The organism is Nonomuraea composti (assembly GCF_012034275.1).
Lineage (GTDB): Bacteria > Actinomycetota > Actinomycetes > Streptosporangiales > Streptosporangiaceae > Nonomuraea > Nonomuraea composti.
Genome location: NZ_JAATEP010000067.1, coordinates 1 through 53,945, shown reverse-complemented (window position 1 = coordinate 53,945; position 53,945 = coordinate 1). Strand labels below are relative to the sequence as shown.

Here is a 53,945-nt window from a genome sequence, read left to right as displayed (position 1 = left end):
CCGCCCGCCACCAGCGTCACGATGTCCTCGATGCGGACGATCTCCCCGCCGGCGCCCCAGTTGCCCTCGGGGATCTCGTTGATGTGCACCCACGCGGCAAGGGGCTGGGCGAAGCGGTCCGGATCGGTGTCGGCGTCGGCGAGCACGCGGGTGACCCGCCGGACGATGTCGCGGCGCTTGTCGTCGTTCATCGACCCGGCCGGCACCCCCACTCGCACCACGTATTTCGGCTTCTCCTCTGCGGGCAGCGGCCGGCCGCCCACGAACCAGGCGTCGATCTCGTTGACCACCAGCCAGGAGATGGATCGGGCGGCCTCGTTGTCGGGGGCGCCTTCGGCGATCATCACCTCCGACACCAGGCGCCCGCCGATCTTCTCGCGGTGCTCCTGGTCGAGCGTGCCCTTGGGGACGAACAGTTCCACGAACGGCATGGGTCAGTCCTTTCATTAAACCTGCCTGATCACACCGTACGGCTATGAGTTTAATGAAGCAACCCTCTACACTGAGGTCATGCAACGGACCAGCTTCGCGGAGATGCACTGCTCGATCGGGCAGTCGCTGGAGCGCGTCGGCGAGTGGTGGACCCCGCTGATCGTGCGCGACCTCTACCTCGGCCTGCACCGCTTCGACGACATCGCGGAGAACCTCGGCATCGCCCGCAACCTGCTCACCCGCCGCCTCCAGGCGCTGGTGGCCGACGGCATCGTGGAGCGCCGGGCGTACCAGGAGCGGCCGCCGCGGTACGAGTACCACCTCAGCGAGGCCGGCCGCGAGCTGGTGCCGGTGCTGATGGCGCTGATGGCCTGGGGCGACAAGTGGGCCACCCCGGCGGGCGGCCCGCCGGTGCGCCTGGTGCACGACTCCTGCGGTACGGAGTTCACGCCGCGGGTCTGCTGCTCGTCCTGCGGCGATCCGGTGACCGCCGAGACCGTGACGGCGCTACCCGGCCCCGGCGCCGCCTACGGCCCGGGCACCAAGGTGCTGGCCCGGCGCAGCGGCCTGGCCCCCGAGCAGCCCTAGAGCCCGCTGAGCAGGTCGTCGGCGTCCCGCTGCGAGCCGATGCGGACGAACGTCAGGTGCGCGTACGCCGGATCGGCGGCGGCCCGGCGGTACCGCTCCCGGTAGACGGCGTGCTGCGTCCACGCCCACCGGATGATCGACTCGTCCTTCGAGAACAGGAACCGGAACGACTCCCTGTTGCCGTTCCACAGCTCGGCCCCGGTCGCCATCCGCCGCAGCGTCCGGGGCAGCAGCCGGCGCAGCACGGTGTGCCGGGGCAGGTCGAACCAGACGACGGTGTCGGCCCGCGCCCACACCAGGTCCTGGGCGGCGGAGTAGTTGCCGTCGACCACCCACCCGTCGGCGTCGGTGAACTTCTCGACCTCGGCCCGGAACTCCTCCTTCGGCCTCGGCGTCCAGCCCTGCATGTGGAAGACCGAGTCGAGCTCCAGCCAGGGCACGCCGAGCCGGGCCGCCAGAGCGGCGGCCAGCGTGGACTTTCCGGAGCCTGAGTTCCCCACCACGGATACGCGTCGCACCGCGCCACTGTAGCCAGCCGCGACCCCGCGTCCCAGATTCCGGACGGGTTACTTTCTCTTTTCGTCACCCCCGCAACCCTTGGCAACTCACCTTCCGGACACCTATGGTTCAGTGCAATGCCACACATTACTGGGAAGGTTCATGACGTCTAAGCAGGTCAAGCCGCTGTCCGGCGCCGTGCGCACGTCCGCCGGGGCCGTGCGGCCGCTGGCCGGGGTGCGGATCACCGGTGGTCTGCTGCACCACTGGCAGCGCCGCAACGGCACGGCCACGATCCCGCACACCATCGAGCAGCTGCGCGCGGCGGGCAACGTCGCCAACCTGAGCCGGCTCCTGGAGCAGGACCCGGCGCCGTACCGGGGCCGCTACCCGTTCCTGGACACCGACCTGTACAAGACCCTGGAGGGGCTGGCCTACGAGCTGGGCGACGGCCGCGCCGGGAAGCCCGTACGGGAGTTCTTCGAGGAGGTCGTCGGCCTCCTGGAGCGGGTCCAGGCCGGGGACGGCTACCTCAACTCTTTCTTCCAGGACCCGGCGGCGGCCAAGAAGCCGTGGGAGGACCTGGCGTGGGGGCACGAGCTGTACAACCTGGGGCACCTCATCCAGGCCGCCGTCGCGGCGGCGCGCAGGATGGGCGACGAGCGGCTGCTGCGGGTGGCGGAGCGGTTCGCGGACTTGGTGGTGCAGCGGTTCGCGGACGAGGGGGTGTGCGGCCATCCCGAGGTGGAGATGGCGCTGGTCGAGCTGTATCGGGAGACGGGGCTGCGCGCCTACCTCGACCTGGCGGCCGCGTTCGTGGACCGGCGCGGCTCGGGGCAGCTCAAGCACAGCATCTTCGCCGGCGACTACTTCCAGGACCACGTGCCCTTCCGGGAGCTGCCGTCGGTGACGGGGCACGCGGTGCGGATGGCGTACCTGGCGGCCGGCGCCGCCGACGTGTTCCTGGAGACGGGCGACCGGTCGCTGTTCGAGGCGCTGGAGCGGCTCTGGGACGACATGGTGGCGACGAAGCTGTACGTCACGGGCGGGCTCGGCAGCCGCCACTCCGACGAGGCGATCGGCGACCGGTACGAGCTGCCGTCCGAGCGCGCCTACAGCGAGACCTGCGCGGCGATCGCCGTCATGCAGTGGGCCTGGCGGATGTTCCTGGCCACGGGCGGCGCCAAGTACCTCGACGTGTTCGAGCGGGTGCTCTACAACGCCTACGCGGTGGGCCTGTCGGCCGACGGCAGGGCGTTCTTCTACGACAACCCGCTGCAGCGCCGCCCCGACCACGAGCAGCGCAGCGGTGCGGAGAGCGGCGGGGAGCCGCTGCGCCGGGCGTGGTTCACCTGCCCGTGCTGCCCGCCGAACATCGTGCGGTGGATGGCGCAGCTCGCCGACTACGTGGCGGCCGAGCGGGACGGCGCGCTGCTGGTCGCCGCCTACACCGGCGCCCGCGTCGAGGGCACGGAGCTGGGCCTGGTCATGGAGAGCGCCTACCCGTGGGACGGCGACGTGCGGATCACGGTCGAGCGGGCGCCGGACGGTCCGTACGGGCTGGTGCTGCGGGTGCCCGGCTGGGCGCGCGGCGCGGCGGTCACCGTCAACGGCGAGCCGCACGCGGCGCAGGCGCGGGACGGCTGGCTGAGCGTCGAGCGCCGCTGGGCGGCCGGCGACGAGGTACGGCTGACGCTGCCGATGCCGGTCAGGGCGCACGGCTCGCACCCCTACCTCGACGCGACCAGGGGCGCGGCCAGCCTGGCCAGGGGCCCGCTGGTCTACTGCGTGGAGCAGCAGGACAGCCCGGACGCGGCCGTGGACGACCTGATGATCGGCGTGCCGGAGATTGTTAACGCGAACACCGGGCGGCGGGACGACGCCGTGGTGCTCACCGTCACCGCCACCGCCGCTCCCCCGCCCTCCGCCGAGCTCTACCCGGAGCTCCCGCTGGAGCAGGCGCTTCCGGAGACGACGGTCACGGCGACCTTCGTCCCCTACTTCCTCTGGGGCAACCGCGGCCCCGAAGCCATGCGGGTCTGGGTCAGGACCCCGTACGCAACTCATGGAAAGAAGGCGAAATGAGGAGATCTGCGGCGCTCACGAGCGTCACGATGACCGCCGTGCTGGCACTGTCCGCGTGCGGCGGCGGCGGTGCTGGCGGCGGGACGGCATCGCAGGCCGCGGGAGGCGGGACGGGCGCGAAGGCGACCCCCGCGACCGGCGGCACCGTGCACGTCCTGGCCAACGCGGACTTCTCCCACCTGGACCCGGTACGCGGCTTCGACGGCGGGGTGAACAACTTCTACCGGCTCATCTACCGGGGCCTGACGACGTTCGGCGCGGGGCCGGGCGCCGAGGGCACGAAGATCGTGCCGGACCTGGCGACCGACACCGGCAAGCCGTCGAACGACGCCAAGACGTGGACGTTCACGCTGAAGGACAACATCTTCTTCGAGGACGGCACACCCATCACGAGCGAGGCCGTCAAGTTCGGCTTCTCGCGCGCCTTCGACCCGGAGGCCGGGATCGGCTCGCCGTACGGCAAGCTGCTGCTGGACGCGCCGAAGGACTACAAGGGCCCGTACCTGTCGGGCGACCTCGACACGATCGAGACGCCCGACCCCAAGACGGTCGTCATCCACCTGAAGAAGCCGTTCGCCGACTTCCCGAGCGCGCTGGCGCTGGCGAACTTCACCCCGTTCCCCAAGGGGACCGGGGCGGGCGCGGCGTTCGACTCCAAGCCGATCGCGAGCGGGCCGTACAAGGTGGCCAGCTACCAGCGCAACGCGTCGCTGAAGCTGGTGCGCAACCCGCAGTGGAAGCAGGAGACCGACCAGGTGCGCACGGCCAAGCCGGACGCCTTCGAGTGGACGTTCGGGCTCGACCCGGCCACCATCGACGAGCGCATGCTGGCGGGTCAGGGCACCGACGCCGACGCGCTCGGGCAGAGCATCCAGGCGGCGACCGTGGCCCGCGTGCAGACGCCGCAGATCAAGGCGCGCACGCTGTCGGGGCTGAACGGCTGCACCACCTACATGGGCCTGAACACCACGAAGAAGTACCTGAGCGACGTGCGGGTGCGCCAGGCGATCAACTACGCGATCGACAAGGACACGATCGTGGCGGCGATGGGCGGCTCGCTGCTGGCGCAGAAGGGCACCTCGATCCAGCCGCCCACGGTGGCCGGCCGGGTGGACTACGACCCGTACCCGTACAACGTCGAGCAGGCCAAGAAGCTGCTGGCGGAGGCGGGCCTGTCGGGCGGGTTCTCGCTGACGCTGGACACGCGGGCGCAGCCGAAGATGGCGGCGGTCTCGGTCGCCGTGCAGGAGGCGCTCAAGCAGATCGGCATCGACGTCAAGATCAACAACATCGACACCTCGACGTACTACGAGGTCATCGGCACCCCGGCCAAGCAGAACGACATGGCCGTGACCGGCTGGTGCCCCGACTGGGCGTCCGGCGCGACGTTCCTGCCGCCGCTGTTCGACGGCCGCAACATCACCTCCAAGGGCAACTCCAACCTGGCGCAGATCAACGACAAGGGCATCAACGCCAGGATCGACGAGATCGCCGCGATGACGGACGTCGAGCAGGCCAACGCGGCCTACGGCGAGCTGGACAAGGAGATCATGAAGCTGGCGCCGGTCGTGCCGCTGGCCTACGAGAAGCTCATCCTGGTCAACGGCGCGAACATCGCGGGCGCCTACCAGTCCAACTCCTATTCCGGCGGCGTCGACCTGGTCTCCGTCGGGCTGGCGAAGCCGACGAAGTAGATGACCGTCGCAGCGCATCCAGAGCAGGTGGCGGGCCCGGCGCCCGCCACCTCGGGCCGGCGCGTCATCCGCGTGCTGCTGCGCGATCGGGGCGCCGTGCTCAGCGGCGCCTACCTCGCGCTGATCGTGCTCATGGCGATCGGCGCGCCGCTGATCAGCGCGATCACCGGGCACGGCCCCAACGACTTCGACACGGCCGCGGTCAACACCGACCTGGGCGGCGTGCCCTACGGCTCGCTCGGCGGCATCAGCTCCGAGCACCTGCTGGGCGTCGAGCCGCAGAACGGCCGCGACATCCTGGCCCGCATCGCGTACGGCGCCCGCGTCTCGCTGATCATCGCGGTCTCCGCCACGGCGCTCACCACGCTGCTCGGCGTGGTGCTGGGCATGCTGGCCGGGTTCTACCAGGGCTGGGCGGACCAGGTGATCTGCCGGGTCATGGACTTCCTGATGGCCTTCCCCGCGCTCATCTTCATGATCGCGATCCTGTCCGCGCTGCCGCAGGGCAACCGGCCGGTGCTGCTGGTCGTGGTGATCAGCGTGTTCGGCTGGCCGTACCTGGCGCGGGTGGTGCGCGGGCAGACGATGACGCTGGTGAACCGGGAGTTCGTGGAGGCCGCGCGGGCCTCGGGCGCCTCGACGGGGCAGCTCGTGTTCAAGGAGATCCTGCCGAACCTGCGCAGCTCCCTGATCGTGATGACCACCCTGGCCGTGCCGGGCTACGTGGGCACCGAGGCGGGGCTGTCGTTCCTGGGCGTCGGTGTCACGCCGCCCACCCCGTCGTGGGGACAGATGATCGCGAGCTCTGTCGGCTGGTACGCCGTCGACCCGATGTACTTCGTGATCCCCGGCGCGTTCCTGTTCCTCACGGTGCTGTCGCTGACCGTGCTGGGCGACCGGATCCGGGCCGCCTTCGACGCGGGGGAGGCCTCCTGATGACCCGGTACGTGATCGGCCGGCTGGCCGGCGTCGTGGTGATCCTGTTCCTGGTGTGCCTGTTCACGTTCGTGCTGTTCTTCACCCTGCAGCCGGACCCGGCGGTGATGATCTGCGGGAAGACGTGCACGCCGGAGCGCATCGACCAGATTCGCGACGTGCTGGGGCTCAACCAGCCGTTCCTGACGCAGTTCTTCGGCTTCCTCGGCGGCATCTTCGCCGGCCGCGACTACGGCGAGGGCGCCAACCTCGTGCACTGCGCGGCGCCGTGCCTGGGCTACAGCTTCCAGACCAACCAGTCCGTGATGGACATGGTGGTGGAGCGGCTGCCGGTCAGCGCGACGGTCGCGATCGGCGCGGCGGTGCTGTGGCTGATCGTCGGCATCGCCGCCGGGCTGCTCAGCGCCGTCAAGGAGGGCACGTGGTGGGACCGCACCGCGATGGGGCTGGCGCTCGGCGGCTCCAGCATCCCCAACTACGTGCTGGCGCTGGCCCTGCAGTACGTGCTCGTCGTGCAGCTCCAGGTGCTGCCGTTCCCGCAGGCCGTGGCGTTCTCCGACGACCCGGTGGTGTGGTTCCAGTCGTACCTGATGCCGTGGGTCGTGCTGGCCACCGGCTACGCCTGCCTGTACGCCCGGCTCACCCGCGCCAACGTGATCGACACCCTGGCCGAGAACTTCATGCGCACGGCCAGGTCCAAGGGCCTCAGCCCGGCGCTGACCATGCGCAGGCACGCCCTGCGCCCGGCCCTGACGCCGATCGCGACGATCTTCGGCATGGACTTCGCGGCGCTGCTCGGCGGCGCGCTCATCACCGAGACCGTGTTCGGGCTGAACGGGGTGGGCAAGATGGCCGCCGACTCCATCGCCAAGAACGACCAGCCGGTCATCATGGCGGTCACGCTGCTGGCGGCGTTCTTCGTGGTGGTCGGCAACCTGGTGGTGGACCTCGTCTACACGAGGCTGGACCCGAGAGTGAGGATCACGACCCCATGAGCGAGTTGCTTGTCGTGGAGGACCTCACCGTCACCTTCCCGACCACGCGCGGCCCGGTGGACGTGGTCCAGGGCGTGTCGTTCACGGTCGGCAGGGACGAGACGGTCGGCATCGTCGGCGAGTCGGGCTCCGGCAAGTCGATGACCAGCCTGGCCATCATGGGCCTGCTGCCCAAGGGCGCCACGACCAGGGGCAGCATCCGGCTGAACGGCACCGAGCTGCTCGGCCGGCCCGACCGCGAGCTGCGCCGGCTGCGCGGCGACCAGATGTCGATGATCTTCCAGGACCCGTTGTCGTCGCTCAACCCGTACTACACGGTGGGCCTGCAGATCGAGGAGATGTACCGCGCGCACCGCGGCGGCACCCGCAGGGCCGCGCGCGAGGTCGCGATCAGGGCGCTTGGGCACGTGGGACTGCCCGAGCCGGAGCGGCGGGTGGACTACTACCCGCACCAGTTCTCCGGCGGGCAGCGGCAGCGCGTCATGATCGCGATGGCGCTGGTGTGCGAGCCGGCGCTGCTGATCGCCGACGAGCCCACCACGGCGCTGGACGTGACCGTGCAGGCGCAGATCCTGCGGCTGCTGGCCGGGCTGCAACGCGAGAGCGGCACCGGGATGGTGTTCATCACCCACGACCTGGCCGTGATCAGCTCGATCGCGACCCGCGTGCTGGTGATGCGGCGCGGCGAGCAGGTCGAGTACGGCACCGCCGAGCAGATCTTCGCCGAACCGGAGCACGAGTACACCCGGATGTTGCTGGAGAGCATCCCGCGCATCGACGACTCGCTGGACGACCCGCCGCACCACTCGCTGATCGACCCGCTCGACGATGAGGTGATCCTATGACGTTGCTGCGCGCCGAGAGCCTGACCAAGCGGTTCGTCTCGCGCGGCCCGCTGGGCGCCAGGGCCGAGTTCACCGCCGTGGACCAGGTCAGCTTCGAGGTGAGACTCGGCGAGACGCTGGCCGTCGTCGGCGAGTCCGGCAGCGGCAAGTCCACGACCGCCCGGATGATCGCCAAGCTGATGGACCCGACCGCGGGCACCCTGGAGTTCGACGGCGAGGACGTCACCCACGCCAAGGGCGCGGCGCTGGCCCGCTTCCGCGCCAACGTCCAGGTCGTCTTCCAGGACCCGTTCTCCTCGCTCAACCCCCGCCACACGGTGGAGCGCATCCTCATGGCGCCGCTGGTCTACCAGGGCATTGCGCCCAAGGGCAGCCGCCGCGAGCACGCCAAGGAGCTGATGGAGCGGGTCGGACTCAACCCCGACCACTCGCTGCGCTACCCCGCGCAGTTCTCCGGCGGGCAGGCGCAGCGCATCGGCATCGCCCGCGCGCTGGCCGTCAACCCCAAGCTGGTCATCTGCGACGAGGCCGTCTCCGCGCTGGACGTGTCGGTGCAGGCACAGGTGATCGAGCTGCTGCGGCGGCTGCAGCGCGAGAGCGGCTTCAGCTACGTGTTCATCGCCCACGACCTGGCCGTGGTGCGGCAGATCGCGCACCGGGTCGCGGTCATGAGCAAGGGGCGGATCGTCGAGATCGGGCCCGCCAGGCAGGTGTTCGACGACCCGCGGGACGAGTACACGCGCACGCTGCTGGCGGCCATCCCCCGGATCGACCCGGAGTGGGACCGCCGCAGGAGGGAGAGGTCTTGATCACCGCGACGTACACCATCCCCGGGATGCGGGTGCGCGACCACGTCGAGCGGGTCCCGCTGGACTGGTCGGACCCGGAGGCGACCATCACGGTGTTCGCCCGCGAGCTGGTGGACCCGGCCCGCGACGGCGAGGACCTGCCGTGCCTGCTCTATCTGCAGGGCGGGCCCGGCGGCAAGGGGCCGCGGCCGGTCGGCACGTCGGGCTGGCTGGGGCGGGCGCTGGAGACGTACCGGGTGATCCTGCTCGACCAGCGGGGCACCGGCCGCAGCTCGCGCATCGACGGGCGGGTGATGAGCGCGCTCGGCGCGCGCGAGGGCGCCGACTACCTGGCGCGCTTCCGCGCCGACTCGATCGTGGCCGACGCCGAGCACCTGCGCAGGACCGTCTTCGGCGGGCGGCGCTGGTCGACGCTGGGGCAGAGCTACGGCGGGTTCCTGACGATGACGTACCTGTCGAACGCGCCCGAGGGCCTGTCGGCCTGCTACGTCGCGGGCGGCCTGCCCTCGCTCGACCCCGACGCCGCCGAGGTGTACCGGCGCACGTACCCGCGGGTGGCGGCCAAGAACGCCGAGTTCTACCGCCGCTATCCGCACCACGCCGGGACGACGGCGCGGCTGGCCGAGCGGCTGGCCGAGGGCGACGTGCTGCTGCCCGACGGCGACCCGCTGACCGTGCGGCGGCTGCAGTCGCTGGGCATCGACTTCGGCATGAAGCCCGGCTACGAGCGCATGCACTGGCTGCTCGACGAATCGGACAGTCTGCCGGAGACGTTCCTGCACCAGGTGCTGGCCCGCTCCTCCTACGCCGACAACCCGCTGTTCGCCGCGCTGCAGGAGAGCATCTACGGGCACGGCGCCGGCGCGACCGCGTGGGCGGCGCAGCGCGAGCGCGCCCGCCACCCCGCCTTCGCCGAGGACGCCCGGCCGCTGCTGTTCACCGGGGAGATGATCTACCCCTGGATGTTCGAGGAGATCCGCGCGCTGCGCCCCTTCCGCGGCGCGGTCGAGCTGCTCGCCGAGCGGGACGACTGGCCGCCTCTCTACGACCTGGACCGGCTGGCCGCCAACGACGTGCCGGTGGCCGCCGCCGTCTACTTCGACGACATGTACGTCGACTCCGGCCTGCAACTGGAGACCGCCGCGAGGGTCGGCAACACGCAGGCCTGGGTCACCAACGAGTACGAGCACGACGGCATCGGCGAGGACCGCGTCTTCGCCCGCCTGACCGCGCTCGTCCGCGACCTCGGAGGAGGACTCACCGATGGGTGACGGCAAGCTGCCCAAGCTGACCGAGATCCCGGCGTTCACGCAGTACATCGCGCAGGGCTGGGACTCCCCCGCCTGCCCGCCCGACCTGGTGCCGGGCGCGGCCGAGGCCGCCGCCGCCCACCGGGCCAGGCTCGCCGAGGCGCTGCCGGGCCGCACCGTCGTCGTCCGGGCCGGCTGCGCGCCGACCCGCAGCAACGACACCGCCTACGACTTCCGCGTGGACAGCGACTTCTCCTGGCTGACCGGCTGCGCGGTGGAGCACGCGGTGGCCGTCGTCCGCGACGGCGCGGCCACCCTGTACCTGCCGCCGCCGGCCCGCCCCGGCGAGACCGGCTTCTTCGCCGACGCCGCCCACGGCGAGCTGTGGGTCGGCCCGTCGCCGTCCCTGGCCGAGTGGTCGGCCGCGCTGGGCGTCGAGGTCCTGCCGCTGGCGGACTTCACCGCCCCGGGCGAGCCCGACGGCTCCGGCGACGACGTGGGCCGGGTGCTCGCCGAGCTGCGCATGATCAAGGACGAGTGGGAGGTGCGGCAGCTGCGCGAGGCCGTGGACCGCACCGTCGAGGGCTTCGCCGCCGTGCTCGCCGAGGTGCCCGCCGCCGTCGCCGGCGGCGGCGAGCGGTGGCTGCAGGGCACCTTCGACCGGTACGCCAGGACGCACGGCAACGGCCCCGGCTACGCCTCCATCGTCGGCAGCGGCCCGCACGCCCCCACCCTGCACTGGGTGCGCTGCGACGGCCCCGTCCGCGAGGGCGAGGTGCTGCTGCTCGACATGGGCGTCGAGACGCGCTCCCACTACACCGCCGACGTCACCCGCACCTTCCCCGTCAACGGCACGTTCAGCCCGGCGCAGCGGCAGGTGCACGACCTGGTCGAGCGGGCCCACCGCGCCGGCATCGCCCAGGTGGCGCCCGGCCGGCCGTTCACCGCCTTCCACCACGCCGCCATGGAGGTCATCGCGCGCGGCCTGCACGACTGGGGGCTGCTGCCCGTCTCCGTGGACGAGGCCCTGTCGGACACCGGCCAGCACCACCGCCGCTACCTCATCTGCGGCATCGGCCATCACCTCGGGCTCGACGTGCACGACTGCGCCCGCTCCCGCCCCGAGTCCTACCACGGGGCCACCATGACGCCGGGCATGGTGCTGACCGTCGAGCCCGGCCTGTACTTCCACGCCCACGACCGCACGGTGCCGCCGGAGCTGCGCGGCATCGGCGTACGCATCGAGGACGACCTGCTGGTGACGGCGGACGGCGCGGAGAACCTGTCCGCCGCGCTGCCCCTCGACGCCGGCGGGCTCGAGACCTGGACCAAGGAGAAGAGAACGGCATGACCACCCCCGTCTGGCACGGCGTGCACGTCGCGACCGCGCTGCCCTTCAACGACGACCTGTCCGTCGACTACGACGGCTACGCCGAGCACGTGCGCTTCCTCGCCGAGGGCGGCTGCGACGGCGTGTGCCCCAACGGGTCGCTGGGCGAGTACCAGACGCTGACCGCCGAGGAACGCGCCCGCGTCGTCCGCACCGCCGTCGAGGCCGCGCCCGAAGGCTTCCACGTGATGCCCGGCGTGGCCGCGTACGGGGCTTTGGAGGCGCGCCGCTGGGCCGAGCAGGCCGCCGAGGCGGGCGCGTCGTCGGTGCTGCTGCTGCCGCCGAACGCCTACCGCGCCGACCGCGCGGCCGTCGTCGCCCACTACCGCGAGGTCGCCAAGGCGGGGCTGCCCGTCGTCGCCTACAACAACCCGATCGACACCAAGGTCGACCTGACGCCCGCCCTCCTGGCCGAGCTGCACCAGGAGGGGCTGATCGTCGGGGTCAAGGAGTTCACCGGGGACGTGCGCCGGGCGTACGAGATCGCCGAGCTCGCCCCCGGGCTCGACCTGCTGGTCGGCTCGGACGACGTGCTGCTGGAGCTGGGCATCGCCGGCGCCGTCGGCTGGATCGCCGGATACCCGAACATGATCCCCCGCGCCACCGTCGAGCTCTACCACCTGGCCGTCGCCGGCGACGTCGCCAAGGCGCTGCCCCTCTACCGCGACCTGCACCCGCTGCTGCGGTGGGACTCCAAGACCGAGTTCGTGCAGTCGATCAAGCTGTCGATGGACCTGGCCGGCCGCAAGGGCGGCGCCTGCCGGCCGCCGCGCCTCGCCCTCGCCCCCGAGGTCGCGGCCCGGATCACCCGCGACACGGAGGCGGTGCTGGCCAAGGGCTACCGCTGACCCGTGCGGGGGGTGTAGCGGGCGTGGGTGGCGGCGGCGGTCAGCGCCGCCGCCCGCGCCGCCTCCGTCGGGGTGAACGGCAGCTCGGGCCGCCGGACGAGCAGCGCCCGGTCCGGGTTCACCGAGATCACCATGGTGGTGTTGAGCTCGGCGCCCTCGTCCACGGTGTCGCCGGGCCGCCGCCACTCCACGTGCGCGACCCGCAGCAGCTCGGCCATCGCCTCGGGCAGCCGGTCGGGGTCGTCGCTGACGCGCTGCGCCAGCACCAGCGCCTGCACGCCCGGGTCGGTGAGGTCCTTCACGCGGGCGGGCACGATCACCACGTCCTGCCCGCCGGCCTCGGTGAGCGCCGCCGCGAGCGCGTCCAGGTCGAGGTCGCGGGGCGCCTCGATGACGAACTCGTCGAGCGCGTCGCAACCGGCCGGGGTGATGGCGCTGCCGCCGGTCGGGGCGATGTGCAGCGCCAGGATGTTGCAGCCCAGCCTGCCGAACGCCGCCGCCACGGTGGCCAGCCGGCCGGGCCGCTCCACCACCCGCATACGGATGCGCCACAACGCCATGGGCCCGCCGGCACCGTCCTGGACCGGCAACGGCGCCCCGGCGCGCGCCCTCGCACCCGGGCGGCGGTGGCCGAGGCGTTTGTGGATCGCGGCGCCGACGATCAGCGCCGCTCCCAGCCCGACCAGGACGACAGGGCCGGGATCCTGGTGGCCGAGCAGGGTCGCGAGCAGGTGCGCAAGGCCGACGGCGAGGAACAGCGCGGCCAGCTCGACGAGCTCCCGCCCCCAGGAACGGCCAGGTCCGGTACGTGCGTCAGTCACTTTCGGTGCATCGCTCATGACGTCCAGTCTGCGTGGGCCGTGTTACGTGATCACGGCTCCGGTGATTGCGGCGGCATTAAACCGCCTTCACCACCTGGCCGGAAACTACGCTTTCTTGACGAATCGCCACCCGCCGTGCCTGTGAGAGACTGCCCCGGTCGTGCCGTCGATTCCGTGGAGTTCCCGCCCCCGTGCGTGTCCGTGCCGCCGTAGCCTGTGCCCCGTTCCTGCTCCTCCTGGCCGCCTGCGGCCCCGCCCCGCTCCCCTCCCCCGCTCCCGCGCCCTCGCCCGCGCGGACCGCCGACGCAGAGCCGATCCCGACGCCGACCCCAACCCCGACCCCGACCCTGACGCCGACCCTGACGCCGACCCCGTCCCTGGCCGGGCCCGGCACCGTGTGCGGGAAGGCGGAGGCCGCGAACGGCTCCCCGGCCGCCGTCGCCGTGGCGCGGGGCCGGGCCGACTGCGCCGAGGCCCTGCGCGTCCTGCGCACCTACTACCGGCCGAAGACCGCCAAGCAGGGCAGCGCCGGCGTCGCCACCGTCGCGGGCTGGGAGTGCGCGAGCAACAGCGCGGCCGAGAGCATGAGGACCGGCAGGCTGACGTCGTGCCGCAAGGACGGCGTCACGATCGTGGCCGACGTCATCCCCTGACCGTTTTCAGAAGGCCCGGAAACGTCATTCCGTGAACGGCGGATGAATTCTGCCGTACGTTCGCCTTCACCCCCGCGCGACCCCCGTCACCGTCATCCCATAATCCCCCATATAGGGGTTCTTTTCGGGAAACGGGGTTCGATGAAGCGGTGGATCGGCGTCATTCTGGCGGCGGTTCTGGCCGGGGTGGCGGTGGTCGCGGTCGTCGCCGGCAATCGGGGGGAAGAGCGGCCGGCGGTGGCGGTGGTGCGGGGGGTCATCGGGTCGGAGAAGAAGCCGTTCTTCGACGACCCGCGCGTGCGGGCGGCCTTCGCCCGGCACGGGTTGCGCGTCGAGGTGGACACGGCCGGGTCGCGGCAGATCGTGACGGACGTGGACCTGGGCCGGTACGCCTTCGCCTTTCCCTCCAGCGTGCCGGCGGCCGAGCGGATCAAGCGCGACCGGGGGGCGACGGTGACGTACTCGCCGTTCTATTCTCCGATGGCGGTGGCCACGTTCGAGCCGATCGCGGGGCTGCTGGCGAAGGCCGGCGTGCTGAGCAATTCCGGCAAAAGCCACCAAACCCTAGATATCAAGAAATATCTGGAACTGGTGGCTAAAGGCACTCGTTGGGATGAGATTCCGGGTAATTCGGCGTACAAGGCGCGCAAGCGCGTCCTGCTGACCACGACCGACATCCGCACCTCCAACTCCGCCGCCATGTACCTGTCGGTGATCGGTTACGTGGCCAACGGCGAGGACGTCATCACCTCCGACGCCCAGATCGCCAAGATCGCGCCCGTCCTCGCCCCGGCCGTGCTCGACCAGGGCTTCTCCGAGTCGACCAGCGAGGCCTCGTTCGACGACTACCTGGCATTGGGCGCGGGCAAGACGCCGATGCTGGTCGTCTACGAGGCGCAGTACCTGGCGCACGTCTTCGCCGGCGACGGCGCGATCAAGCCGGACATGCGGCTGGTCTACCCGTCGCCGACCGTGCTGAGCAAGCACACCCTCGTCCCCCTGTCGGCCGCCGGCGACCGGGTCGGCCGGCTGCTCACCGAGGATCCCGAGCTGCAGTCGCTCGCCGCCGCCTACGGCTTCCGCACCACCGACCCGCGCGCGTTCGCCGGCCTGGTCGCCAAGACCGGGGCGCCGGCCACCGCCGACCTGGTGGACGTCGTCGAGCCGCCCACGTACGAGCGGCTGGACCGGCTCATCACCACCATCGACGCCGCACGTCCCTGACAAGGAGATCCCGCACGTGTCCGATCTGGTGCTCACGCCGCCCGCGCCCGTCACGCCGGTGCCGGTCGAGACGGCGGCCACCATGCTGCCCATGACCGGCGAGCGCGCGGCGGAGCTGGCCGCCAAGGCGCGCGCCTTCGCCGGCGAGCTGGGCGGCATCGACCCGCGCTCGCCGGAGTTCGCCCGCAAGGTGCACGACATCTCCTCGATGGGCGACACCGAGATCCGCTCCGCCTCGCAAGTGGCCAACCGCATGCTGAAGCGGCCGGTCGCGGCCCTCCATTCCGCCAAGGGCGAGGGCGCCGACGCGCAGGCCAGGGTGGCCGGCGACCTGGTGGCGCTGCGCCGTACCGTCGTGGACCTCGATCCGAAGCAGGCCGCGAGCGGCCCCCGCAAGCTGCTCGGGCTCATCCCGTTCGGCGACCGGCTGCGCGACTACTTCGCCAAGTTCCACTCCGCCCAGAAGCACCTCGACGACATCATCCGCGCGCTGCGGTCCGGCCAGGACGAGCTGCTGCGCGACAACGCCGCCATCGAGGGCGAGAAGGCGAGCCTGTGGGAGACGATGACGCGGCTGCAGGAGTACGCCGTCATGGCCAAGGAGATGGACGCGGCCCTGGAGGAGCGCATCGCCGTGGCCGACGAGCAGCAGGCGACGGCGCTGCGGTCGGACGCGTTGTTCGCCGTCCGGCAGAAGCACCAGGACCTGCTCACCCAGCTCGCCGTCTCCGCGCAGGGCTACCTGGCCCTCGACCTGGTCCGCAAGAACAACCTTGAGCTCAGCAAGGGCGTGGACCGCGCCACCACGACCACGGTCGCCGCGCTGCGCACGGCGGTGACGGTCGCGCAGGCGCTGGCCAACCAGAAGCTCGTCCTCGACCAGATCACCGCGCTCAACGCGACGACCGGTGACCTGATCCTGGCCACCAGCGAGATGCTGCGCACGCAGGCCGGCGCCGTCCAGAACCAGGCGGCCTCGACCACGGTCGACCTGGACACGCTGCGCCAGGCGTTCGACAACGTCTACGCCACGATGGACCTGATCGACTCCTTCCGCGCCAAGGCGGTGGACAGCATGGCGGCCACGGTGGACAGCCTGTCGTCGGAGCTGGAGCACGCCAGGACGTACCTGGACCGCGCCAAGGAGGCGTCCGCGTGAGAATCCTCCTGTGCGCCGCGGCCCTGCTGCTGGCGGCGGCCTGCGCGAGCGGGCCCGCCCAGCCCACCGACGAGCCCACCGACGGGCCCACCGACGGGCCCGACGTGCTGCGCGTCCTGGCCGGCAGCGAGATCAAGGACCTGGAGCCGCTGCTGCGGCGGGCCGAGAGCGAGGCCGGGGTCAAGGTGGCGCTCACCTACACCGGCACGCTCGACGGCGCCGACCAGGTCGCGAGCGGCCGCGCCGACGGCAAGGCGGACGCCACCTGGTTCTCCTCCAACCGCTACCTGTCGCTGCTCGACGGCGCCCAGGCCAAGCTGTCCACCCAGACGAAGATCATGGTCTCGCCGGTGGTGCTCGGGCTGAAGCCGGCCAAGGCCGCCGAGCTCGGCTGGAACGGCAAGCCGGTCACCTGGGCCGACATCGCGAAGGCGGCCGGGGACGGCCGGTTCAGCTTCGGCATGACCAACCCCGCCTCCTCCAACTCCGGCTTCTCCGCCCTGGTCGGCGTGGCCGCCGCGCTGTCGGACGCCGACGGCGCGCTCGGCGCCGAGCAGGTCGCTTCGGTGACGCCGCGCCTGAAGGAGTTCTTCTCCGCGCAGCGGCTGACGGCCGGCTCGTCGGGCTGGCTGGCCGACGCCTACGCCCGCGACCCGAGCGTGGACGGCATGGTCAACTACGAGTCGGTGCTGCTCGGCGCCCGCGAGCCGCTCACGCTCGTCTACCCGGGCGACGGCGTGGTCAGCGCCGACTACCCGCTCACGCTGCTGGCCTCCGCGCCGGAGGAGAAGAAGGTCCTGTACGGCAAGCTCGCCGCCTGGCTGCGCACCCCGGCCGTGCAGAAGGAGATCATGACCGGCACCCACCGCCGGCCGATCACCGGCGGCGTCCCGCTGGACGCCCGGTTCGGCGCCGCGCAGCTCATCGAGCTGCCCTTCCCCAACCGGCGCAGCACCGCCGACGAGCTGATCGCCACCTACCTCAACCAGGTGCGCGTCCCGGCGCAGGCCACGTTCGTGCTGGACACGTCCGGCTCGATGAAGGGCGGCAGGATCGACGCGCTGCGGCAGGCGCTGGTGGCGCTCACCGGCGCGGACACCTCCGCCTCCGGCGCCTTCACCCGCTTCAGCGAGCGCGAGACCGTGACGATGATCCCCTTCAGCGGCGCGCCGCGCGAGCCGGTGCCGTTCACCGTGCCCGAGCGGAACCCGGAGACGGTGCTCGCCGCGATCAGGAGCTTCGCCGAGGGCCTGTCCGCCAACGGCGGCACCGCGATCTACGACAGCCTCCGCACCGCCTACGACCGGCCCGTCGAGGCCGGACACTACGGGTCGATCGTGCTCATGACGGACGGCGAGAACACCGACGGCTCCGGCTACGCCGACTTCGAGAGCCACTACCGGTCGCTGCCGGAGGAGCGGCGGCGGGTGCCGACGTTCGTGGTGCTGTTCGGCGACAGCGACGTGGAGGAGATGCGGCAGGTGGCCGAGCTGACCGGCGGCGCCGTGTTCGACGCCCGCGAGACGTCGCTGACCAGCGCGTTCAAGGAGATCCGTGGCTATCAGTGAGCGGGCCCTGCGCTACCTGGGCTCGACCAGGAACATCGCCGGCTCCTGCCTGGCGCTGCTCGGCCTGGTCGCCCACTTCCTGGGGGTGGCGGGCGCGTACTGGCCGGTCGTGGTGATCGCGCTGTACGGGGCGGGCGCGCTGCTCGCCCCGCCCGACCGGGTCCGGCTGACCATCTCGCACGCCGAGGTCGAGACGCGGGCGCTGCGCGCGGACCTCGACGGGCTGGTGCGGCGCGTGGACCACCGCTTCCCCGAGGACGTGCGCGCCGCCGTGCACGCGCTGGCCGAGGTCATCGGCGGCGTGCTGGCCAGGGCCGAACAGCTCACCGCCGCCCCCGACCAGCTCCACGTGGTCGCGCAGACCATCCGCCGCTACCTGCCCGCCAGCCTGGAGGCGTACGCGAACCTGCCCCGCCGCTACGCCCTGACCCGGCGGGCCGGGCGGGAGCGCAGCGCGCACGAGGAGCTGCTGGAGCAGCTCGCCCTGCTCGACGCCCAGATGGGCAAGGTCGCCGAGGCGATCCATCGGGGCGACGAGCAGGCGCTGCGCGACCAGGGCCGGTTCCTGCGCGACCGGTTCGGCGGCTCGGAGCTCGACCTCGGCTAGCCTCGTCCGGGCTTCGGGCCTCGACCCCGGCCAGCCTCGTCCAGGCTTCGGGTCTCGTCCCGGCTAGACCCGCACCAGCTCCAGCACCAGCGCGGACGCGGGCCGCAGCGCCGGGGCGGGCAGCCCCATCTCGCCCAGCACGGCGCCGGTGAGCCGCACCGGGGCGGCGGCCCACGCGGGCATCGCGATGCCCTCGGCGGCGGGCCCGGCGACGCGCACCTCGTACACGGCCTCGGGGTCGAGCCCCGGCAGCCGCAGCGGGCCCGGCTCGATCACGGGCCTGGAGCTGATCTGCACGTACGCGTACACGGCCCGCTCCGGCGTCACCACCCCGTGCAGCAGCGCCGACGGGTCCGGATGGTCGGCGCGCACCACCCGCCCGGCGTGCAGCACCGGCCGCAGCCGCTTGTGCAGCGCGATCCAGCCGGCCAGCTCCGCCAGCTCCTCCTGGCTCGCCGCCGTCAGGTCCCACTCCACGCCCATGTGCCCGAACAGGGCGGTCGCGGCGCGGAAGGCCAGCGGCAACATCCGGCCGGTGACATGGTCGCGCGGCGCGCCGACGTGGCAGCCCATCCGCTCCGGCGGCACCAGCAGCGCCGTCCAGCGCTGGATGTGCTGCCGGTCGAGCGCGTCGTTGCTGTCGGAGGTCCACACCCGGTCGGTGCGGGCCAGGATGCCGAAGTCGACGCGGGCGCCGCCCGACGAGCACGACTCGATCTCCAGGCCGGGGTGGCGGGCGCGCAGCTCGTCCAGCAGCCGGTAGGTGGCCAGCGTCTGCGCGTGCACGCCGGGCACGCCGTCGTGCACCGGCTCGGCGATGTCGCGGTTGTGGTCCCACTTGATGTAGTCGAGCGCGTACTCGCCGACCAGCGCGTCCAGCCGCTCCAGCAGGTACGCGTACACCTCCGGCCGGGCCAGGTCGAGCACCTGCTGGTGGCGCTGCGGCGGCGGCATGCGCTCGGCGTGCCCGAGTATCCAGTCGGGGTGGGCGCGGGCCAGGTCGGAGTCGGGGTTGACCATCTCCGGCTCGAACCACAGGCCGAACTGCATGCCGAGCTTGCGGACCCGGTCGGCCAGCGGGTGCAGGCCGCCGGGCCAGACGCCCTCGTCGACGTACCAGTCGCCGAGGCCGGCCCGGTCGTCGCGGCGGTGGCGGAACCAGCCGTCGTCGAGCACGAACCGCTCGATCCCGGCGGCGGCGGCCTTGTCGGCCAGCTCCAGCAGCCGGTCGAGGCCGTGGTCGAAGTAGGTGGCCTCCCAGTTGTTCAGCGTGACGGGCCGCACCGGCAGCGGGCGTGCCCGCAGGTGGCCGTGCAGGCGCGCGCTGACGTCGTCAAGCCCGGCCCCGGACCAGGCGAAGTACACCCACGGCGTGCTGTAGCACTCGCCTTCTGCGAGCACGACCTCGCCGGGTTCGAGCAGTTCGCCGGCGCCCAGCAGCGCCACGCCCTCGGCCAGCCTCTCGGCGTAGTGCACGTGGTCGCCGCTCCAGCCCGCGTGCACCGCCCACACCTCGCCGGCGCGGAACCCGAACCCGCCGGTGCCCGCCACCAGCAGCCCCGTCGCGTCGTGCCCGGTGCGGCCGCGCCGGTTCTCCCTCGACCACACTCCCTGCCCGAACGTCCTGCGCTGCGGCACCTTCTCCAGCGCCCACCGGCCGGTGAAGTCGAGCAGCTCACCGGCCCGCGCCGGCACCGGCAGCGCGCACACGAGCCCCGCCACCCGGTACGCGGACGCGGCGGTATTCGTCAGGGTGTGCCGCATCCGCACCAGGCCGCCGCCGTCCATGACCAGCTCGCTCGCCAGCCGCAACCCGGCCCTGGCGTCGGAGGCGGTGACGGTCACCGACCCGCCGGAGCCCGGCTCGGCCGTCACGTCGATCCCGTCCACCGTCCACCGCACCGGCCAGTGCTCGCCGTCCCTGCCGCCGGACAGGCCGGGGCGCCCGTACCAGCCGTCGCCCTGGGCGGGCAGCAGCGGCGGGGCCGGGGAGGTCAGCGCGGGCAGCAGGTCGGCCCCGGCGACGGGCCCGAGCCCGGCGCCGAAGTGCCGCACCCGCGGCAGGCCAGGAGCTGCGTCGTCGAGCACCAGCGCGACGCCCGCCGCGGAGAGGATCACAGGAGACAAGTCGGGCTCCTTACCCAGGGAGGGGGACACCTGTTTCAGCGCTACGACGCTACCTCTCCCGGCCCCGCCGCCCCGCCGCGCCCCCGGACGGGTGTGATTCAGCTCATGCGCCTTGTGCGTAATTAGGCCCAGAGTGGTCCTGTTGAAAGTTTTAACGTTTCCTTCGTCAATTCGTCATGCCCATCCACAAGAGAAAAGGCAGACCGTCATGTCGATCAAGCGCAGAATCTTGTCCCTGGCGGGCACCGCCGCCACCGCGAGCGCCATTCTCACCGGGGCGGGGAGCGCCGCGAACGCCGCGCCCACCCACACCCTGGACGCGCGGATCAACGTCTGCGTCGAGGCGTCCACCCTCGGCGTGAAGTGCGCCGCCCTCAGCCCGACGACCATCACGCTGAGCGACACCAACCCCGTCCTGAAGACCGTGACCACGACCCTCGGCCCGTTCACCGGCACCGTGCAGGTCAAGTACCAGATGGACGCGGCGGGCACGGTGCGTCACCAGCTCGTCTTCTGGAAGCTGCTCAAGAACGGCAGCCTCGCGGTCGGGACGAGCAACGCCCAGGCGACGATCGTCAAGCCCGGCGCCACTCCCTCCCCGGTGAGCGGCATGGGCTCGGGCAGCGGCGGCGGGGGCAGCATCTCGAATTCGGCGACCACCCGGATTCTCAGCTGAATTCCCGCCCCAGCAGCGAATGATGGGAAATACCTTCATGGTGGCGACGCGTAGCCACCCGCGAATTCCTGCCATTCATACCCGCCATCCATCCGGGATGGCGGGTCTTTTTTGCGAAAACACATTGCGACCGTCTCATCACTCTGCGTGACACTGGCCCCGGCTGGCCTAAACCGCCGCGATCGTTTAGGTTAGCCTCACCTAATCTAGATCGGAGATTTCGGGGATGACCGAGCCCTTTCACATGTTCCACGTACGGGTGGACCGGCTCGAACGGCTGAGCCCGTCGTTCCTGCGGGTCACCTTCACCGGGGACGACCTGCGGCACTTCGCCGACAACGGCTTCGACCAGCGGGTCAAGCTCTTCCTCCCCGTCCCCGAGCACGGCTTCGCCCACCTGCCCAGCGGCAGCGACTGGTACCCGCGCTGGCGCGAGCTGGACGAGACCCGGCGCAACCCGATGCGCACCTACACCGCGCGGACCGTCCGGCCCGAGGCCGGCGAGGTGGACGTGGACATCGTCATGCACCCCGACGGCGGGCCCGCCGCCCGCTGGGCCGAAGCGGTCCAGGTCGGCGACGCCGCCGCGCTCTACGGCCCGCATGCCCGCTTCGCGGGCCGCCACGGCGGGCTGGAGTTCCACCCGCCCGCCGGCACCGGCTGCGTGCTCATCGCCGGGGACGAGACCGCCGTGCCCGCCATCTGCGCCATCCTGGAGCGCCTGCCCGCCCACCTGCACGGCGAGGTGTTCATGGAGGTGCCCTGCGCCGACGACGCCCTGCCCGTCGAGACGGCCGCCTCGGTCAAGGTCACCTGGCTGGCCAGGAACGGCGGCGAGCGCGGCGGCGAGCTCGTCCCCGCCGTCCAGGCCGCCGCCGGCCGCCTCCTGCCGTCCTCGCCCGCCCCCGCCTCCACCTCCGCCCCCGCCGACTTCGTGGACGTGGACGTGGACACCGAGGAGCTGTGGGAGGTGCCGCCGGAGGAGGAGGTCGACCACGGGCCGCTGTACGCGTGGCTGGCCGGGGAGGCGTCCGTCATCAAGACGCTGCGCCGGCACCTGGTGGGCGAGCGCGGCGTGGACCGGCGCTCGGTCGCGTTCATGGGTTACTGGCGGGACGGCCGCGCCGAGAACTGACGCGGCCCGCTCAAGGAGTCCGCGTCGGGGTGGAGGTGGCCTCCGCGGCAGGGGGGCCGCTGGGCAGCGGCGCGATCACGTTGTTGACCATCGCGGTGGCCGCCGTGGTCGCGGCCGCGATCGCCACCGCGGCCAGCGGCGCCGCCAGGGCGCGCAGCGTACGGACGTCCCTGATGCGCCCCCACGGCTCGCCCGCCAGCCACGTGAGCCGCCACTCCCACCACAGGCCCAGCCCGATGCTGACCACGGCGATGTTGCCGGCCGCGACGAGCACACCGACGAGCGCCCCGTCCGCCGTGGGCGGCACCACCCAGCCGTCCTGCGCAATGGAGGTCCGCACGAGCGTGTACACGTACGTGGGCAGCTCGACCAGCAGCGCCGCCAGGAAGAACGCCAGGCACTTGGCGACCGGGGTGGTGCCGCGCACGCGCGGATAGAAGTACCCGGACACCATGCTGAGCGCGGGCAGCGACAGCAGCGCCAGCGCGGCGGCGGCCACCTCCTGCGGTCCTGCCTGCAACCCCTGCAAGGACTCCGAGATCCGCACGACCGAGAACGGCAGCGACAGCGCCGCCCCCACTCCCAGCGAGGCGAGCGCGTTCTGCCAGGGGGTGCGCCCGGCCAGGGTGGTGAGCGCGAGATCGGAGTCGAGCGGCCCCTCGTGCTCGTCGCCCGCCCGCTCCAGCGCCTGCCGCCGCTGCTCGAAGTCGTCGCCCTCCCCCGGCTGCCGCAGCAGCGCCGTGAGCGCCGCCCGGGCCGAGCGGCGCCTGATCAGGTCCCGTACGAGCCGCCGGTGCTCCTCCGGTGGCACGGCGCGCAGCAGCTCGGCCCGCGGCGCCGGCAGCAGGACGACCACGCCGGCCCACACGAGCAGGATCATGATGCCCGCCACGGGATCGCTGGCCTGGGCGCGCGTGAGCAGCAGCAGGAGCACCGCCGTGTGGAAGGCGGCCGGCTCGGTAAGCCCGTCGGCGCTCCCGCCCAAGCGGCGCACGCGTACGACGAGCATCGCCAGCGCCAGCAGCGGCATGCTCATGAACGCCACCGTCTCCGCCACCACGAACAGGTCCTCCGGGGTCGGGGACGTCCACGTGCTGCGCGCGTCCGGCTCCATGACCACGTAGACCTGCGCGCCGCACACGACCGTCGCCGCCGCCACCCACCGCGCCGCGCTCCCCGCCGACCACCGGTGACTCGCCTCGGTCGCCCAGCCGAACACCAGGGCGTCCCAGCCGACCACCATCAGCGCCAGCCACATGAGGGACGGCGGGGCGTGCCCGGCCACCGCCGCCATGCCCGCCAGCATCGCCCCGGCGCCCAGCAGCACCAGACCGGCCGGAGGGAACAGGCGGCGCAGCCGCGGCACGGCGGCCGTCACCCCCGCCGCTCCCGCCGCGACCGCCAGCACCCCGGCGGCGGGCCCGCCCCCGAACGAGGCCGCCAGCGGCCACGCCCCCAGGACGAGGCCCGCCAGCGCCGCCGCCACCGCCGCCCCCGCCCGGGGCAGGTCGCTGCGCCCGCCCGCGGCGCGCAACGCCGACAGCAGCGCCAGCGCGGGCAGCCCCGCCACGAGCAGGAACGCCGGGAGGTCGGCCCCTCCGGCGAGCAGGTACCAGCCGTATCCGCCCCCCGCCATGACCGCGAGCACCCAGTTGCGGCGGCGACGCCACCACGGGCGGCCGAGGGCGCGCGCCAGCGTGACGAGCAGGAGCAGTACGGCCGCGACCAGCCCCGCCACGAGCGCCGCCATCCAGGCCCGCTCCAGGAACGTGCCGGGCTCCATGCCGAGCAGGCCCGGCGTCCGCTCAACCTGCTCGATCCCCTGGTCCTCCGGGTCGGTGCCCTCCAGGTACGCCGCCATGTCCTGGTCCTCATTGAGGAAGTAGGCCATGGGTCCGGTCCTGCCGTCCCGGATGAAGGCGACCCGCGCCGGGCGGTCACCGCCGTCGAGGCGCAGGAGATGCGCCTCCTGCGCCAGCGGCGGCGGGCCGCTCACCCCCGCCACCGTCCAGCCGGTCGCGAGGACGACGATCTCGTGGGAGTCCAGCCGGGGAACGCCCTCGGCCCCGGGCGGGTCGTAGGCGACGCCCACGGAGGAGGACTCGCGCGGGTCCACGGCGCCGTAGTCGAGACCCGTGTAGGTGATGACGGCCTCGCGCGCGCCGCTGTCCGTCCTGACCACGGGCGCCGCGTAGCCCAGGCTGAGGATCGACCGGGGCGCGCGCACGGAGAAGGACCCCAGCCGGTCACTCACGAACGTGGACGGGTCGTATCCCGCGGCGCCCGCGCGCAGAGCCGCCACGTCAGGGTCGTCGGCGGGCACCCGCACCTCGTGCGTGACCTGCACCCTGAAGACGATCCAGCCCGGGCCGAACTCGGCGCCGAGGCGCTCCCCGTCCGGATGGTCGCGCCAGTCGCCCGGACGTGCCGGCGTGAGAGTGATCCTGGTCGTGGCCGTGCGCTTCGGCTCCGGGCCCTTCCGTCCCTCGATCTCCAGCTCGGCGCTGCCGAACCGGGTGCCGCACAGGGCGAAGACGTGGTACCTGCCGGGGGGCAGCTCCGGGTCCAGCTCCGCGTCGGCGTACATGGCCGTCCCGGACGGGGCGCGCGCGAACGCCACGCTGTCCATGAAGGCGGCGGACTGCGCGGTCGTCCTCTCCGGAGGCTCGGCGCAGGCCGCGGCCACCCGCACCGATTCGGTGCCGGGCGGCACGCGCGGCGGCACCACCGTCACGGCGAGCGGGTCCTCCTCGTCCACCACGCCGGCCTCGGGCCCGGGCTCCGTGCCCGGCCCCGCGGGGGCGGGCCCGATCCGCGAGACCGTCCACAGACCGGCGCCGAAGAGCAGCAGCACGGCCACCACGACCAGCGCGCCCCGCAACGCCCCCGCCCGTAACCCCTCACCCGCCATCAGCCCAGCGCCCCGCCCTTGATCCTGCTCTCCGCCATCAGCCCGGCGACCCGCTCGTGACTTCCGGCCCGTCCTCAGTGCAACTCCGGTTCGCTTCCCAGCACCGTCCGCAGCTCTGCCCGCCGCGGCGGCCTCGCCCACGTCACGCCGGGGCCGCCCGCGGCGATCAGGCGGGGCACGATCTCGCCCAGCAGCGTCCGCGGCTCGGCCTCCGGGCGGTCGGCTCGCGCCTCCTGGTAGAGGTCGAGCACCCGGGCCAGGTCCAGCATCATCGTGTTCGCCGCACCGGCCCCGCTCTCCTCAGGAACGTCCCCGTCGTCGCCTTCCTTGGCGGCGAGCGACTTGATCGGCGTGCCGTTGACGTGCGTGAGCGGCCTGTCCCCGCTCCCCCGCGCACTTCCGACGGGCTCGTCGCCGCGCACCGTGACCTGCAACGCTCCAAGGCGCGCCTCGGCCGTCCAGCCGCCCGGCCGGACCGTCTCGCCCACGGCGGCGGCGAACCGGACGGCGTCCATGCCGTCCACCTCCCCGTCCAGCCCGCCGGGCCGCAGGTGCAGCACCCCGGGCCGCTCGGTGGCGGCCAGCCGTTCGAGGAGCCGCTCGACCGTCCCCTGCGGGTCGTGCAGCGCCGCGTCCCCCCGGGCGGCGAAGGCGTCGGCGAGCAGGTGCAGGGAGATGAGCCGCGGCGGCTCGTACGTGGTGAGCACGCCCTGCTCGGCGCCCACCCGCAACGCACCGCCCGCCTCGTGGTAGGCCCGCAGGCCCTCGGTGAACGCCGCTTCCGCCTCGGACGTCAGCAGCAGCTCCCACTCCCGCCTCCGCTCCGGCCCCGGCTCGAACCCGCCGGGCTCGTCACCGTTGATCCGGTCCCCACCGGAGGCGCCGTTCCGGCGGAGCCACCAGGCCACCGCGCCCACCACGGCGGCGGCCAGTACTGCGACTGCGATTAACACGATCTTGGTTCGCTTTCCCCTCGTATCCCCAGGGCTAGCAGCGTAGTGATCGCCCCCGACAAATGCCGAAATATCTCACAAATTAAGATCGGTCGAGCCGACCGGCGGTGCCACCCCCCACGAAGCCCGAAGGATGAGTTTTCTTCTATCTGGTAACCAGAATTGTTTTCCTGAGGAATTCTCCTGTCCACCCGAATCCCGGCCGCCCTGTCGAAGGGCACGTACAGGGATGTACACTCCACTTCGGAAGCACACAGTCGCTCTATGTGACGCATGCATGACATCTGGTGCCAAAGGGCGGGTCCGCGCTACCGACAGGATGATCCCGGCCCTGAGAGAGCGCGGAGCCGGACATGGATCCACTACACCTGACCACCAGCCGCCACGACGGCACGCTCATGGTGAGCGTGGCCGGCGAGCTCGACATCGCCACCACCGAGCAGCTGCGCGGCCACCTCCTCTCGCTGCTCCAGGAGGCCGGTCACACGCGCGGCACCGACGCCGAGCTCGTCATCGAGGTCAGCCGCCTGTCCTTCATCGACGCCGCCGGTCTCGGCATCCTCGTCTCCGTCCAGAACCAGGCCGCCGGCCGGCACACCCGCCTGCACATCGAAGGCGTGCCCCCGAACATGCGCCGCCTGCTCCGCATCACCGGCCTCGACCGGCACCTCACCTGACGGCGCCCCTCCTGGGCGATCGCGTGCGGGGTAGGTTGTCACGCGTGCCAACGATTCAGGTTCCCGATCAGATACCCCTCAAGCTGGAGGACGGGTTCGAGCGGATCACGCGGGAGCTGAAGCTGCCCGGCGGCTTCCCCCGCGCCGTGCTCGACGAGGCCGGATGGGTGGCCAAGGTGCCGCGGCTCGACGCCGACGACCTGACGGACGTCCCGTTCGTCACCATCGACCCGCCCGGCTCGATGGACCTCGACCAGGCCGTGCACCTCGAGCGGCTGCGTGCCGGCTACCGCGTCTGGTACGCCATCGCCGACGTCGGCGCGTTCGTCCGCACGGGCGGCCCCATCGACGCCGAGGCCCGCGCGCGGGGCGAGACCGTCTACCTGCCGGCGGGCAAGGTGCCGCTGCACCCGCCGGTGCTGTCGGAGGACGCCGCCAGCCTGCTGCCCGGCGCGCTGCGACCCGCCGTGGTCTGGCGCGTCGACCTCGACTCCGACGGCCGCACCCTCGGCGCCGACGTCCGGCGCGCCCTCGTCCGCAGCCGCGAGCGCTACGACTACGACTACGTGCAGGCCGTCCACGACACCGGCACCGCCGACGGCGTGCTGGAGCTGCTGGCCGAGATCGGCGAGCTGCGGCTGGCGCTGGAACGCGAGCGCGGCGGCGTCACCCTGCCCACCCCCGAGCAGGAGGTGGTGCGCGACGACGGCGGCTACCGCCTGGAGTTCCGGCTGCCGCTGCCCGCCGAGGCGTGGAACGCGCAGATCTCGCTGCTCACCGGCATGGCCGCGGCCACGATGATGCTCGACGCCGAGATCGGCGTCCTGCGCGTGCTGCCCCGCCCGCAGCCCGACGACCTGGCCAAGGTACGCCGGGTCGCGCAGGCCCTCGGCGTGCCCTGGCCGGAGGGCGCCGGCTACGGCGACGTCGTGCACGGCCTCGACCCGAAGGAGGGGCGGCACGCGGCGTTCCTGCACGAGTCGAAGGTGCTGCTGCGCGGCGCCGGCTACGTGGCCTTCGACGGCGCCCCGCCCCGGCTGGCCGAGCACGCCGCCGTCGCCGCGCCGTACACGCATGTCACGGCCCCGCTGCGGCGCCTGGTCGACCGCTACGCGACCGAGGTGTGCCTGGCGGTCGCGGCCGGCGAGCCGGTCCCCGCCTCCGTACGGGCCGCGCTCCCCCTCCTGCCGGACCTCATGGCGGCCTCCGGCCGGCGCGCGGGGGCCGTGGAGCGGGCGTGCGTGGACCTGGTGGAGGCGTTCCTGCTGCGCGAGCGGATCGGGCAGGCGTTCGAGGCGGTCGTGATCGACGTGGACGAGCGGCGCGGGGGCGGGCAGGTGCAGCTCATGGACCCGGCGGTGATCGCCCGCTGCGACGGGACGCTGCCGCTGGGCGAGCAGGTCACGGTCCGCCTCACCCAGGCCGACCCGTCCACCCGAGAGGTCCGCTTCACCCTCGCCCCCTGACCGGCCCCACTCCCCTGGTCAGAACGTCGGCGGGGGCGAGGCGGGCTTGGCGCGCATGCCCTCGCAGATGACCTCCGCCATCCGCACCGCCCCGCCCCTGGCGCGGGCGCGGCGCTCGGCGGCCAGGCAGCCGCGCAGCAGGTCGTGCACGTCCTGCGGCTGGAGGTCGGGCCGCACCGCGCCGACCCGCTGCGCCCGCGCCAGCAGCCGGGCCAGCGCGGCGGCGAAGTCGTCGGCCAGCGTGGAGCCGGGCCGCAGCGCCATCCCCGAGCCGCTGTCCAGCATGTCGCACAGCGCCTGGTTCGCCGCCGCCTGCTCCACCACCGTCGTGAACCAGCCGAAGAACGCCCGCCCCGCGTCCTCGGCGGTGGCCAGCGCCCTGGCGTCGGCCACGAACCGCTCGATGCGCCCCAGCAGCACCGCCTCGACCAGCGCCTCCTTGGTCGGGAAGTGCCGGTAGACGGTGCCGACCCCGAACCCGGCCCGCCGGGCGATCTCGTCGAAGGAGATGGTCAGGCCGTCGCTGGCCAGGGCCTCCTGCGCGATCTGCAGGACCCGGTCGCGGTTGCGGCGGGCGTCGGCGCGCAGCGGCCTGGCGGCGCTGTGATCGTCGCCCATGACCTCGACCTGCCTTCAGGACAAACGGAGAGAGCTCTCCGATTCTATCGAGCGCGTCCCCGGACATACCAGCCCACACGCCCCAGCCGGGCACGACGGCGCCCGCCCCACCGCAGGGGAACGGGCGCCGCCGCGTACGGACCCAAGGCGGTCACGAGGACCCGGGCGAGGCCGACGCCCCCTCACGCCCGGCCACCCCCTCACTCTCGGCCACCCCCTCCGCGCGCGAGCTCTCCGAGGCGGCCGGCACCGCGGAGCTTTCCGGCGCGGCGCGGGGTGCGGGCGCCCGCGGCGCGCGCCGTCCCATACCGGCTCCGGACGCCGCTCCGCGCGTCGTTCCGGACACCGTTCCGCACGCCGTTCCGGACGCCGTTCCGCGCGTCATTCCGGACGCCGCCGTGGACGGCGTTCCGGACGCCGCCGTGGACGGCGGGGCGTGGGTGCCGCGGGACGGCATGCCGACGCGCTTGAGCCGGATGCGTTCCTCGCGGGGCACCGGCTCCAGCGCCACCACGCGCGCCCGCTCCGGCAGGTGCCGCAGGTCGTGCGTGATGAGCAGCGTCGTCCGCCCGGCCATGAGCCGCCGCAGCGGCCGCATCACCTGGGCGGCGGTGGCGTCGTCGAGCCCGCTGGTGGGCTCGTCGAGCACGAGCACCGGCGTGTCGCGCAGGATGGCCCGGGCGATCGCGATCCGCTGCCGCTGCCCCCCGGACAGCAGCCGGCCGCGCTGCCCGACGGGCGTGTCGTACCCCTGGGGCAGCAGCTTGACGAAGTCGTGCACCCCGGCCGCCTCCGCCGCCCTGATCACCTCGTCGAGCGAGGCGCCGGGCCGTCCGTAGGCGATGTTGTCGCGGACGGAGCCGGAGAACAGCAGCGTCTCCTGGTGCAGGATCGTCACATTGTCGCGCAGCGACTCCCGCGTCAGGCGGCGCACGTCCACGCCGTCGAGCAGGACGCGCCCCTGGTCCGGGTCGTAGAAGCGCAGCAGCAGCTTGGCCACGGTGGACTTGCCCGCCCCGCTGGGCCCGGCCAGGACGACGACGTCGCCGGGCTCGGCGGTGAAGGACAGGTCGCGCAGCACCGGCCGCCCCCGTCCGGGGTAGGCGAAGCCGACCCGTTCGAAGGTGACGCGGCCGTGGCCGCGGCCGGCCGGCACGGCGTCGGGAGCGTCGGTCACGGCGGGCCCGGTCCGCAGGATCTCGATGACCCGGTCGGAGCCGGCCGCCGCTTCGGAGACCGTCATGGCCAGCTCGCCCAGCGACTGCACGGCCGGGTAGAGCAGGGCCAGGTAGGCGGCGAAGGCGAGCAGCCCGCCGAGCGTCAGCCGCCCGGCCGCGATCTCCCACGCGCCGAACCCGAGGATGACGATCAGGCAGACGGTCTCGATGACCTGGACGACGGGGCTGTAGAGGCCGGCCAGCCAGGCTTGCGCCATGTTGGCGCGCAGCCAGCCGCGCCCCTCCCGGTGCAGGCGCCGGGACTCGTCGTGCTGCCGGTTGTACGCCTGGACGAGCGGCTGGTTGGCCAGCCCTTCCTCCAGGACGCTGTTCATGGCCCCGTTGCTGGCGCGTTCGAGTGCCGCGGCGGAGCGGAACCGGTCCGCGAACACCTTGGAGACCACCAGGAAGAGCGGGACCAGCGCCATCGTCAGCAGGGCGAGGTCCCAGCGGATGACGAAGGCCGCCCCGGCGAAGAAGACGACGCTCGCGACCGTGGTGATGATCTTGACGAGCCCGGATCCGACGAGTTCCTCGATGGCTTCGATGTCGTCGGTGAGCCGGGCCATCAGGTCGCCGAGCCGCCGCTTCTCGGAGAAGTCCGGCGCGAGCGTCTGCACGTGCGCGTACACGCGGTCGCGCAGGGCCAGCAGGAACCGTTCGGCGCCGAGCGCGGTGGCGTAGGCCCCCGCGAAGGCGGTCACCCCGGCGAGTGCGGCGAGCCCGAGCCACCAGATCGCGGGCGCCCAGAAGGCCCCCAGGTTGCGGGTCGTCAGCACTTCGTCGGTGATGTGCCCGAACAGGCGGATCGCGGCCACTTCGCAGAGCGCGGCCAGAATGGCGAACACCACCCCGGCCGCGAACAGCTTCCGCAATCCGCGGGTGTCCGGCCAGAATTCGCGAAAGGTGTGGCGAAGGGAAATCGCCGGTGCGAGTTCACGGCCGGAGGCGCTCAGAGAGAGCCGGCGGCTGAGCCGCCGGCTCTCGACGGGGCGCTCTAGCACCCCCACCACCTGCGGCGGTGGCAGCAGTTCCACCTGCGATAGCAGCGGCGCCTGCGTCGGCAACCCCAGCCTTGCTGGTATCCGGCCTGAGACAGTTGCGTGTTCGCCATGATTCCTCCCCCGTTGGCTGAACACTGACAAATCGGACGCTAGCACCCGAAATGCGATAAATCAGCAGATATTCGCTGATTTCAAACAGTCTTGACTGGTAAAACCCGCGCAGAAAGGCGCTGACGACGCAGAAGTAAAGTCGCCGCGCGACAGGTAAAACGACAGGGCGAGGTCAAGGCGGGGCCAAGGATGCTCCTGAGAACCAGCTCTCAGGAGCATCCCGCCCGAAAAGAATCAGGGACAGGTGGGCTCGCCGCTCTGCGCGGGGACGTTCACCCCGCTCCAGGCCGCCTTGACGACGTTGAACTCGACACAGCCGCTGAACAACGTCCGGGCCGCCCGCAGCGTCGCCACCCGCGCCTTGGCGTGCGTCCACGGCGCCGTCTTCATGTTCAGGCCGGTCATGAAGATCTGGCCCGCCTTACGGACGCCGACGCCGGTGATGGCCGCGCCGCCGTCGCACCGGCTGCTGGCCGGCTTCCCGCTCGGGTTGGTGCCCTCGGCCAGCAGGTAGAACCAGTGGTTCTGGGGCCCGGCCGCCGCGTGCACCTCGGTGCTCGGGATCGAGGAGCTGTAGCAGTTCGGATGGCCGAGCGCCGACGGGTTGTACATGTTCCTGATCGCGCCCCGCCCCACCAGGTTGACCTCCTCGCCGACCAGGTAGTCGGGCGGGTCGAGCGTGGCGGGCTCGTTGACGTACGCCTCGGTCAGCGCGCCGAAGATGTCACCCGTCGACTCGTTCAGGCCGCCGGCCTCGTTGCCGCTGCCGCCACTGCCGCCGGAGAACTGGAAGACGCCGTGGCCGAACTCGTGCGCGACGACGTCCATGGACGTGGCCTGCTGGGTGCCGGCCGAGTTGCGGCCGAAGGAGGCGTACGAGCCGTTCCAGAAGGCGTTGGCCTGGTTCAGCCCGACCCGGGCCGGATAGCCGCGGCCCGAGCCGTTGACGCCGTTGCGGCCGAGCCAGTCGCGCAGCATGTTCCACTGGCGCTGGGCGGCGAACAGCGCGTCCACGCAGGCCGTCTCCAGGTTCGTGCCGCTGCCGTTGCCCCAGCTGTCGGTGGACTTGCTGTAGACCGCGCCGTTCTGCCCGCCGCACTGGATACCGGTACGGGTGGGGTCGCGCATCACGTACGACGGCGAGGTGTCGATCGTGACCGGGTTGCCGTTGTAGTAGCTGTTGCCGGTGCCGTCGACGACCTGGTCCCACTGGTCGAGGACCTGGCCGTCCTGCGCGTCCACGTACACGTGCAGGATGCTCGACCCGTCGGCGGCACCGGCCACGACCTCCCACGCCAGGCGCGGCGTGGCGGTGGCGGCGTGCACGACGAGCGCCGGCGTGCCGGCCGCGTCGGCCTTCGGCGCCGCGGCGCGGGCCGTCTCGGCGGCCTCCTGCGCGCCAATCCGCGGCTTGGTGTCCAGCGCGATCACCGCCTGCTGGCCGGTGCCGACCGCGCTGACGGCCCTTCCGGACCTGTCGGTCGTGACGACGACCTCGCCGCCGTAGACAGGCAGCCCGGCGTGGGTACGCGCGTACGTCAGGTGCTGGATGCCGTTGACGCCCGGGACGGACGACGCCAGCGAGAAGGCGTCCTGATCGGCGGCCAGGAGCTGCGGCCGGCCGGCGGCGATGACGCGCTGCGCGGTCGCCACCGCGGCGCCGCGCTCGGAGGGTGACGGCGGATCGGCCGCCCGGACGCTCGCGCTCGTGGCTCCCGCCGGTGCGGTGACGGCCAGGGCTAACGCGAGAAGGGCGGCAGCGCCCAGCCTGAGCTTGGGGTTCACGCTCGTTGCTCCTCAGGGGGTGGAGTGGACGAGCCCCGGCCGGCTGGGGGTGCCCTCAGGCTGACATCAGCAGACCCACTTGATACCTCCCAATGTGCCCATAACGCCGTGATATGGGGCCTGCGCCATCGTGTCCCAGGGCCCGGGACAGGACCCTGGGACGAGCGCAGGCCGCGCGCCCCGCGATCAGGTCAGCGACGAGTACGCCACCACGCCCCGCCGCATCGCGTCCATCGCCTTCACCGCCGTCTGCTTGATCTTGCTGCCGGGCGGCGCCGCGTTGCCGAGCTGGCCGAGCAGGTCCATCAGCTGCTTGATCCACCGCACGAAGTCACCGGCCGCCAGCTCGTTGCCGTTGACGCCCTCCATGAGCACCGCGTCGAGGCTGTGCCCCTTGGTCCACCGGAACGCCGCCCACGCGAACCCGAGATCGGGCTCCCTGATCGTGGACAGCCCGTGGTCGGACTCGATGCCCTCCAGCTCCCCCCACAGCCGGATCATCGCCGACAGCGCGTCTTGAGCCCGCCCGGCGGGGATCTTCGGGCGGCGGGTGTCGTCGGACGCCCGCGACTCGAACACCAGCGCCGACACGCACGCCGCCAGCTCCGCCGGGTCGAGCTCCTCCCACAGGCCCTTGCGCAGCGACTCGGCGGTCAGCAGGTCCAGCTCCGTGTAGAGGCGGCCCAGCCGCCGGCCCTCGTCGGTGACGGTCTCGCCGTCGAGGTAGCCGAGCTGCTCCAGCACCGAGCAGATCCGGTCGAACGTCCGGGAGATGACGTGCGAGCGGCCCTCGACGCGGCGCCGCAGCCCTTCGGTCTCGCGCAGCAGCTTGTAGTAGCGCTCCGCCCAGCGCGCGTGGTCCTCCCGCTCGTCGCAGCCGTGGCACGGGTGCTGGCGGATCAGCCGGCGCAGCTCGTTGATCTCGTCGTCCTCCACCGTGTGGTCGCGCGCCCGCACCGGCTTGCCCAGATCGCGATCACCGATCTTGGCCAGCAGCGTCGAGACGAGGTTGGCGCGTTCCTTCGGCGAGCGGCCGTTGAAGTTCTTCGGGATGCGCAGCTTCTCCAGCGGCTCCACCGGCACGGGGAAGTCGGCCGGGTCGAGCTTCTTGATCTGCTTGCCGATCGTCAGCACCAGCGGGCTCGGCCCGTGACCGCGCGGGTTGCGGCCCGGGTCCAGCACGATCGCCAGCCCCGCCCGGCGCCCGCCCGGCACCCGGATGACGTCGCCGGGCTGCAACGCCTCCAGCGAGCGCACCGCCGCCGCCCGCCGCGCCGCGCCCCGCTGGCGCGACAGCTCCGCCTCCCGGTCCGACAGGCGCCGCCGCAAGGCCGCGTACTCGGGGAAGTCGCCCAGGTGGCACGTCATGGCCTCCTGGTAGCCCTCCAGCGCCTCCTCGTGCTTGCGCAGCTGCTTGGCCAGCCCCACGACCGCCCGGTCGGCCTGGAACTGCGCGAACGACTCCTCCAGCAGCGTCCTGGCGCGCTCGCGGCCGAACTGGCCGACGAGGTTGACCGCCATGTTGTACGACGGCTGGAAGCTGGAGCGCAGCGGATACGTACGGGTGCCCGCCAGCCCCGCCACCGACAGCGGATCCATGCCCGGCTGCCACAGCACCACCGCGTGGCCTTCGACGTCGATGCCGCGCCGCCCGGCCCGGCCGGTGAGCTGGGTGTACTCCCCCGGCGTCAGGTCGGCGTGCGTCTCGCCGTTCCACTTGTCGAGCTTCTCGATCACCACGCTGCGGGCCGGCATGTTGATGCCCAGCGCCAGCGTCTCGGTCGCGAACACCGCCTTGACCAGCCCGCGCGTGAACAGCTCCTCCACGACCTCCTTGAAGGCCGGCAGCATGCCCGCGTGGTGCGCCGCCAGGCCCCGCTCCAGGCAGTCGCGCCACTCCAGGTAGCCCAGCACCGCGAGGTCCTCGTCGGGCAGGTGCGCCGTGCGCTCGTCCACGAGCTGCCTGATCTCGTGCCGCTCGCGGTCGGTGGTCAGCCGGATGCCCGCGTGCAGGCACTGCTGCACCGCCGCGTCGCAGCCCGCCCGCGAGAAGATGAACGTGATCGCCGGCAGCAGCCCCTCGCTGTCCAGCTTCTCGATCACCTGCACCCGGTCCGGCGGGCGCGAGCGCTGCGGCCGGCCGTAGCCGCGCCGGCCCCGCCCCGCCGTCAGCCGCTCGGCGTCACGCGTGACCCGCATCAGCGTCGGGTTGATGCGCGGTGTCAGGTCGTCGGTCATGAACAGGTCGTAGATGCGGTTGCCGACCATCATGTGCTGCCACAGCGGCACCGGCCGGTGCTCGTCGACGATCACCGTCGTGTCGCCGCGCACCTCGCCCATCCACTCGCCGAACTCCTCGGCGTTGCTGACCGTCGCCGACAGCGCGACCAGCCGCACCGAGTCGGGCAGGTGGATGATGACCTCCTCCCACACCGCGCCCCTGAACCGGTCGGCCAGGTAGTGGACCTCGTCCATCACCGCGAACCCCAGCCCGGCCAGCGTCGCCGACCCGGCGTAGAGCATGTTGCGCAGCACCTCGGTCGTCATGACCACGATGGGCGCCTCGCCGTTGACGCTGTTGTCGCCGGTCAGCAGGCCGACCTTGGCGGTGCCGTAGCGCTTGACCAGGTCGTTGTACTTCTGGTTCGACAGCGCCTTGATGGGCGTCGTGTAGAAGCACTTGAGGCCCTGCTCCAGGGCCAGGTGGACGGCGAACTCGCCCACGACCGTCTTGCCCGAGCCCGTGGGCGCCGCGACCAGCACCCCGTCGCCGGCTTCCAGGGCCCTGCAGGCGTCGAGCTGGAAGTCGTCCAGCTCGAAGTCGTAGAGACCTCGGAACGATCTGAGAGCGGCCCCGTCGTCCCCGTGCTTCTGACGGAAGGCCGCGTAGCGTTCCGCTGGCGTTGTCATACCCGCCAGCCTACCGAAATCGCCATTCCGGTCCGTCCCGCCCATTCCGGCTCTGCTGCGGCGATCCGGCTCCGGCGCCTTTACGAAGTAGATTTCAGACGAGGACGCGCAGCGCGCCCGGCCGCACCTCGCAGTGCACCGGGACCGCGCCGATCCGCTCCCCGTCGGCGTAGGCGACCAGCTCCTCGGCCTCGATCCGGACGCCGCGCACCCGCCGTACCGACACGGCCGGATGCGTCACGTGCCGCCCCCGGTACACGCTCGGGAAGACGCGCAGGAACTCCGCCCTGGACAGGGCCCCGATCGTCACCACGTCCAGCAGCCCGTCGTCAGGCCTGGCGTCGGGGCAGACCCGCATCCCCGCCCCGTACGAGCGCGTGTTGGCCACCGCCACCAGCATGGCCTCCCGCTCGATCACCTCGTCCTCGTCCAGCGTGAGGCGGAACGGGACCGGCCGGAACGAGCGCAGCTCCCGCGCCGTGGCCACCATGTAGCGGGCCATGCCGGGCGGCCAGGTGAGCCGGTTGGCCCGCTCGTTGACGCGCGAGTCGAACCCGCAGCACGCCACCCCGGCGAACAGTTCCTCGGCGCCGCCCGTGCGGATGTGCGCGGCGTCCACCAGGCGCGGCTTCATGCGCAGCACGGTCGCGGCGGCGGCCACCAGATCGCCGCGGGGCAGGCCGAGCGCGGCGGCGAAGTCGTTGCCGGTGCCCGCGGGGATGATGCCGAGCGGCACGTCGGTGCCGGCCACCGCCTGCACGGCCAGGTGCACGAGGCCGTCGCCGCCGAAGGCCACGAGCGCGTCGGGGCGCTCGGAGACGGCGGTGCAGGCCCGCTCCATCGCGTCGGTGGGGTCGTCGCCGACGATCACCGACAGCTCGGCCCCTCCGGCACGCAGCCGCCGTGCCACGGGCTCGAGCAGGCGCAGCGTACGCCCGCCGCGCGCGGCGGGATTGACCAGCAGGGCGAGGTGCGGTGAGGAGGCCACGCCCGGAATGTATCGCCTGCCGGACGCAACCGGAATGCCCTTATCGGCTTGCCCTACCGCCTACCGGATCCGGGCGGATCGTCGTCGAGCGGCGCCGGGTCGTCCAGCGGAGCCGGGTCGCCGACCGGCGCGTGGTCCTCGACCAGGGGCGAAGCCTCGTCGTCGGACAGGTGGGAGAAGTCCTCGGTGTTCGGCAGGCGCCGCTCACGCAGGAACATGAAGCCTTCGGCCAGGAAGTACAGCACGACCATCGGCGCCGCCAGCGCCATCATCGTCAGCGGGTCGCCGCCGGGCGTGATGACCGCGCCGAAGACGAACATGATGAAGACGACCGTACGGCGGTGCTTCTTGACCGTGGCGTGGGACAGGACGCCGATGATGTTGAGGAACACCAGCAGCAGCGGCAGCTCGAACGAGATGCCGAAGATCACCAGCATGATCAGCACGTAGCTGAGGTACTCGTCGATCTGCACGGCCGCGACGGTGTCGCTGGGCGCGAACCCGAGCAGGATCGCGAGGCTGGTGTCCATGATGACGTACGCCAGCGCCGTGCCGAGCAGGAACAGCGGGATCGCCAGCCCGAGGAAGGCGAAGGAGTACTTCTTCTCGTTGCGGTAGAGGGCGGGCGTGACGAACGCCCAGATCTGGTACAGCCAGACGGGTGAGGACACGACGATCCCGACCAGGGCCGCGACCTTCAGCGTCAGGAAGAACGACTGGAAGATGCCGCTGAAGATGAGCGTGCACTCACCGGGGCGGAGCTGACCGGCCGCCGGCGTCTCGCAGAACGGCTCCTTGATGAACGCCCACACCGGGTCGAAGACGAAGAAGCCCACCACGATGCCCACGACCATGGCGAGCAGCGCGATGACCAGGCGGTTGCGCAGCTCCCGCAGATGCTCCATCAGCGGCATGCGACCCTCGGGGTCGGGTGCCGGCTTGCTCGACCGTTTGAGCAGCGCCATCTAGCAGTCCAGGTGACGAGGAGGGATAGGGGGTCAGGCGGGCTTGTCGGCCTGCGAGGCGGCGCTGGCGCGCAGCCTGGCGGCCTGCTCCTCGAGCTGGCGGGCCTGCTCCTCGGCCGACAGTGCCGGAGCCGGGGCAGGAGCGGGCGCCGGGGCGGCCGGGATCTGCTGCGGCTGCACGGGCTGGGGCTGCGGCTGCGCCGGGGCCTGCGCCTGGGCCTGGACGTGGTGCTGGGCCTCGACGTCGTCGTCGTCACGCAGCTTGGCGGTCTCCGACTTGAAGATGCGCAGCGACCGGCCGACGCCCCGGGCCATCTCGGGCAGCTTCTTCGCCCCGAACAGCAGCACGAGCACGAGTGCGATGATCAGAAGTTCAGGAACTCCGAGGTTCGGCATGAAACGTCCTTTTGTGAGCGAGTGCCTGTTTCAGCCACGATCGTACGCTGCCCGGGGCGTGGTCTCATCCCCTTGGCCCGCCAATCTGGCCCGCCTTGGCTCAAGCTGCGCGTGCGCCGCGGCGATTTCCCTCTTCAGAGTACGTGCCGCGACGGCGACTCGGGCACCGGCGACGCCGAGCACGATCAGCCCCGCCACCCCCAGCCCCGCCGACAGGAAGATCCAGGTCATGAGTGGTGAGCGTACAGGGCCAGGGCCCGCTCGGCCTCCTGGCGCACGGTCTCGGCCATCTCGGGCGGCGAGACGACCCGGCCGGTGTCACCCAGGCGCAGCGCCAGCTTGAGTATCCAGTCCTCGTCACGGGCCCGCAGCGCCACCCGCAGCCGCCCCTCGCCCAGCTCGGTGACCTGCTCGCACGGGTAGTACTCGGCCACCCACCGCCCGGCCGCGCTCAGCTCCAGCTCGACCAGCTCGTCGGTCGGCGACGGGCGGAACACGCCGGCGGTCACGTCGCGCGGCTCGGCCTCGGCCGGCGGGTCGGCGGGCACGTCGAGGACGTCCACTCCGAGCACCCGGTCGAGCCGGAACAGCCGCATCGCCTCGGCCCGGTAGCACCAGCCCTCCAGGTAGGCGCGGCCGTCGACGACGACGAGCCGCATCGGGTCGACCTCGCGCGGCGTCACCTCGTCGCGGCCCTGCACGTAGTAGCGCAGCGACAGCCGCCGGCCCCTGGTCAGGCCCTCGCGCACGCGGGGCAGCGCGTCGGGCGCGGCCTCGACGTCCACGGCCACCTGGGTGCTGACGGTGGCGGCGCCCTCGCCCGCGGCCTGCTCCAGTTTGGCCATGACGCGCGGCAGCGCGTCGCCCGGCACCTCCGCCAGCTCGGGGGTGGCGGCCAGCATGCGCAGCGCGACCAGCAGCGCGCTGGCCTCGTCGATGCCGAGGCGCAACGGCCTGGCGATGGTGTCGGCGTTGTCGATGATGATCTCGCCGCCGTCCCAGGAGACGTCGATGAGGTCGCCGGGCGTGTGGCCGGGCAGCCCGCACATCCACACGAGCTGCAGGTCGTCGATGAGCTGCTTCTCGCTCAGCCCGAACACGTCGGCCACCTCGCCGACCTGCGCCCCCGGGTGGGACATCAGGTACGGCACCAGCGCCAGCAACCGCGGCAGCCGATCCGCAGAACCACTCATGCCAGAGCCCCCTTCAATCGCCGGATGACCGCCTCGCGGGCGTCCGGCGGCTCGACCACCTCGACGTCGGCGCCGAGGCTGGCCATCCACCCGGCCAGCCGCTCGGGGTCGGTGAAGGCCAGCTCGGCCTCGTCCCACCCGCCGGCGCCGGGGTGCACGGCCCTGGCGAGCTGCCGCAGCCCCTCGCACGCCCCCTGGCGCACGCGGACGACGGCGACCCGCTCGTCGGTCGTCTCGTCGGGGAAGCCCACCATGGCCCGCAGGTCGACGCCCTCGGGCACCTCGACGGCGCCCGGCCTGCCGACCGTGCTCACCTGCCCGGTGATGCGGCTGAGCCGGAAGGCGCGCGGCGCGTCCCTGTCACGATCGTAGCCCGCCAGGTACCACCGGCCGCGCCGGCTGACCACGCCCCACGGCTCGACGGTGCGGCTGCGCACGGTCTCGCTGCCGGCACTGCGGTAGTCGAAGCGGACCACGCGCCGGTCGCGCACCGCGTCCCACAGCGCGGGGAAGGCGGGGTCGCGGGTGTCGACGCGCAGCTCCAGCGCGCCCGTGCCGACGGGCTGGTCGGTCGCCACGCCGCCGGCCCGCAGCTTCAGCAGCGCCCCCGAGGCGGCCTCGGCCAGGCTGGCGCGCTGCCACACCTGGGCGGCCAGGCCCAGCACGGCGGCCTCGTCGGGCTCCAGCGTGATCTCCGGCAGCTCGTAGGACTCCCGCTCGATCCGGTAGCCCGGCTCGTCCTCCCACGGGTCGCGCACGACGTCGATGGGGATGCCGATCTCGCGCAGCTCGTTCTTGTCCCGCTCGAACATGCGCTGGAACGCCTCGTCGCCGTCACGGTCGTAGCCGGGGACGGCCTGGCGGATCTGCTCGGCCGACAGCGGGCGCCGGGTGGCGAGCAGGCAGATCACGAGATTGAGCAACCGCTCTGTCTTCCGGCGCGACATCTGCCTCACTCCTCCTTCATCGACGCTACCCTGCCCCCGTGATCAGATGGCGCAAGGGCGAGGTCGTACGGATCCGACGCGAGTGGCCGGGAGCGGTGGAGCTGGACGTCACCGTCCCCGAAGGGGAGTGCCGGGCGCTGGCGTATCCACCGTTGGTGGGCCGCCCGGAACCCGGCGATGAGGTGCTGCTCAACACGACCGCGCTCGCGATGGGTCTCGGTACGGGAGGTTACGCCATGGTGGTGGCCGTCCCGAACCGTTTGCCGGAAGATCCCGACGGTCCCGGCCACCTGGTGAAGGCCAGGTACACCCCGCTGCAGGCCACGGTGCAGGGCACCGACGAGCAGGATTCGCCGCATCACGCCAGGTTGCGGGAGGCCGACTCGCTGGAGGACATGCCGGTGATCGTGGCGGATCTGCACTCGGCGCTGGCGCCGATCCTGTGCGGCCTGTACGAGGCCAGGCCGGGCGTGCGGGTGGCGTACGTGATGCAGGACGGCGGGGCGCTGCCCGTGTGGTTCTCCATGGCGGCGGCCCGGCTGCGGGAGGCCGGCTGGCTGGCGGGCGTGGTGACGGTGGGCCAGTCGTTCGGCGGCGACCTGGAGGCGGTCACCGTGCACACGGGGCTGCTGGCGGCCCGGCACGTGCTGGAGGCCGACGTGGCGATCGTCACGCAGGGGCCCGGCAACCTGGGCACGGGCACCCGGTGGGGCTTCTCCGGCGTGGCGGCGGGCGAGGCGGTCAACGCGGCGGGCGTGCTGCGGGGGCGGCCGGTGGCGGCGCTGCGGGTCAGCGAGGGCGACCGGCGCGAGCGCCACTACGGCGTCTCGCACCACTCGCTGACCGCCTACGGCCGGGTGGCGCTGTCGCCCGCCCAGGTGCCGGTGCCGGACCTGCCGGGCGAGTTCGGGGTGCGGGTCAGGGACCAGGCCGAGCTGCTGGCCGTCCGGCACCGCCTGGTGCCGGTGCCGGTGGACGGCCTGCGCGAGGCCCTGGAGTCGTCGCCGGTGCGGCTGTCGACGATGGGCCGGGGCTTGGAGGAGGACCTGGCCTACTTCCTGGCCTCGGCGGCGGCGGGCAGGCTGACGGCCTCGCTGCTGGCGTAGGAGTCCTTGAACGTGAACGCCTCGGGGCCGGGCCCCTCGGCCTTGAGGCGTTCGAGCCGCCGCATGCCCTCGGCCAGCGTGGGGATCTCACCGGCGGGCACCCACCACATCACCATGTAGGGCTCCATCATGCGCAGGAACCACTCCCTGCGCCGCCGCAGCACGGCCAGGTGCTCGCTGCGGTAGGTGTAGTTCCACAGCGCCTCCAGCGACTCCCACACCGAGAAGTTGATCAGCAGGTGGTCGCCGTACTCGTGCACGACGGTGGCGGTGGGGTCGCTCTCGCTCTCCTTGAGCCGCCACACGAACCCGGGCGCGGTGTCGGCGACGGCGTTGATCGGTTCGAGCTGCGCGACGAACTCGGCCATCTCGGGGCTGTCGACGGGGGCGCGCAGGTGGGCGATGTTGAGCTCGGCGAGGTGCAGGGCAGGCGAAGTCATGGTGCTCAGCACACCATCACCCGCCTTCTATGTCAACGTCTATTTGTTTTAGAGAGACGCAGCACTCCCCCGGCCGCGGATCCAGCACCGCCCGCCCCGGATCGTCACCCAGCCCCTCCAGCAGCCCCTGGCACAGCGCCAGGTTCATCGAGCACACCAGCAGCGGCTGCTCCTCGGCCAGCACGTGGAACGGGCAGTTGCGCAGCCGCACCCTCCCGCCCTCCACGTACGGCTCGTAACCGCGCTCGCCCAGCACCCGCTCCACCGGCTCCCCCCGGTGCCGCCCGCCGATCCGCGCGCCCGCGCCGCGCGCCACCTCCTCGGCCCGCTCCTCGGCGCCGAGCACCTCCACCACGTCCGCCAGCACCGAGGCGAGCGTCACGTAGTCGCGCGGCGGCAGGCTCACCGACCGCTCGCCCCTGGCCCGGCGATACACCTTCGCCGGCCGGCCGCTGCCCGGCCCCTTCTTCTCCTGCGGGCGGAACCCGCTCTCCAGCAGCCCCGCCTCCACCAGCTTGTCCAGATGGTGACCGGCCAGCGTCCTGGACACGCCCGCCGCCTCGGCGGCCTCTCCCCGGCCGACGTCGCCGCCCCGGGAGGCGACGACGTCGTACAGGCTGCGGCGGACCGGGTCGTGCAGGAGGGCCAGCGCCTCGATGTCGTCGCCACTCACGGCGTCGTCGCTACTCACAGCGGCGAGTCTACGAAAGCTTCCGCGCCGCGCGCGGCCGTGCGGGACGTCATCCGGCTTCAGTAGGCCGCGAGGAGATCCACGACGAAGACGAGGGTGTCGGAGCCCTTGATGCCGAACGCCGGGTTGCCGGCGCCGCCGTACCCGTCGGCGGGCGGGACGATCATCAGGACGCGGCTGCCCGTGGGCACGCCCGCCAGCGCCTTGTCCCACGCCCTGATCACGCTGCCGTCGCCCAGCTTGAACGCCTTCGGCCCGCCGCTCGCCCAGGTGGCGTCGAAGACGCGGCGGCGGCTCCACACGGCCGCCTCGTACTGGGTGACGACGAGCTGCCCCGGCCGCGCCGCCCGCCCGTCGCCCCTGGCCAGCACCTTGGCCGCGAACCTGGCGGGCGGCCGGCCCGCGGGCACCGCCAGCGCCGGCCGGGCGCCGCCGCCGACGCGCACGCCCGCCAGCGAGCCGCCGCGCGCCTCGACCGAGGCCGCCTTGCGGTGGGCGCCGAGGATGTCGACGACGTAGAACAACTCCTCGCCCGCGGGCACGCCCTGCGGCGGGTTCGCGCCGAACCCGTACTCGGGCGGGATGGCGGCGATCACCCGGCTGCCCACCCTGCGGCCCTTCAGCGCCCGCTCCAGGCCCGGCAGCAGCCCGCCCAGCGGGAACGCCGCCGGGGTGCCCCGGGTGAAGCTGGAGTCCACCAGGCGGTTGTCGCGGCCGTCCCAGACGTGCGCGGTGTACTGCACGATGGCCACGTCGCCGGCGCCGAGCGGCTCGCCCTTGCCCGTGGTCAGCTCGTCCACCTGCAGCCCGGACAGGGGCCTGCCGTCGGGGAAGTCGATCGTCGGGCGGGCGCCGAACGCGCCGCCCACCTTCAGGTCCAGCTCCTGCGCGGCCTCGCTCGTGCAGCCGGCCAGCAGCAACGGGACCAGCAGCAACGGGACCAGCAGCAACGGGACCAGCGGCAGCGGGGCCGGCAGCAGTGACGCGGCGGCACGGCGCATCGGTCCTCCCAGCACGCGGAACGGCCCGGCGGCTGCCCCGCGCATGCGGGGTGTGCCGCCGGGCTCGCGATGCTACCGCGCCACGACCGCGCCCGTCAGTAGGCGCCCAGGACGTCCACCACGAACACCAGCGTGCTGTTGGCCGGGATGCCCTGCTGCTCCTGGCTGCCGTAGCCGAGGTCCGGCGGGATGCTCATGACGACGCGGCTGCCGACCGGCACCCCCGCCAGGCCCTTCTGCCAGCCCTGGATCACCTGCGCGAGCGGGAACTCGGCCGGCTGGCCCCGCTCCCAGCTCGAGTCGAACTGCTGGTCGGTGCCCCAGATCTTGCCCGTGTAGTGCACGACGAGCGTCTGGCTGGCCTTCGCCTTCGCGCCCGTGCCCTGGATGACCGTCTTGACGACGAGCTCCTTGGGCGGCTTCTCGCCGGTCTTCGTGCTCAGCGTGGGCGCCTTCTCGCCGCCCGGGTTCGTCACCGTGACGCCCTTGATGGACTCGCCGGTCTCCTTGCCGCTCGCCGCCTTCAGCGCGGCCGGCTGCGTGCCCACCACGTCGAACACGAACACCTTGGTCGGCTCGGCCGGCGTCGTCGCCTGCTGCTGCACGGCGGAGTCGTTGGCCAGCACGGCCAGCAGCCGGCCGCCGTGCTTGACCTTGGTGAAGCCCTCCTGCAGCACCTGCGGCAGCTGCTCGTTGACCGCGATGGTCTCCGGCGCCTTGGTGTCGTAGGAGGAGCCCTGGACGGCGTTGCCCTTGCCGTCCCAGTTGTAGACGGTGAGGTTGACGATCACGCGGTCGCCCGACTTGACGCCGGTGCCGGTGCCCGGCTGGATCACCTCGTAGGACGACTTCGTGGCGGGCGAGCCCGCGGGGAAGGTCACCGTGGGCTTGGCGCCCACGTTCCCGGTGACCTTGACCCCCGACGGGGCGGCGGCGGCCGTGCCGGTGGCGGTGCTCGTTGCGGTGCTCGTGGTGGCGCCGGTGGTGGCGCCCTCGGAGCCGCACGCTGCGGCGGACAAGATCAATGGCACGGCGGCCAGTACGGCCAAGGCGCGGCGCATGGGTTTCCCTCGGAAAAGACGTCAGATTCGCGCCACACTACCCGACAGCCCGGTAGGCCCGAGGTAAACGCGGAGGTAAACCCGCGGAAGTGAACGCCGCCCCGCGGACCACCCTGCGGGCCGCGCCGCGGGCCACCCCGCGGGCCGCGCCGCGCCGCCGCCTACATGCCCGCGATCAGCTTGTCCACCCGCTCGTCCACGCTGCGGAACGGGTCCTTGCACAGCACCGTGCGCTGCGCCTGGTCGTTCAGCTTCAGGTGCACCCAGTCGACGGTGAAGTCGCGGCGCTTCTCCTGCGCCTTGCGGATGAACTCGCCGCGCAGCCGCGCCCTGGTCGTCTGCGGCGGCACCGACTTCGCCTCGAAGATCTTCAGGTCGGACGCCACCCGCTCCACCGAGCCGCGCTTCTGCAGCAGGTAGTACAGGCCGCGCTTGCGGTGCACGTCGTGGTAGGCCAGGTCGAGCTGCGCCACCCGCGGCGAGGACAGCGGCAGGTCGTACTTGCGCCGGTAGCGCTCGATGAGCTGGTACTTGGTCACCCAGTCGATCTCCCGAGAGACCAGGTCGAGGTTGCCGGTGTCGACCGCGTTCAGGGTGCGCTCCCACAGCTCCAGCACCCGGTGGGCGATCGCGTCGCCGCCGCGACGGTCGACGAAGTCCTTCGCCTTCGACAGGTACTCCTGCTGGATCTCCAGGCTCGACGCCTCGCGCCCGTTGGCCAGCCGGACCCGCCGCCGGCCGGTCATGTCGTGGGAGACCTCGCGGATGGCCCGGATCGGGTTCTCCAGGCTCAGGTCGCGCATCACCGTGCCGGACTCGATCATGCGCAGCACCAGGTCGGTGGCGCCGACCTTGAGCAGCATCGTGGTCTCGCTCATGTTGGAGTCGCCGACGATGACGTGCAGGCGGCGGAACCGCTCGGCGTCGGCGTGCGGCTCGTCACGGGTGTTGATGATCGGGCGCGAGCGCGTGGTCGCGCTGGAGACGCCCTCCCAGATGTGCTCGGCCCGCTGCGAGACGCAGTAGACGGCGCCGCGCGGCGTCTGCAGCACCTTGCCCGCCCCGCACACGATCTGCCGGGTCACCAGGAACGGGATCAGCACGTCCGCCAGCCGGCCGAACTCGCCGTGCCGGCCGACCAGATAGTTCTCGTGACAGCCGTAGGAGTTTCCGGCCGAGTCGGTGTTGTTCTTGAACAGGTAGATGTCACCCGCGATGCCCTCTTCGCGCAGCCGCTTCTCGGCGTCGACGAGCAGGCCCTCGAGGATGCGCTCGCCGGCCTTGTCGTGGGTGACGAGCTCGATGACGTTGTCACATTCGGGGGTTGCGTATTCAGGATGGCTGCCCACGTCGAGGTACAGGCGTGCGCCGTTGCGGAGGAAGACGTTGCTCGATCGGCCCCAGGACACGACCCGCCGGAACAGGTAGCGCGCGACCTCGTCGGGGGACAACCTGCGCTGCCCCCTGAACGTGCAGGTCACACCGTACTCGTTCTCCAGCCCGAAGATGCGACGATCCATCACCTCACACTATGCCCACGGATCGGCGAGCGGGAGAGATCTTCGCAGGTGTTTTCCCTTCAGCCCCGCCGATGACCGCTATGTCCCCCATCCTGGCCTGCTCGGGCACCCGTGCCCGCCCCCACTGGGCGCGGGTGCCGCCGCGCGCCGTCAGGGGGTGTAGATCTCCTGGACCTGGACGATCTTCCCCTTGTGGACGGTGATGAGGGACGGGTGGCCCGCCTTGGCGTGCCGCTTGATCAGCGTCGCCCGGGAGCACCGCTTGGCGCCCAGACCCGTCCTGCGGTCGACGGTGAGGTCCTGGCCGGTCACCTTGCAGCCGTACGCCGACAGGAACACGACGTCCTTGGCGATGGGCGAGGAGTACGCCATGGTGCTGCCCTCGGGCGGGCCCTCGAAGTACCCCTCGGTGCGGGTGTCCTTCTTCCACCTGATCGGCTCGTACTCGGCGACGCCGCCCTTCACGTAGGTGAGCCAGCCGCGCAGGATGCCGTCGTGGCGCGGGTGGATGCCCTTGGTGAAGTCGTGCTCCGGGTCCGCCTGGAAGCTGGTGCCGAAGATCTCCGGCGCCTTGTACGTGGGGAACGCGGTGGCCGCCTCGGCCGCCACGCCGCTCGTCAGCATCACGGCCGCCGCGGCACCAGCCGCCAGCAGGCCACGCAAGGGAGTGTTCACAGATCTTGAGATCCGCGATCATCGGCCGGAGTTCGGGCGGCCGGAAGTGAAACAGGTCACACCCCCGCAAGGCGACGGGGGCCGCCATGGCGGCCCCCGTCGAGAACGTCCGCGGGCCGGTGCGCGGCCCCCAGCGAGAACGTCCGTGGGCCGGCGTGGCGGCCCCGCCGAGAACGTCCGTGATCGCCCTACAGCGGCGAGGAACCGTCGTCCACGTCTCCCTCAGGCCCCGTGGGCGGCGGCGTGTCACCGGAGCCCTCAGCGGGCGCCGCGGGCGGTGTGGCGGTCGCCGACGGGGGGTTGCTGGTCTGGGCGAGCAGCCGCTCCAGCCGCGCCCCCGTCAGCCGCAGGAACTTGCGGTGCTCCCGGTTGCGATCGAGCACCGCCACCTCGAGCTGCGCCACCGGCGGCCGCTCACCCCCCGGCTCGGTCAGCGCGGTCAGCGCCACCTCCAGCGCGTCGGCCAGCGACATCGACTCGCGGTAGCGCTCCTTCAGCCGGCCCGCGACGGCCTCGGCCTGCCCGCCCATGGCCGCGAAGCCGTGCTCGTCGAAGACCGACCCGTCGAAGGTCAGCCGGTAGATGGCGTCGCCCTCCTTGGTGTCGCCCACCTCGGCGACGACGACCTCCACCTCCAGCGACTTGATCGACTCGGTGAAGATGCGGCCGAGGTTGGAGGCGTAGAGGTTGGCCAGGCCGCGGCCGGTCACGTCGGAGCGGTCGTAGGTGTAGCCGTTGATGTCGGCGTAGCGGATGCCGCCGAGCCGCAGCTCCTCGAACTCGTTGTAGCGGCCCACCGCCGCGAAGCCGATGCGGTCGTAGATCTCGCTGATCTTGTGCAGCGCCCGCGACGGGTTGGGCGCGACGAACAGGATGCCGTCCACGTACTGCAGGACGACCACGGACCGGCCCCGCGCGATGCCCTTGCGCGCGTAGTCGGCCTTGTCCCGCATGATCTGCTCGGGGGACGCATATCCGAAAGGCATGGACACGTGTGGAGGTCCTTTCTAGCGCAGCGGGGCGATGGGGCCGTCGGGCGAGATCATCCGGGCGTCGAGCATCTGCTGGACGTAGCCGGAGACCTCCTCCTCCGACAGGCGGCGGAAGCCGTCGGCGTCGATCACCGACACGATGGGCCAGATCTTCCTCGTCACGTCCGGCCCGCCGGTCGCCGAGTCGTCGTCGGCGGCGTCGTACAGCGCCTGGATCAGCGTCATCACCATGTCGTCGGCCGACGCGCCGTCGCGGTAGAGCTTCTTCAGCGACCCGCGTGCGAAGATCGAGCCGGACCCGATCGCGTCGAACCTCTCCCGCTCGTACGGCCCGCCCGCCACGTCGTAGCTGAAGATGCGCCCCTCGTCGCGGTCGGGGTCGTAGGCGGCGAACAGCGGCACCACCACCAGGCCCTGCATCGCCATGGCGAGGTTGCCCCTGATCATGGTGGCGAGCCGGTTGGCCTTGCCCTGGACCGACATGGAGCGGCCCTCGACCTTCTCGTAGTGCTCCAGCTCCACCCGGTAGAGGCGGGCGAACTCGATGCCCGTGCTGGCCGTGCCCGCGATGCCCATGCACGAATAGTCGTCGGCGCGGAACACCTTCTCCACGTCACGCTGCGAGATGATGTTGCCCGACGTCGCCCGACGGTCGCCCGCCATGACCACGCCACCGGCGAAGGTGGCGGCCACGATCGTGGTCGCGTGCGGAACCTGGTCACCGATCGGCGTGGCCAGCACCTCACCCCGCCGCGGCAGCAACTCAGGCGCGTACGAGCCGACAAACTCTGTGAACGAGGAACTTCCGGTGTTCTGGAAGAGCTGGTTCATCAAGCCGGCGGGCAGATCCCTGTGCGATGCCACGCGACTCCCTCCAAACGTTCAGTGTTCCTAGGGCGACCCTACTCATGTTGGGTTGCTGTCTGCACTTCCCACGATCAGCTCACGGCGAACCACCCGTCACAACGCGGCTGAATAGCCCAATAAGACACCTCGCGTGCCGAAGGTCCGTGTTCGGATCGTTTCTTTACGCCCGCCACCGCCCATGCGATTGTCGGTATGTCTGCACGTCCTGAACAGGAAGGCCGACACATGCGACTCCCCAGCCGGCCCGCGCTGATCGGGGTCATCGCCGCACTCGCCCTCACCTCCTGCGGCACCGGCGGCGGCCCCGGCGACAGCAGCACCACCCTCACCATCGCCGCCAACTCCATCGAAGGCGGCAAGAACGCCGAATCCGCCCAATGGATCAAGCAGTGGGTGATCCCCGAGTTCGAGAAGACCCACCCCAACGTCAAGGTCCTCTTCCAGCCCAGCGGCGTCGACGACGAACAGTACAAGACCAAGATCGCGCTCGACCTCAAGTCCAGGACCGGCGCCGACGTCATCGACCTCGACGGCATCTGGGTCGGCGAGTTCGCCCAGGCCGGCTACATCAAACCCCTCACCGAGGTCGGCGGCGCCACCGTCGAGCAATGGGAGGGCTGGTCCCAGATCCCCCAGGCCGTGCAGGGCCTCGGCATCTTCGACGGCAAGAAGTACGGCCTGCCCCAGGGCACCGACGGCCGCGTCCTGTTCTACAACAAGACCCTGTTCACCAAGGCCGGGCTGCCCGCCACCTGGCAGCCCCGCAGCTGGCAGGACATCATCGACGCCGGCACCCGGCTCAAGGCCGCAGGAGTCCCCACCCCCATCCAGCTCAACGCCGGCACCGCCATGGGCGAGGCCACCACCATGCAGGGCCTGCTCCCCCTCCTCGCCGGCGCCGGCGCCGAGATCTACACCGCCGGCAAATGGACCGGCGCCTCCCCGGCCATGAAAGACGCCCTCGGCCTCTACCAGCGCGTCTACGGCGGCAGCGGCCTCGGCGACCCCAAGCTCCAGCAGGAGGCCAAGGGCCGCGACAAGTCCTTCGCCCAGTTCGCCGAAGGCAAGATCGGCATCCTCGCCGAAAGCGACTACTTCTGGCGCTCCGTCATCGAGCCCAAGGCCGGCGTCGCCCCCATGAAGGACCGCGACCAGGCCGTCGGCTACGCCAAGATCCCCGCCAAGCAGCCCGGCTCCGGCATCCGCGGCCAGGACTACGTCAGCATGTCCGGCGGCGCCGTACGCGTGCTCAACCCGTTCTCCAAGAACCCCAGGCTCGCCTGGGACCTGCTCGCCTTCATGCACTCAGCCGCCGCCACCAAGGCGCAGCTCGCCGGGCAGGTCCGCATCAGCGCCCGCACCGACGTCAACGACGAGGTGCTCACCGCCGACCCCATGCTCAAGTACATCGCCGACGACGTGCTCCCTCTCACCGCCTACCGGCCCGGCGTCGCCGTCTACCCCCAGGTCTCCACCGCCCTCCAGGAGGCCACCGCCGCCGTCGTCAGCGGCAGGAGCGCCGACGAGGCCGCCACCGCCTACCAGGCCAAGCTCGAGGGAATCGTCGGTGGCGCGGCCAACGTCAGCGGCTGACGCCGCCGGGCTCGGCACGGGCAGGGCGATCGCGTTCGTCCTGCCCGCCCTCACCCTCATCGCCGTCTTCCTCGTCTTCCCCGCCCTGTGGACCATCTACCTAGGCCTCACCGACTACCGCCTCACCGGCACCGCCGCCGCCGACCCCCAGCTCGTCGGCACCGCCAACTACACCGGCGCGCTCACCGACCCCCGCTTCCTGTCGTCGCTGTGGCTCACCGTCCTGTACGTCGGCGGCTCCGCCGTCATCGGCCAGGCCGGCCTCGGCTTCACCCTCGCCTGGACCCTGCGCACCCGCACCGGCCCCCTGCGCCGCGCCGTCGAAGGCGTCGTGCTGCTGTCGTGGATCCTGCCCAGCACCGTCGTCGGCTTCCTGTGGTTCGCCCTGCTCGACCGCGACGACGGCACCCTCAACGCGCTCCTGCACACCCCCGGCCTCGCCTGGCTCCTGGACCATCCGCTGCTGTCGATCATCGTCTTCAACGTGTGGCGCGGCACCGCGTTCTCGATGATGCTCTACTCCGCCGCACTCGAGAACGTGCCGCCCTCCCACCTCGAAACCGCCCGCCTCGCCGGCGCGAACGTCCCCCAGCAGCTCCGCGACGTCGTCCTGCCCGCCATCCGCCGCCACATCCTGACGAACCTCCTGCTCATCAGCCTGTGGACGTTCAACGACTTCACCCCGTTCGTCCTCACCGGCGGCGGGCCAGAAGGACGCTCCGAGATCCTGCCCGTCTACGTCTACCGCGTCGCGCTCAAGGACGGGCAACTCGGCGCCGGAGCCGCCATCAGCTTCCTCATCCTGCTCATCAACCTCGTCCTCGCCCTCGCCTACCTGCGGCTCCTGCGCGGCCGCCGCCAACGCCACCGTCATCGCCACCGTCACCAGGAGATCGCCGCCGCCGGAGGCCCGCCCGCATGATCCGACACACCCTCGGCAGGCTCGCCACCACCACCGTCATCGCCGCCGTCCTCGCCCTGTTCGCCCTGCCCATGCTGTGGCTGGCCAGCGCCCCCTTCGACGACACCCCCGCCATCACCACCTCCCTCCCCGACTTCACCCTGCGCAACTTCGCCGCCATCCTCGACAACCCCTACGCCCTCGGCTCCATCCGCAACTCCCTCATCCAAGGCGGAGGCGCCGCCGCCCTCGTCGTCGTCCTCGCCGCGCTCGCCGCCTACGCGCTCTCCCGCGTCCGCGTGCCCGGCCGCGACGCCCTGCTCTACCTGCTCCTCCTCCTGTCGTCCGTCGTCACCGGCACCGCCGCCATGGTGCCCATCTTCGAGCTCGCCACCCGCCTCGGCCTCATCGACACCCATCTCGGCGTCATCCTCGTCGTCTCCGGCGGCCTCCTGCCCGCCGCCATCTTCATCCTCAAGGACTTCATGGACGACACCCCCACCTCCTACGAGGAGTCCGCCCGCGTCTTCGGCGCCACCCCCCTGCAGATCCTGCGCCACATCGTCATCCCCCTCGTCCGGCCCGGCCTGGCCACCATCGCCGTCTGGGCGCTCGCCAGCGTCTGGGGCGGCTTCCTGTTCCAGTTCATCCTGCTCAGAGACCCGGAAAAGGCCCCCGGCTCGGTCATCCTCTACACCCTCTACACCGAAGGCGGCGCACCCAAGCTCGACCTCATCTCCACCTTCTCCCTGCTCTACTCCCTGCCCGTCGTCGCCATGTACCTGTTCGTCTCCAAGCGCTACGGCTTCCGCTTCCACGGAGGCATCAAGACGTGACCCGGCCGGGCAAGGAGAACCCGTGATCACCCTGCACGCCCTCACCAAGACCTTCCCCGGCGGCGTCCACGCCCTCGACGACATCCACCTCACCATCGCCGACGGCGAGTTCTTCGCCCTCCTCGGCCCCTCCGGCTGCGGCAAGACCACCCTCCTGCGCACCATCGCCGGCCTCGAGACCCCCACCCGCGGCACCGTCCACATCGACGGCCGCGACGCCACCCCGCTCCCCCCAGGACAGCGCGACGTCGCCATGGTCTTCCAGGACTACGCGATCTTCCCCCACATGGACGTCACCACCAACATCGCCTACCCCCTGCGGATCAAGAAGGTCCCCCGCGCCGAACGCACCGCCAAGGCCGCCGACGTCGCCGCCCGCCTCAGCCTCACCGACCTCCTCCACCGCCGCCCCGCCGAACTGTCCGGCGGCCAGCAGCAACGCGTCGCCCTCGCCCGCGCCATCGCCTGCCACCCCACCGCGTTCCTCTTCGACGAACCCCTGTCCAACCTCGACGCCCGCCTCCGCCTCGAAGCCCGCACCTTCCTCAAACGCCTGCAGCGCGAGCTCGCCGTCACCACCGTCTTCGTCACCCACGACCAGGCCGAAGCCCTCGCACTCGCCGACCGCATCGCCGTCATGTCCGCCGGCCGCATGATCCAGGTCGCCACCCCCGCCGAGATCTTCCACCGCCCCGCCACCACCTTCGTGGCCTCCTTCATCGGCTCCACCCCCATGAACCTGCTGCCCGCCCGCGCCACGGACGCCGCCCTCCACGTCGCCGGCGCCACCCTCCCCCTCCCGGCCCCCGTCCAGGACGGACACCTCACCTACGGCGTCCGCCCCGAATACATGACCCTGTCCCCCACCGAACGCCCCGACGCCTTCCCCGGCACCGTCTCCGTCCACGAGAATCTCGGCACCCACACCCTCGTCACCCTCGAAACCCCCGCCACCCTCATCCAGGCCGTCGTGCCCGAAGGCGACGAACCACCCCTCGGCACCCCCGCCTGGGCCGTCCCCCGCCGCGCCCTCCTCTACCGCGACGACACCCTCCTCACCACCCTGTGACAGCGGCGCCATACTGGGCCTATGGCCACCAGGAACTGGATCCTGCACCTCGACCTCGACCAGTTCATCGCCGCCGTCGAGCTCCTGCGCCACCCCGAACTCCGCGGCAAACCCGTCGTCGTCGGCGGCACCGGCGACCCCACCCAGCCCCGCACCGTCGCCGCCACCGCCACCTACGAAGCCCTCGAACACGGCATCCACTCCGGCACGCCACTGCGCACCGCGCTCAGACGCTGCCCCGACGCCATCTTCCTGCCCAGCGACCCGCCCGCCTACGAGGCCGCCTCAGCCCGCGTCATGGCCGTCCTGCGCGAATTCCCCATCAACGTCGAAGTATGGGGCTGGGACGAAGCCTTCCTCGGCGCCACCACCGACGACCCCGAAGCCCTCGCCGCCGACCTCCAGCACGCCGTACGCGCCCGCACCCACCTCGACTGCTCCATCGGCATCGGCGACAACAAACACCAGGCCAAACTCGCCTCAGGCCTCGCCAAACCCGCCAGCATCCACCGCCTCACCACCGAGACCTGGGCCGCCACCATGAACCACCGCCCCACCGACGCGCTCTGGGGCATCGGCACCAAGATCTCCGCCAAGCTGGCCGCCCACGGCCTGCACACCGTCGCCCAGCTCGCCGCCGCCGACCCCGCCGACCTGGCCCGCCACTTCGGGCCCACCAACGGCCCCTGGTACCGCTACCTAGATCGCTGAT

At 72.1% G+C, this 53,945-nt stretch carries 49 protein-coding genes; 25 read left to right on the top strand and 24 right to left on the bottom strand.

Annotated features, from left to right (window positions below):
* Window positions 1-431, bottom strand: a 431-nt coding sequence (locus HCN51_RS50310; protein ID WP_168019774.1) for a tautomerase family protein, incomplete at its 3' end; no start/stop codon positions are given.
* Between the two features lie 79 nt (window positions 432-510).
* On the opposite strand from HCN51_RS50310, the gene HCN51_RS50305 reads away from it, so the two are divergent.
* Window positions 511-1,020, top strand: a complete 510-nt coding sequence (locus HCN51_RS50305; protein WP_168019772.1) for a winged helix-turn-helix transcriptional regulator — start codon at window positions 511-513, stop codon at window positions 1,018-1,020.
* Here HCN51_RS50305 and HCN51_RS50300 read toward each other — a convergent pair.
* Window positions 1,017-1,538 (bottom strand): P-loop NTPase family protein, encoded by a 522-nt coding sequence (locus HCN51_RS50300; protein ID WP_206068837.1) that lies wholly within the window; start codon window positions 1,536-1,538, stop codon window positions 1,017-1,019. The genes HCN51_RS50305 and HCN51_RS50300 overlap by 4 nt on opposite strands.
* A gap of 142 nt (window positions 1,539-1,680) precedes the next feature.
* On the opposite strand from HCN51_RS50300, the gene HCN51_RS50295 reads away from it, so the two are divergent.
* From HCN51_RS50295 to HCN51_RS50255, 9 genes are read left to right on the top strand one after another with little or no spacing between them, the layout of a single operon-like run.
* Complete coding sequence (locus HCN51_RS50295) at window positions 1,681-3,603, top strand: glycoside hydrolase family 127 protein (protein WP_168019770.1); 1,923 nt, start codon at window positions 1,681-1,683, stop codon at window positions 3,601-3,603.
* On the top strand, window positions 3,600-5,297 hold the full coding sequence (locus HCN51_RS50290) for an ABC transporter substrate-binding protein (RefSeq protein WP_168019767.1): 1,698 nt from the start codon (window positions 3,600-3,602) through the stop codon (window positions 5,295-5,297). The genes HCN51_RS50295 and HCN51_RS50290 overlap by 4 nt, the downstream gene beginning before the upstream one ends.
* Complete coding sequence (locus HCN51_RS50285; RefSeq protein ID WP_080037286.1) at window positions 5,298-6,233, top strand: ABC transporter permease; 936 nt, start codon at window positions 5,298-5,300, stop codon at window positions 6,231-6,233.
* Window positions 6,233-7,228 (top strand): ABC transporter permease, encoded by a 996-nt coding sequence (locus HCN51_RS50280; RefSeq protein ID WP_168019765.1) that lies wholly within the window; start codon window positions 6,233-6,235, stop codon window positions 7,226-7,228. The genes HCN51_RS50285 and HCN51_RS50280 overlap by 1 nt, the downstream gene beginning before the upstream one ends.
* Window positions 7,225-8,073: an ATP-binding cassette domain-containing protein gene (locus HCN51_RS62770; RefSeq protein WP_168019763.1), complete on the top strand. Its 849-nt coding sequence runs from the start codon at window positions 7,225-7,227 to the stop codon at window positions 8,071-8,073. Before HCN51_RS50280 ends, HCN51_RS62770 begins: the two co-directional genes overlap by 4 nt.
* On the top strand, window positions 8,070-8,882 hold the full coding sequence (locus HCN51_RS62765; RefSeq protein ID WP_168019761.1) for an ATP-binding cassette domain-containing protein: 813 nt from the start codon (window positions 8,070-8,072) through the stop codon (window positions 8,880-8,882). Before HCN51_RS62770 ends, HCN51_RS62765 begins: the two co-directional genes overlap by 4 nt.
* Window positions 8,879-10,153, top strand: coding sequence for an alpha/beta fold hydrolase (locus tag HCN51_RS50265; protein ID WP_168019759.1), 1,275 nt, complete (start codon window positions 8,879-8,881; stop codon window positions 10,151-10,153). Before HCN51_RS62765 ends, HCN51_RS50265 begins: the two co-directional genes overlap by 4 nt.
* On the top strand, window positions 10,146-11,483 hold the full coding sequence (locus HCN51_RS50260) for an aminopeptidase P family protein (RefSeq protein ID WP_168019757.1): 1,338 nt from the start codon (window positions 10,146-10,148) through the stop codon (window positions 11,481-11,483). Before HCN51_RS50265 ends, HCN51_RS50260 begins: the two co-directional genes overlap by 8 nt.
* Window positions 11,480-12,370 (top strand): dihydrodipicolinate synthase family protein, encoded by an 891-nt coding sequence (locus HCN51_RS50255; RefSeq protein ID WP_168019755.1) that lies wholly within the window; start codon window positions 11,480-11,482, stop codon window positions 12,368-12,370. The genes HCN51_RS50260 and HCN51_RS50255 overlap by 4 nt, the downstream gene beginning before the upstream one ends.
* On the opposite strand, the gene HCN51_RS50250 is transcribed toward HCN51_RS50255, so the two are convergent.
* Window positions 12,361-13,191 carry an ACT domain-containing protein gene (locus HCN51_RS50250; protein WP_168019753.1) on the bottom strand — a complete coding sequence of 277 codons (831 nt, stop codon included), beginning with the start codon at window positions 13,189-13,191 and terminating at the stop codon, window positions 12,361-12,363. The two genes, HCN51_RS50255 and HCN51_RS50250, sit on opposite strands and share 10 nt — an antisense overlap.
* A 191-nt stretch (window positions 13,192-13,382) precedes the next feature.
* Here HCN51_RS50250 and HCN51_RS61895 point away from each other — a divergent pair, with 191 nt between their 5' ends.
* The 5 genes from HCN51_RS61895 to HCN51_RS50225 all read left to right on the top strand — a co-directional run bounded on the left by HCN51_RS61895 (window position 13,383) and on the right by HCN51_RS50225 (window position 18,402).
* Window positions 13,383-13,844, top strand: coding sequence for a hypothetical protein (locus HCN51_RS61895; protein WP_206068836.1), 462 nt, complete (start codon window positions 13,383-13,385; stop codon window positions 13,842-13,844).
* Window positions 13,845-13,985: 141 nt separating this feature from the next.
* Complete coding sequence (locus HCN51_RS50240) at window positions 13,986-15,068, top strand: hypothetical protein (protein WP_168019751.1); 1,083 nt, start codon at window positions 13,986-13,988, stop codon at window positions 15,066-15,068.
* A gap of 16 nt (window positions 15,069-15,084) precedes the next feature.
* Window positions 15,085-16,227, top strand: coding sequence for a toxic anion resistance protein (locus HCN51_RS50235; RefSeq protein ID WP_346434094.1), 1,143 nt, complete (start codon window positions 15,085-15,087; stop codon window positions 16,225-16,227).
* Window positions 16,224-17,795 carry a vWA domain-containing protein gene (locus HCN51_RS50230; protein WP_346434093.1) on the top strand — a complete coding sequence of 524 codons (1,572 nt, stop codon included), beginning with the start codon at window positions 16,224-16,226 and terminating at the stop codon, window positions 17,793-17,795. Before HCN51_RS50235 ends, HCN51_RS50230 begins: the two co-directional genes overlap by 4 nt.
* Window positions 17,782-18,402, top strand: coding sequence for a hypothetical protein (locus tag HCN51_RS50225; protein WP_168019749.1), 621 nt, complete (start codon window positions 17,782-17,784; stop codon window positions 18,400-18,402). The genes HCN51_RS50230 and HCN51_RS50225 overlap by 14 nt, the downstream gene beginning before the upstream one ends.
* A 63-nt stretch (window positions 18,403-18,465) precedes the next feature.
* Here HCN51_RS50225 and HCN51_RS50220 read toward each other — a convergent pair whose 3' ends face one another.
* Window positions 18,466-20,520: an alpha-galactosidase gene (locus HCN51_RS50220; RefSeq protein WP_428981581.1), complete on the bottom strand. Its 2,055-nt coding sequence runs from the start codon at window positions 20,518-20,520 to the stop codon at window positions 18,466-18,468.
* A 217-nt stretch (window positions 20,521-20,737) separates the two neighbouring features.
* Here HCN51_RS50220 and HCN51_RS50215 point away from each other — a divergent pair, with 217 nt between their 5' ends.
* The gene (locus HCN51_RS50215) at window positions 20,738-21,205 is read left to right on the top strand and encodes a hypothetical protein (protein ID WP_168019745.1); all 468 of its coding nucleotides are present in this window, start codon (window positions 20,738-20,740) and stop codon (window positions 21,203-21,205) included.
* Between the two features lie 226 nt (window positions 21,206-21,431).
* On the top strand, window positions 21,432-22,340 hold the full coding sequence (locus HCN51_RS50210) for a siderophore-interacting protein (RefSeq protein ID WP_168019743.1): 909 nt from the start codon (window positions 21,432-21,434) through the stop codon (window positions 22,338-22,340).
* Window positions 22,341-22,350: 10 nt separating this feature from the next.
* Here HCN51_RS50210 and HCN51_RS50205 read toward each other — a convergent pair whose 3' ends face one another.
* Complete coding sequence (locus HCN51_RS50205; RefSeq protein ID WP_168019741.1) at window positions 22,351-25,251, bottom strand: hypothetical protein; 2,901 nt, start codon at window positions 25,249-25,251, stop codon at window positions 22,351-22,353.
* A gap of 74 nt (window positions 25,252-25,325) precedes the next feature.
* A complete protein-coding gene (locus HCN51_RS50200) occupies window positions 25,326-26,204 on the bottom strand; it encodes a hypothetical protein (RefSeq protein WP_168019739.1) in 879 nt (292 codons plus the stop codon).
* Between the two features lie 353 nt (window positions 26,205-26,557).
* On the opposite strand from HCN51_RS50200, the gene HCN51_RS50195 reads away from it, so the two are divergent.
* Together HCN51_RS50195 and HCN51_RS50190 are read left to right on the top strand one after the other, a co-directional pair.
* Window positions 26,558-26,881 (top strand): STAS domain-containing protein, encoded by a 324-nt coding sequence (locus HCN51_RS50195; protein ID WP_168019737.1) that lies wholly within the window; start codon window positions 26,558-26,560, stop codon window positions 26,879-26,881.
* A gap of 44 nt (window positions 26,882-26,925) precedes the next feature.
* Window positions 26,926-28,347, top strand: coding sequence for an RNB domain-containing ribonuclease (locus HCN51_RS50190; RefSeq protein ID WP_168019735.1), 1,422 nt, complete (start codon window positions 26,926-26,928; stop codon window positions 28,345-28,347).
* A gap of 18 nt (window positions 28,348-28,365) precedes the next feature.
* Here the strand turns inward: HCN51_RS50190 and HCN51_RS50185 are convergent, their stop codons facing one another.
* The 10 genes from HCN51_RS50185 to HCN51_RS50140 form a co-directional block, all read right to left on the bottom strand.
* A complete protein-coding gene (locus tag HCN51_RS50185; RefSeq protein ID WP_168019733.1) occupies window positions 28,366-28,965 on the bottom strand; it encodes a TetR/AcrR family transcriptional regulator in 600 nt (199 codons plus the stop codon).
* Window positions 28,966-29,116: 151 nt separating this feature from the next.
* Complete coding sequence (locus HCN51_RS50180; protein WP_240974077.1) at window positions 29,117-31,057, bottom strand: ABC transporter ATP-binding protein; 1,941 nt, start codon at window positions 31,055-31,057, stop codon at window positions 29,117-29,119.
* Between the two features lie 474 nt (window positions 31,058-31,531).
* The gene (locus tag HCN51_RS50175; RefSeq protein WP_168019731.1) at window positions 31,532-33,082 is read right to left on the bottom strand and encodes a M4 family metallopeptidase; all 1,551 of its coding nucleotides are present in this window, start codon (window positions 33,080-33,082) and stop codon (window positions 31,532-31,534) included.
* A 186-nt stretch (window positions 33,083-33,268) separates the two neighbouring features.
* A complete protein-coding gene (locus tag HCN51_RS50170; protein WP_080037265.1) occupies window positions 33,269-35,992 on the bottom strand; it encodes a DEAD/DEAH box helicase in 2,724 nt (907 codons plus the stop codon).
* Window positions 35,993-36,086: 94 nt separating this feature from the next.
* Window positions 36,087-36,980: a YegS/Rv2252/BmrU family lipid kinase gene (locus tag HCN51_RS50165; RefSeq protein ID WP_168019708.1), complete on the bottom strand. Its 894-nt coding sequence runs from the start codon at window positions 36,978-36,980 to the stop codon at window positions 36,087-36,089.
* A 53-nt stretch (window positions 36,981-37,033) separates the two neighbouring features.
* A complete protein-coding gene (gene tatC / locus HCN51_RS50160; RefSeq protein WP_240974076.1) occupies window positions 37,034-37,945 on the bottom strand; it encodes a twin-arginine translocase subunit TatC in 912 nt (303 codons plus the stop codon).
* 33 nt (window positions 37,946-37,978) lie between these two features.
* Window positions 37,979-38,341, bottom strand: a complete 363-nt coding sequence (tatA, locus tag HCN51_RS50155; protein WP_168019706.1) for a Sec-independent protein translocase subunit TatA — start codon at window positions 38,339-38,341, stop codon at window positions 37,979-37,981.
* Window positions 38,342-38,371: 30 nt separating this feature from the next.
* A complete protein-coding gene (locus tag HCN51_RS50150; protein ID WP_168019704.1) occupies window positions 38,372-38,572 on the bottom strand; it encodes a hypothetical protein in 201 nt (66 codons plus the stop codon).
* The gene (locus tag HCN51_RS50145) at window positions 38,569-39,534 is read right to left on the bottom strand and encodes a helix-turn-helix transcriptional regulator (RefSeq protein WP_168019702.1); all 966 of its coding nucleotides are present in this window, start codon (window positions 39,532-39,534) and stop codon (window positions 38,569-38,571) included. Before HCN51_RS50145 ends, HCN51_RS50150 begins: the two co-directional genes overlap by 4 nt.
* Window positions 39,531-40,481 (bottom strand): helix-turn-helix transcriptional regulator, encoded by a 951-nt coding sequence (locus HCN51_RS50140; RefSeq protein WP_168019699.1) that lies wholly within the window; start codon window positions 40,479-40,481, stop codon window positions 39,531-39,533. The genes HCN51_RS50145 and HCN51_RS50140 overlap by 4 nt, the downstream gene beginning before the upstream one ends.
* A 38-nt stretch (window positions 40,482-40,519) precedes the next feature.
* Between HCN51_RS50140 and HCN51_RS50135 the strand changes: the two genes are divergently transcribed.
* Window positions 40,520-41,587 (top strand): DUF3866 family protein, encoded by a 1,068-nt coding sequence (locus tag HCN51_RS50135; RefSeq protein ID WP_168019697.1) that lies wholly within the window; start codon window positions 40,520-40,522, stop codon window positions 41,585-41,587.
* On the opposite strand, the gene HCN51_RS50130 is transcribed toward HCN51_RS50135, so the two are convergent.
* The 8 genes from HCN51_RS50130 to prcB form a co-directional block, all read right to left on the bottom strand.
* Window positions 41,533-42,027 carry a DUF3291 domain-containing protein gene (locus HCN51_RS50130; RefSeq protein ID WP_168019695.1) on the bottom strand — a complete coding sequence of 165 codons (495 nt, stop codon included), beginning with the start codon at window positions 42,025-42,027 and terminating at the stop codon, window positions 41,533-41,535. The two genes, HCN51_RS50135 and HCN51_RS50130, sit on opposite strands and share 55 nt — an antisense overlap.
* A 16-nt stretch (window positions 42,028-42,043) precedes the next feature.
* On the bottom strand, window positions 42,044-42,718 hold the full coding sequence (locus HCN51_RS50125; protein ID WP_346434092.1) for a helix-turn-helix transcriptional regulator: 675 nt from the start codon (window positions 42,716-42,718) through the stop codon (window positions 42,044-42,046).
* Window positions 42,719-42,777: 59 nt separating this feature from the next.
* A complete protein-coding gene (locus tag HCN51_RS50120) occupies window positions 42,778-43,719 on the bottom strand; it encodes an FKBP-type peptidyl-prolyl cis-trans isomerase (RefSeq protein ID WP_168019693.1) in 942 nt (313 codons plus the stop codon).
* Between the two features lie 95 nt (window positions 43,720-43,814).
* The gene (locus HCN51_RS50115; RefSeq protein ID WP_168019691.1) at window positions 43,815-44,750 is read right to left on the bottom strand and encodes an FKBP-type peptidyl-prolyl cis-trans isomerase; all 936 of its coding nucleotides are present in this window, start codon (window positions 44,748-44,750) and stop codon (window positions 43,815-43,817) included.
* Window positions 44,751-44,941: 191 nt separating this feature from the next.
* On the bottom strand, window positions 44,942-46,300 hold the full coding sequence (pafA, locus tag HCN51_RS50110) for a Pup--protein ligase (protein ID WP_080037257.1): 1,359 nt from the start codon (window positions 46,298-46,300) through the stop codon (window positions 44,942-44,944).
* 150 nt (window positions 46,301-46,450) lie between these two features.
* Window positions 46,451-46,975, bottom strand: coding sequence for a hypothetical protein (locus tag HCN51_RS50105; protein ID WP_346434091.1), 525 nt, complete (start codon window positions 46,973-46,975; stop codon window positions 46,451-46,453).
* A gap of 188 nt (window positions 46,976-47,163) precedes the next feature.
* Window positions 47,164-47,961, bottom strand: a complete 798-nt coding sequence (gene prcA / locus HCN51_RS50100; RefSeq protein ID WP_168019776.1) for a proteasome subunit alpha — start codon at window positions 47,959-47,961, stop codon at window positions 47,164-47,166.
* 21 nt (window positions 47,962-47,982) lie between these two features.
* Window positions 47,983-48,798, bottom strand: coding sequence for a proteasome subunit beta (prcB, locus tag HCN51_RS50095; RefSeq protein ID WP_155129531.1), 816 nt, complete (start codon window positions 48,796-48,798; stop codon window positions 47,983-47,985).
* Window positions 48,799-49,059: 261 nt separating this feature from the next.
* Here prcB and HCN51_RS50090 point away from each other — a divergent pair, with 261 nt between their 5' ends.
* From HCN51_RS50090 to HCN51_RS50070, 5 genes are read left to right on the top strand one after another with little or no spacing between them, the layout of a single operon-like run.
* Window positions 49,060-50,427 (top strand): extracellular solute-binding protein, encoded by a 1,368-nt coding sequence (locus HCN51_RS50090; RefSeq protein ID WP_168019689.1) that lies wholly within the window; start codon window positions 49,060-49,062, stop codon window positions 50,425-50,427.
* Window positions 50,402-51,349 carry an ABC transporter permease subunit gene (locus tag HCN51_RS50085; protein WP_168019687.1) on the top strand — a complete coding sequence of 316 codons (948 nt, stop codon included), beginning with the start codon at window positions 50,402-50,404 and terminating at the stop codon, window positions 51,347-51,349. The genes HCN51_RS50090 and HCN51_RS50085 overlap by 26 nt, the downstream gene beginning before the upstream one ends.
* Window positions 51,346-52,164 (top strand): carbohydrate ABC transporter permease, encoded by an 819-nt coding sequence (locus HCN51_RS50080; protein WP_168019684.1) that lies wholly within the window; start codon window positions 51,346-51,348, stop codon window positions 52,162-52,164. The genes HCN51_RS50085 and HCN51_RS50080 overlap by 4 nt, the downstream gene beginning before the upstream one ends.
* A 22-nt stretch (window positions 52,165-52,186) precedes the next feature.
* Window positions 52,187-53,233, top strand: a complete 1,047-nt coding sequence (locus HCN51_RS50075; protein ID WP_080046536.1) for an ABC transporter ATP-binding protein — start codon at window positions 52,187-52,189, stop codon at window positions 53,231-53,233.
* A 21-nt stretch (window positions 53,234-53,254) separates the two neighbouring features.
* Window positions 53,255-53,944: a DNA polymerase IV gene (locus tag HCN51_RS50070; RefSeq protein ID WP_168019682.1), complete on the top strand. Its 690-nt coding sequence runs from the start codon at window positions 53,255-53,257 to the stop codon at window positions 53,942-53,944.
* The last annotated feature ends 1 nt before the right edge of the window (window position 53,945 follow it).

Excerpts from the sequence above, each read along its gene's own strand:
- pafA (WP_080037257.1), bottom strand. The coding sequence starts at position 46,300 with ATGGATCGTCGCATCTTCGGGCTGGAGAACGAGTACGGTGTGACCTGC.
- prcA (WP_168019776.1), bottom strand. The coding sequence starts at position 47,961 with ATGCCTTTCGGATATGCGTCCCCCGAGCAGATCATGCGGGACAAGGCC.
- HCN51_RS50070 (WP_168019682.1), top strand. The coding sequence starts at position 53,255 with ATGGCCACCAGGAACTGGATCCTGCACCTCGACCTCGACCAGTTCATC.
- HCN51_RS50145 (WP_168019702.1), bottom strand. The coding sequence starts at position 39,534 with ATGAGTGGTTCTGCGGATCGGCTGCCGCGGTTGCTGGCGCTGGTGCCG.
- HCN51_RS50210 (WP_168019743.1), top strand. The coding sequence starts at position 21,432 with ATGACCGAGCCCTTTCACATGTTCCACGTACGGGTGGACCGGCTCGAA.
- HCN51_RS50215 (WP_168019745.1), top strand. The coding sequence starts at position 20,738 with ATGTCGATCAAGCGCAGAATCTTGTCCCTGGCGGGCACCGCCGCCACC.
- HCN51_RS62770 (WP_168019763.1), top strand. The coding sequence starts at position 7,225 with ATGAGCGAGTTGCTTGTCGTGGAGGACCTCACCGTCACCTTCCCGACC.
- HCN51_RS50185 (WP_168019733.1), bottom strand. The coding sequence starts at position 28,965 with ATGGGCGACGATCACAGCGCCGCCAGGCCGCTGCGCGCCGACGCCCGC.
- HCN51_RS50090 (WP_168019689.1), top strand. The coding sequence starts at position 49,060 with ATGCGACTCCCCAGCCGGCCCGCGCTGATCGGGGTCATCGCCGCACTC.
- HCN51_RS50130 (WP_168019695.1), bottom strand. The coding sequence starts at position 42,027 with ATGACTTCGCCTGCCCTGCACCTCGCCGAGCTCAACATCGCCCACCTG.
- HCN51_RS50240 (WP_168019751.1), top strand. The coding sequence starts at position 13,986 with ATGAAGCGGTGGATCGGCGTCATTCTGGCGGCGGTTCTGGCCGGGGTG.
- HCN51_RS50080 (WP_168019684.1), top strand. The coding sequence starts at position 51,346 with ATGATCCGACACACCCTCGGCAGGCTCGCCACCACCACCGTCATCGCC.
- HCN51_RS50255 (WP_168019755.1), top strand. The coding sequence starts at position 11,480 with ATGACCACCCCCGTCTGGCACGGCGTGCACGTCGCGACCGCGCTGCCC.
- HCN51_RS50170 (WP_080037265.1), bottom strand. The coding sequence starts at position 35,992 with ATGACAACGCCAGCGGAACGCTACGCGGCCTTCCGTCAGAAGCACGGG.
- HCN51_RS50140 (WP_168019699.1), bottom strand. The coding sequence starts at position 40,481 with ATGTCGCGCCGGAAGACAGAGCGGTTGCTCAATCTCGTGATCTGCCTG.
- HCN51_RS50120 (WP_168019693.1), bottom strand. The coding sequence starts at position 43,719 with ATGCGCCGTGCCGCCGCGTCACTGCTGCCGGCCCCGCTGCCGCTGGTC.
- HCN51_RS50280 (WP_168019765.1), top strand. The coding sequence starts at position 6,233 with ATGACCCGGTACGTGATCGGCCGGCTGGCCGGCGTCGTGGTGATCCTG.
- prcB (WP_155129531.1), bottom strand. The coding sequence starts at position 48,798 with ATGAACCAGCTCTTCCAGAACACCGGAAGTTCCTCGTTCACAGAGTTT.
- tatC (WP_240974076.1), bottom strand. The coding sequence starts at position 37,945 with ATGGCGCTGCTCAAACGGTCGAGCAAGCCGGCACCCGACCCCGAGGGT.
- HCN51_RS50150 (WP_168019704.1), bottom strand. The coding sequence starts at position 38,572 with ATGACCTGGATCTTCCTGTCGGCGGGGCTGGGGGTGGCGGGGCTGATC.
- HCN51_RS50285 (WP_080037286.1), top strand. The coding sequence starts at position 5,298 with ATGACCGTCGCAGCGCATCCAGAGCAGGTGGCGGGCCCGGCGCCCGCC.
- HCN51_RS50205 (WP_168019741.1), bottom strand. The coding sequence starts at position 25,251 with ATGGCGGGTGAGGGGTTACGGGCGGGGGCGTTGCGGGGCGCGCTGGTC.
- HCN51_RS50195 (WP_168019737.1), top strand. The coding sequence starts at position 26,558 with ATGGATCCACTACACCTGACCACCAGCCGCCACGACGGCACGCTCATG.
- HCN51_RS50305 (WP_168019772.1), top strand. The coding sequence starts at position 511 with ATGCAACGGACCAGCTTCGCGGAGATGCACTGCTCGATCGGGCAGTCG.
- HCN51_RS62765 (WP_168019761.1), top strand. The coding sequence starts at position 8,070 with ATGACGTTGCTGCGCGCCGAGAGCCTGACCAAGCGGTTCGTCTCGCGC.
- tatA (WP_168019706.1), bottom strand. The coding sequence starts at position 38,341 with ATGCCGAACCTCGGAGTTCCTGAACTTCTGATCATCGCACTCGTGCTC.
- HCN51_RS50290 (WP_168019767.1), top strand. The coding sequence starts at position 3,600 with ATGAGGAGATCTGCGGCGCTCACGAGCGTCACGATGACCGCCGTGCTG.
- HCN51_RS50295 (WP_168019770.1), top strand. The coding sequence starts at position 1,681 with ATGACGTCTAAGCAGGTCAAGCCGCTGTCCGGCGCCGTGCGCACGTCC.
- HCN51_RS50260 (WP_168019757.1), top strand. The coding sequence starts at position 10,146 with ATGGGTGACGGCAAGCTGCCCAAGCTGACCGAGATCCCGGCGTTCACG.